The following is a 53,919-nucleotide window of genomic DNA, read 5'->3' on the forward strand; positions in this document are numbered from 1 at the left end:
CATCCAATCTCCCCCCTTGCGGGGGAGATGTCCGGCAGGACAGAGGGGGGTGGGAAGGATCGCCGACTTGCGAATTGAGGCATTCCAACCTGAAACCATCAGAGGCTGTGCCACGATTTGGTTGATACGTTGGCGGGACAGCACCCCCCTCTGCCCTGCCGGGCATCTCCCCCGCAAGGGGGGAGATTGGCGGCTTCGGCGGCTGCGCCTACTCGGAAATGCAGGCGGGCGCAAACGCCAGAATGGCCGCGCAAGATCGTTAAACTTTGATCCACCGGATTAGAGCATAGTTTGCTTGCTGCGTGATAGCTAATGCACGTCATGCCCCTGGGGGAATAAAGAAATGCCATCCGCAGACCATTTTCTCAAGTCCGAGAACGGCTCCTTTGCGCCGCTTCTCGTTTTCCTGGCCGTTCCGATCGTCGCCGCCATAGGCTTTTCGGTCGACTATACATCGGCGATCTCGACCAGGTCGTCGATGCAGAACGCGCTCGACGCGGCGGCGCTGTCGATCACGACGCTGCCGACAACCACGTCAAAGACGGACCGTGAGGCGAGGATGCGGGAATCCTACGCGGCCAATAGCGGGCAAGGCACAGCGACGCTCGACAGCTTCGTCGTCGATAGCGACGGCACCGCCCATATCAATGCTTCGGCGAGCTTCCCCATGCCGACGACTTTCATGTCGATCGCCCGCATCGACAATGTGCAGGTCGGCGTCGCGTCGTCGGTGCGCAAGACGCCGGCCCTGATCGAAGCCACGTTCAACGTCGACCACGTTTCAGGCTACTGGAACAAGACGATGACCCTGTACGGCCTTCCGTTCGGGTGGACCTCCTCGACCCCAGCGACAGCGATGATGAAGGTCGACTATAAATACAAGCCGTATAGTTATTCCTATAAGAGCGGGAACAAGACTTATACCGCCAACGACCCGAAAGGTTACGGCACGACAACCATTTCCACTGTGTCGGGAACAACCGAGAAGCTGGTTCAGACCCAGCTGTGCACGACAGAAGGATCAAAAACCAATTTCACGCCCACCGCGGGCGTTTACAAAAGCAGCGCGGTAGCAAAAAGCGGAGGTACGAGCGGCTCCACCATCTATTTCAAGACGACGTGCGCGACCACGAATACCACCGGAAACAGCAATGGCGCAAAAATCGACGTGAGCATGATGGACAAGCTCTATCTGCAGATGAATGTGCCGTCCGGACCGGTCAACCCGCTCAAGTCCAACGATGACAAAACGTCGAACCGGCTCTACCTCGGCGCCGGGTACACGACCGATGCACAAAAGGCCCTGAACCCTTCCAAATACCTCCCCGTCGAGGTCAAGAACAACACGGTCGTCGATATCTTCGCCGCTGTGCCCTGCGGCGAGACCAGCGACCAGGCATGGGAAGACGGCGGCAACAATCCGCCACTGCCAGACGTTACGAACGCCGATTTCTTCTATACCGTGACCGGCAAGTGCGCCTTCAACCAGCGGCAGTCGGAGACGGTGCTTACGCAGTAAGGAGGCACGTCCTTACCTTCTCCCCTGTTGTGCAGGGCAATCGCAATAGATTCTTGCGAAGAGGACCCCCACCCTAACCCTCCCCACAAGGGGGAGGGAACGCTGCCGCGCGCCTTTACTTCGCTTCTTGGCGCCGAAAGAGAGACAATTTGCCGTGGTCAGCGCCAGCGGAAGTCTCCCTCCCCCTTGTGGGGAGGGTTAGGGGTGGGGGTCCATCGTAGAGCGAAAGCCTTGGCTTTTCAGCGGCGATTGCCCTGCCTTGTTGTGGGAGAAGGCAAGGCGCGCGCGATCACGAAGCGGTGAGCGCTGTAACGAAATCCGTGGCGACGACGAAGTGGGGATATGAGCGGCGCATCCAGGCGCCGCGCACCCACGGAGCAAGCCATTGTCGGGATCACAACGCAGAAAGCTCGTCGCCGGCGTGCTCGCCGCCTCGATATTGTCCTCGATCGGCGCGGCAGCCGCGCAGCCGCTCACCGTGGTCGAGCTGTTCACCAGCCAGGGCTGCTCGTCCTGCCCGCCGGCCAACGCCAACCTGATCAAGGTCAAGGACAAGCCCGGCGTGCTGGCGCTGTCCTTCAACGTTACCTACTGGGACTATCTCGGCTGGAAGGACATTTTCGGCAAAGAAGAATTCACCCAGCGCCAGGTCACCTACGAGCCTTCGCTCGGCCGTTCGGGCCCGTTCACACCGCAAGTCGTGGTCAATGGCAACACCGACGCGGTCGGCGCCGCACCCGGCGAGATCGAGCAGCTTATTTCGAGCAGCGGCCTCCCAAAGGGGCCGGCGCTGTCGCTTGACGGCGGCAGGATCAGCATCGGCGCCGGATCGGTGCCCGGCGGCAGGGCCGATGTCTGGCTGGTGCGCTACGCCAGCGGCGTCGTCGACGTGCCGGTGGCGCGCGGCGAAAACACCGGCCGCACGCTGCCGCACGCCAATGTCGTGCATTCGCTGACGAAACTGGGCAGCTGGACCGGCGACGCCAAGACGCTGGCGCTGCCCGCGCCATCCGGCGGCCTGAGCAGCGCGGTGCTGGTGCAGACGCCGGGCGGCGGGCCGATCCTCGCCGCGGCGACCAACTGAATCCGTCAGGACAAGATCACGCTCAACCAAGATTGCGCAACGCCGCAGGAGCGGCGCCGCAACTACCCGGCCTCAGTGCCATCAACCCCTAGGAGACCACCATGACCAATCGCCTGACCCTGCCGGCACTCGCTTTTGCGCTGTGCTCGACCGTGCTGTTCGCCGGAACAGCCGCACGCGCCGAAGATGCGATGAAGCCGGCCGATGCGATGGCCACCGATGCCATGAAGCCGGCAACGGATGCGATGAAACCCGCCGACCCGATGGCGACGAATGCCATGAAGCCGAAGACGGACGCCATGAAACCGGCCGACCCGATGGCCACGGATGCGATGAAGCCCGCCGACCCGATGGCAACGGACGCGATGAAGCCCGCCGACGCGATGGCGCCGGCCAAGTAGCGCCAGGCACTCCCTGTCCGGGCCGGGGTTCCCTGCCCGGGCAGGCTGGCGCGCACGGCCCCGCACGCACAGCCTCACGCACGGCAATGTGAAACCGCGGCGCATCGCGCTATCGTATAGTCAAACACCATCATGGGAGATCATGACATGTCCGCAAAATCAGCCGTGAACAGATCCTTTGCCAAAGGCGCGCTGGCGGCGCTGGTGCTTGCGGCGGCGGCCGCCGCCTTCTGGCAGACGCCGGCGATCTCGGCCGAGGAGGCGGTGGTGATCCCGCCGCCGGCAATGGACGAGAAAGCCGCCCCCGGCACCGAAAAGGCGGTCTTCGCCGGCGGCTGCTTCTGGGGCGTGCAGGGCGTGTTCCAGCACGTCAAGGGCGTGACTAGGGCCGTATCCGGCTATGCCGGCGGCGAAAAGGACACAGCCGTCTACGAGACGGTCGGCAGCGGCCGCACCGGGCACGCCGAATCCGTCGAGATCACCTACAAGCCGTCGGAGGTGACCTATGGCCAGCTGCTGCAGGTGTATTTCTCGGTCGCGCACAACCCGACGCAATTGAACTTCCAGGGTCCGGACAGCGGCACCCAGTACCGTTCGACGGTGTTTGCCGAAAACGACGCGCAGAAGAAAATCGCCGAGAGCTACATCGCCCAGCTCGACAAGGCCAAGGTGTTTCCAAAGCCGATCGTGACCACGCTGGAGACGGGCAAGACGTTCTACCCGGCCGAGGACTACCACCAAGACTTTCTGACGCTGAACCCGACCTATCCCTACATCGTCTACAACGACCTGCCCAAGGTCGAGAATCTGAAGTCGCTGTTCCCGCAGCTCTACAGCGACAAGCCGGTTCTGGTGATGGCGGCCAACAAGAGCTGAGGTTTTGCGGGATGGGTAATCTCCCCCCTTGAGGGGGAGATGGCCGGTAGGCCAGAGGGGGTTGGCGCGACCGGACGTTGCCTCCTGCGGCAGACCAAGGTTGGCGCTCCACGCGCGGCGACCCCCTCTGTCGCCTTCGGCGACATCTCCCCCTCGAGGGGGGAGATCAGCGGCGCCGACCTACGCCCCTTTTCCACGGCAGGCTCCAGCGCACCTTTTCCAGCGCCGCCCTGGCCCCGGCCGATGTCGGATCGGGCTCGCGATACTGCGCCTAGCCCCGCGGCGGGTAAGCGTGGGTGTTGTTGCTCTAGTCGTAGGTCAGGTCCGTCGCCTTGCCGCCGAAGACGCGATAGGCATAGAAGGAATAGAAGATGATGATCGGCAGCACGACCACCGTGCCGGCCAGGATGATGGCCAGGCTTTCCGGCGCGGAAGCCGCCTGCCAGATGGTCAGGCGATCGGGCACGACGAAGGGGTAGAACGACCAGGCGAGCCCGGCGAAACCGAGCGCGAAGATCGCCGCCAGGGTCAGGAACGGCGTCAACGCATGGCGGTCATCGGGCTTCGGCAGATGGAAGGTCTGGCGCCACAGCCAGGCAAACAGCACGGCCGACAGGATCGGCAGCGGCGACAGATAGAGCATCTCGGGCCAGACGAACCATTTGTCGAAGATGCGCGGGCTGGCGAAGGGAGTGGCCAGCGACACCGCCGCCATGCCAAGCGCCGCCAGCACGAGCGCGGTACGCAGCCACCGCACCGCCTTCCTCTGCAATTCGCCTTCGGTCTTGTAGATCAGCCAGGCCGCGCCCATCGCCGCATAGGCGGCGGCGAGGCAGAGCGCCACCAGCGCGCCGAAGGCCATGCCGCCCAAGCCGACATCGAGACCGAGCACATAGACGCCGAGCATATAGCCCTGCGCCAGCGAGGCGATGAGCGAGCCGATGAGGAAGATGCGGTTCCAGCGATGCTTCCTGCCGGCCGGCACCTTGGCGCGGAAATCGAAGGCAACGCCGCGCAGGATGAGGCCGAGCAGCAGCAGGAACACCGGAATGTAGAGCGCGGTGAGGATGGTGCCGTGCGCCAGCGGGAAGGCGACCAGCAAAAGGCCGACGGCCAGCACCAGCCAGGTCTCGTTGGCGTCCCAGAACGGGCCTATCGCGGCGATCATCGTGTCCTGCTCGGCATCCTCGGCGGCGGCGAACAGGATGCCGATGCCGAGGTCGAAGCCGTCGAGGATGACGTAGATCAGGATGGCGAGGCCCATCAGGCCGGCGAAGATGAGGGGCAGCAGGGTTGGCCAGTCGTAACTCATGGATCTCTCCCTACTCCTCGGCCGCCGGTTGCGACAGCGCCGCGTTCATGACGCCGGGCAGCGGCGAGGCATCGCCGTCCTTCGCTGCCTTCAGCGCCAGATGCACCAGCACGCCGAGATAGGCGATCAGAAGCAGCACATAGAGGACGAGATAGACGGCAAGCGTCAGCGCGACATGGCTGCCGGCGACCGGGCCGATCGCGTCGGCGGTCTTCAGCACGCCGGTGACCAGCCAGGGCTGGCGGCCGATCTCGGTGGTGTACCAACCGGCCAGTGTCGCCAGCCAGCCGGACAACGCCATCGGCACCATCAGCAGCGCCAGCGGTTTCGGCAGGCTGTGGTGGCGCTTGAGGAAGAAGGCCGCCGACCAGGAGACGATCAGCATCAGGATGCCGGTGCCGACCATGATGCGAAAACCCCAGAACACCGGGAAGACCGGCGGATGATTGCCGGGATAGTCGTTGAGGCCCGGCACCACGCCGCTGCTGCTGTGACGCAGGATCAGGCTGGCGCCGTCGGGGATGGCGAGCTCGAACCTGTTCTCCTTTGCCGCCTCGTCGGGAAGCGCGAACAGCACCAGCGGCACGTTGGGGCCGGTGTTCCAGTTGGCCTCCATGGCGGCGATCTTCTGCGGCTGATGCTCCAGCGTGTTCAGGCCATGCTGGTCGCCGGCGAAGATCTGGATGGGGATCAGGATGGCCGCGATGAAGACGCCGGTGCGCAATGCCTTCCACATCGATTCCGAACGGTCGCCATAGAGGTAGCGCAGCGCCGACAGGCCGGCGATCAGGAAGGAGACCGTCAGGCCGGAAGCCAACAGCATGTGGACCAGCCGGTAGGGCATGGACGGGTTGAAGACGATCGCCCACCAGTCGACGGCATGGGCGACGCCGTCGCGCATCTCGAAGCCGGCCGGCGTCTGCATCCAGGAATTGAGCGCGATGATCCAGAAGGCGGAGAAGGTGGTGCCGCCGGCCACAAGGACGGTCGCCAGCGTGTGGATGCGGTTGGAGACGCGGCGGAAGCCGAACAGCATGATGCCGAGGAAGGCCGCCTCGAGGAAAAAGGCGGTGAGGATCTCGTAGGCCAGCAACGGCCCGGCGATATTGCCAACGGTTTCCATGTAGCCCGGCCAGTTGGTGCCGAACTGGAAGCTCATGGTGACGCCGGAAACCACGCCCATGGCGAAGGAGAGCGCGAATACCTTCACCCAGGTGAAATAGGCGCGCATCCAGGCGGAATCGCCCGTTGCGTTGTAGCGCAGCTTGAAGAACAGCAGCACCCAGCCAAGTGCAATGGTGATCGCCGGAAACAAGATATGAAACGAAATATTCGCGCCGAACTGAATGCGCGACAAAATGAGCGGGTCCATGGTGGGCTCCGGCTGCTGCTTATGCCGGAAAGATAGGCCGGATACACTGAGCGGTCAAAGCGGCGTGGCGTCACGCGAGGCGGAACGCCGCAGCATTTTGCGCAAAGCGTCAGCGCATCGGTCGAGGCGATAGGGAATGAATGTCCAGAATTGTCAGGAGCGGCATTGACTTCCGGTTTCGCGCACCGACATTCAGCGGACTAAAATCAACAGTTCCCCTTTCAAGCAGCCGTTTTCAGCCATGCCCTCCATCATTTCCATTTCCGGGGTCACCAAGACCTACGCCACCGGCTTCAAGGCGCTGAAGGAGATCAACCTCGATATCGAGCGCGGCGAGATCTTTGCGCTGCTCGGGCCGAACGGCGCCGGCAAGACGACGCTGATCTCGATCGTCTGCGGTATCGTCAACCGCTCGTCGGGAACGATCACGGTGGACGGCCATGACATCACCCGGGACTATCGCGCGGCGCGCAGCCTGATCGGGCTGGTACCGCAGGAGCTGACCATCGACGCGTTCGAGAGCGTCTGGGCGACGGTCAATTACAGCCGCGGCCTGTTCGGCAAGCCGGCTAACCCGGCCTTCGTCGAAAAGGTGCTGCGCGATCTCTCGCTGTGGGACAAGAAGGACGCCAAGGCGATCACGCTGTCGGGCGGCATGAAGCGGCGGCTGATGATCGCCAAGGCGCTGTCGCATGAGCCGCGCGTTTTGTTCCTCGACGAGCCGACCGCCGGCGTCGACGTCGAGTTGCGCCAGGACATGTGGGCGATGGTGCGCCGGCTACGCGAGGACGGGGTCACCATCATCCTGACCACGCACTATATCGAGGAGGCCGAAGCGATGGCCGACCGTGTCGGCGTCATCAATCGCGGCGAGATCGTGCTGGTCGACGGCAAGGCCGAACTGATGCGCAAACTCGGCCGCAAAAGGCTGGTGCTGGAATTGCGCGCGCCACTGGCCAGCATACCCGAAACGTTTTCGCGCTATGCGCTGGAGCTTTCGCCGGACGGCGGACAGTTGACCTATACCTATGACAACCAGAGCGAGCGCCCGGGCGTCGCCTCGCTGCTCCGCGATCTAGAAGCGGCCGGCATCCAGTTCCGCGACATCGACACGCAAAACAGCTCGCTCGAGGAGATCTTCGTCAATCTTCTGAGGCAAGACTCATGAATTTGCGAGCAGTCTGGGCGATCTACAAGATGGAGATGGCGCGCGCCTTTCGGACCGTGCTGCAGAGCATCGTCTCGCCGGTGATCTCGACATCGCTCTATTTCGTCGTCTTCGGCTCGGCCATCGGCTCGCGCATCACCGAGATCGATGGCATCAGCTACGGCGCCTTCATCGTGCCGGGGCTGATCATGCTGTCGCTCCTGACGCAGTCGATCTCCAATGCCTCCTTCGCCATCTATTTCCCGAAGTTCGTCGGTTCGATCTACGAATTGCTGTCGGCGCCGGTGTCCTATCTGGAGATCGTCATCGCCTATGTCGGGGGTGCGGCGACCAAGTCGATCATACTCGGCCTGATCATCTTGGCGACCGCGTCGCTGTTCGTGCCGCTGACCATCGAGCATCCGTTCTGGATGCTCGCCTTCCTGGTGCTGACGGCGGTGACCTTCAGCCTGTTCGGCTTCATCATCGGCATCTGGTCCAAGAGCTTCGAGCAGCTGCAGCTGGTGCCGCTGCTGATCATCACGCCGCTGACCTTCCTTGGCGGCAGCTTCTATTCGATCGACATGCTGCCAGGCATCTGGCGCACGGTGACGCTGTTCAACCCTGTCCTCTATCTGGTTAGCGGCTTTCGCTGGAGTTTCTACGGCAAGTCGGACGTATCGATCGGCATCAGCCTCGGCATGACGGTGGTGTTCCTGCTCATCTGCATAGCGATCGTCGCCTGGATCTTCAGGACCGGCTACCGGCTGCGGAACTGACGGATTGGCTGAGGGCAATCGCCGCCTTCACCGAACCCAAGTCCTGCTCAAATCGCCTTGATCAGGCGCAGCAACCCCAGCATCTCGACAAAGGTCCCCTTGCGGAAGGCGACATAGGTCGGCTCCTCGATGCCATGGAAACGGCGCTTGAAGGCAGCCTGCCCCTGCAGGTTGAACCTGCTGCGATTGATCCACGGGGATTCATAGGCGCGCTGGAAGGTGTTGCGCCAGAAGTCGCTTTCGGCAAAGCCGCTCGGTCCGATATCGACAAGCGGCGACAGGCCGAGCGTGACGACGGAAATGCCCTCCTCGCGAAAACGGTCGACGGCGAATTTGGTCAGGCCGATCTCCGCATGCGGTGTGGCTGTGACATGCTTGCGCTTGAACGCGGTGGTGTAACCGATCACCTTGCCGCCGCTGAACAGAGGATCGAAGTCGAGCAAGGCGACGAGCTCGCCGTCAGGGCCATGGAGGACGAAGCGGCGCATGTCGACGCCGAGCTGGTCGCTGAAGGGGCGGTTGAGGAAGCCCATTTCCCAGCGCTTGACGATGCGGTCGGCCCGCCAGTTCTGCGACAGCCGCTGGATTTCGTCGAGAAAGACGGTGCGCTTGTCCTCGTCGAGGGAAAACCCCTTCTTCAACAGCCAGCGCTCGGAATAGCGCACGGTTTCGTTGCGCTTTCCGGAAAAGTCATGCGCCGGCAGGACCAGCCGTGTGTCGATGCCGAGACGATTGACCTGGTAGCCGAGCCCGGCCAGCACGCGCGCCGTCTCCTCGCCGATCTGCACGAACCAGGGGCTGCCGGCGGCCTCGACGAAGCGCCTGATATAATCGGGCCGAGCGGGGGGATGAACCACCGGGTCGCCGAGCGCGAAATGATGCTTCATCTTGGTGCCGAAGGCTATGTAGCCGTCGGCGTCGCCGAAATAGGACAGCTTTTGCTGGACGGCGGTCGAATAGGCGAGCGAAAAATCGCCATGCCGGCGCACCAGTGCCAGGCGCTCGCCATGCGTCAGTTCCCGCCGCTTGACCTTGGGTGCTGCGTCCTCCAACAGGCGGTCGAAATGAATGCGCAAGGAGGGCATGGTCGAGGTCCGCGTGCCGCTTTGGTAATGGAGGCCAGCCCACGGCCTCGAATCAGTCGCCTTGGTGCGATTGATTACCGATCATATCGCGCAAGCGCCATATAGGGTGCAATCGGCGCCGATTGAAGGGGAACCTCCGCCAAATGGCGGCGAGTGGCTGCCGCCCCGTTCCCGGGAGCGATCCGCCGGATCGGGTAGCGCCTTGCCCCTGACCTTTGACTTTCCATATAGTGTTATATATCATGTTATCGTTCAGCATGGATGCGTTGATTATGGAAGACGTCATACGATCTCTTGGCTTCCTCTGCCTGGGCAGCAGGTTGAAGCGTATAGGCGAGCAATTGCAGGCGGATACGCAGCGAGTGCTCGATCGCCTGGAGGTCCCGGTCCAGACGAGCCAGTATCCGCTCCTGGCCGCGCTCGACAGGCTGGGCCCGCTGTCCGTTGGTGAACTGGCACAGGCTCTTGGCATTGCGCAGCCGGGCATCACGCGAAGCGTGGCGCTTCTGGCCGAACTGGGATTGATCGAAGTCAGCCAGTCAAACAGCGACCAGCGGCGCAGGATTGTCTCGCTCACCCGGACCGGCCGACGGCTTGTCGATGTTGCCAAACGCGACGTCTGGCCGCGCATCGAGAAAGCCGTCGCTGATTTGTGCGCGGACCTTTCAGGGCCGCTTCTCGATCAGCTGGCCGCAATCGAGGAGGGTCTCGCCGCGGCTGCCATCGACCGTCGTGTGCAAAAAGCCATGGATGCCGTGCCATGAACCATGTCCTCGATCGTCCCATCTGGAGCGCGCTTGCGACGCGACATCAGGCCTTTGCGCAAGGTGACAGCCTCGCCAAGCGATATCTGCCGTCGATCGTTCCCTTTGCCGCAACCGCAGCGGACGACGCGGAAAGCCTGCTGGCGCTGAGCAGGCTTGTTCGCCCGCGCGAAAGCGCCATCCTCGTCCAGGCTGACGCAATCACCTTGCCCGCGGAGCTTTCCGCGACATCGACCGCATCTTTGGTGCAGATGATTGCCGAACAGCCGGTGCGGACCGTGGCCGACGAGCGGGTGCAACGACTGACGCAAGACGATGCGGCCGAGATGCTCGCCCTGGCGACAATCACCAAGCCCGGCCCATTCACGCTGGAGGCGCCGAGCCTCGGCGATTTCTGGGGCGTGAAGATCGAAGGCAGACTTGCGGCGATGGCCGGCGAACGCATGAAACAGCCTGGCCATACCGAACTCAGCGGCGTGTGCTCGCATCCGGATTTTCGCGGCCGCGGCCTGGGCAGGCTGTTGTCCCAGTTCGTGACAAAGCGGATCATGGCGCGCGGCGAAATTCCCTATCTCCACGCCTACGCCACCAACGTCGCAGCCATAACACTGTACGAGTCCATCGGCTTCCGGTTGAGAACCAGGATGAATATGGCCGTGGTTCAGCACACCGACCAGGTGGTCGGCGCATAAAGGCGGATGCGTTCCGCGCAAGGCTGCAGGAAGGATTTCGTATTGCAGAAATCCTTCCTTGAGTAGGCAAGCAAAGCCTGGTCGCGCGTCAGACCGCGATCTTGCCGCCGCCCTGCCTGGTGATGGCGACGACCGATGGCCGCACCGGCATGTCAGGCTTGAAGTCGGGCCAGCGGGTGGACAGGTCCTCATAATAGGACGGGCGGCCGAAAGGCTCCCAGTCCTCGCCGCCGTCGGCAGGATGCTGGACGGCGACGAAGGCGGTCTGGTCGTCCGGCGTGAATAGCGGGCCGCACATTTCGGCGCCGATCGGCACGCGGAAGAACAGTTTCGAGGTCGCCCGCGCCGCGCCTTCGGTGTCGACCGCCCACAAGCCATCGGTGCGGCCGGTGGCTTTCGGGCCCTGGCCGTCGGTGGCGACCCAAAGGCGGCCGGCGGAATCGACCGCGCAATTGTCCGGCATGCCGAACCAGCCATTGGCCGTGGTCGCGGTCGAGAAGGTGGCGCCGACTTCGGCCACCGAGGGATCGCCGCATTTCAGCAGCACTTCCCACTTGCCCTTGGTGGCGGTGAAGTCGTCGCCGTCCTCCGATATCTCGATGATGTGGCCGAAGGCATTTTCGGCGCGTGGGTTGGCGGCGTCGACCTGGTCGGCCTTGCGCTTGGAATTGTTAGTCAGCATGACATAGACCTTGCCATTGGCGGCATTGGGCTGGATGTCCTCGGGGCGGTCCATCTTGGTGGCGCCGAGCAGGTCGGCGGCGCGACGCGTCTCGATCAGCACGTCGGCCTGGCTGGCAAAGCCGTTCTCGGCGGTCAGCGGTCCCTGGCCAAAGACGACCGGCAGCCATTCGACCGAACCGTCCTCGGCGAATTTGGCGACGTGGAGCGTGCCGTCGTCGAGCAGGTCCATGTTGGCGGCGCGGTCGTTCGGGTTGAACGTGCCCGTGGTGACGAATTTATAGACGTAATCGAAGCGCTCGTCGTCACCGAGATAGAAAACGACGCGACCATCCTTGGCGACGATGGATTCGGCGCCCTCGTGCTTGAAGCGGCCCATGGCGGTGCGCTTCTTCGGCGTCGAGGTCGGATCGTTGACGTCGACCTCGACGATCCAGCCAAAACGATTCGGCTCGTTCGGCTCCTTGCCGAGATCGAAACGGTCGTAATGCGCCGCCCATTCATAGGCGCCTTCGGGAATGGCCAAGCGCTTGTAGTTGGCGGCTTCCTTGTGGCCTTCCGGAAGTTCGCCCGAGAAATAGCCATGGATGTTTTCCTCGGCCATGACATAGGTGCCCCAGGGCGTCACGCCGCCGGCGCAGTTGTTGACGGTGCCGATCACTTTCGTGCCGGTCGGGTCGGCGCTGGTCTTGACGCGGTCGTTGCCGGCGACCGGACCGGACAGCTGCATCTCGGTGTTGGAGGTGATGCGGCGGTTGAGCTTGCCGTCGCGCACCACTTGCCATTTGCCCGCTTGCTTGCGGATTTCGACGACGGTGCCGCCATGCGCGGCCATCTCGACATCGACCTGCTCCTTGCCAAGGGGGGCGACTTCGAGCTCTTTCTTGCCGTCCTTTTCGACGACTTTGACGATGCCGGGGAACATCAGATGCGAATTGGTGTATTCGTGGTTGACCACCAGCAGGCCGTGCTCGGCCGAGCCGTCGATCGGGATATAGCCGACATAGTCGTTGTTGTAGCCGAACTGCCTTGCCTGGGCCTCGGCCGACTGCTTGGTCGGGTCGAAGTCCGGCGAATCGGCAAACAGCGGATCGCCCCAGCGCAGCAGCACGTCGGCGTCGTAACCGGGCGCCACGTGATGCTTGTCGTCGACGCCGGCTTCAAGCTCGTCGAAGGTGAAGGCCGAGCCTTCGCCGGCGCGGGCATTGTCGGCGGTGATCAGCGCCAGCGGGCTGACGGTGGCGGCAATGGCCGAGACGGCCAGTGATCCCCTAAGGAAGCCACGGCGCGAAAACCGCGCGGCGATGATCTCGCCCATGGTGCGGTTGTCGGTGAGATTGGTGGCCGGGCCGTCGTTTTCCTCGAGCAGGCTGGTGCGGAATCGGGTGTCGGGGGCGCGATGTTCGGTCATGGATTGCCTCTGGCTTCCTGGGATGGCTGGAGCATTCTACCTGATCGACCCCGTATAGGCGGCAGATCACAGGATGATGACGCGCCGGCTAATTTCCACTCCGATTCTCGTGTGCCCTGTCAGCCCGGCTTGACCGCGGCCGCTGCTTCGGAAACAAGGTCTGCGACACGCGCGGGAAGGACCGCATCCAAGGGGACGGGAATTGAGTTTCTGGGGACTGGTGCAGCTCGGCATTTCAACGTTGATCTTCCTGCTGGCGGCGGCAGCGGCCAAGCAATGGGGGCTGGCGCCAAGCTTCGGCAAGATCGTTCTGACGCTCGTGCTCTATTCGCTTGGCAATCTGGTGATGCTGAGGCTGGTCCGCGAGTTCGGCATGTCTGTGTCGTTCAGCCTGTCGGCTGTCATCCAGCTGGTGTCGGTAAACGTGGTGGCGCTGGCCTTCTTCGGCGAGCAGTTGAACACCTTGCAGGCGACCGGCGTCGTGCTCGCCATCGCAGCGGTGGCGCTGATCACGCTCGGGCCCTATCTGCAAAGGCTGTAGTTGGATTGCGGACGACAGGCGCGATGAAGCACTCGCTGCTCAACTGGATCGAATTCCCGGTGCTGCTGGCCGGCGTGATCATTGCCGGAGGGCTGTGGGGGTTCGAGGAATTGATGGAAATGGCGCGCGCCACCACGCCGCACGCCTTCGACACCGAAATCCTGCTCGCCTTCCGCGAAGCGGGCCAGCCCGACAATCCGATCGGTCCGGCATGGCTGGAAGGAGCGATGCGCGACATCACCAGCCTCGGCAGCTCCAGCGTTCTGGTGCTGATCACGGCAGCGGTGATCGTCTATCTGCTGCTGAACCGCCAGTCTGGAACGGCGCTGCTCATATTCGTGGCGGTGGCGGGCGGGCAGTTGCTGTCGAGCCTGCTGAAGGTCGGGGTCGACCGGCCCCGCCCCGAACTGGTTTCGCACCTCGTCAATGAGACCTCGCTGTCGTTCCCGAGCGGCCACGCCATGCTGTCGGCGGTGACCTATCTCACGCTCGGCTCGCTGGCGTCTCGCTTCCTTCATGGGCGGGTGACGAAGACCTATGTGCTTGGCCTCGCGGTGCTGACGACTGTGCTGGTCGGCATCAGCCGCGTCTATCTCGGCGTTCACTGGCCGTCGGACGTGCTGGCCGGCTGGTGCGCCGGCTTCGCCTGGGCAATGCTGTGCTGGCTGGCGGCGCGCTTCCTGCAGCAGCGCAAAGTGATGACCGATGATGAGTGATCGGGCGGTGGCTCGCCAGGTTTGAGCGAGGCCTTGATGTTCCTCTATCTCAGCGAGCTTGAGGAGCTGGGCCTCGTCGCGCTCAGCCGAGTTCTTGGGCGAGTCCTATGAGAAGCCCTTCAGGCGCACGGACGTAGCAGAGCCGATATATGTCTTTATACTCGACCACTTCGCCTACGAGCTGCGCGCCGCGCGTGCGGAGCCTTTCAAGCGTCCGGTCGATATCGTCCACGGTGAACATGACGCGGAGGTAGCCAAGGGCGTTGACCGGGGCGTTCCGGTGATCCGCGACGACAGGCGGCGTGAGGAAGCGGGAGAGCTCGAGCCGGCTGTGGCCGTCCGGTGTGCGCATCATGGCAATCTCGACATGCTGATCGCCCAGTCCAGTGACACGTCCGGCCCATTCTCCTTCGATCGTGGCCCGCCCTTCGAGCTCGAGGCCGAGTTCGCGAAAGAAATCAATCGTCGCTTCGAGGTCTTCGACGACGATTCCTACGTTGTCCATCCGCTTGAGCGCCATGTTTGCAATCTCCAACGTGTCGTTGCAATCTAATAAAAGGTGTCGCCTACGCCCCCCAACGCCGATGGCTGATGACATATGGACGCGCGATCGTGTCCACATGGCAGCATCCAGGCCCGGTTCACTGCTATCCACATCAAAGCTTGAATGATGGATCACCTCAAACCGCTGCCCCGCTTTCAAACGGTCTCTTGGACGGCTGCTACTCCGTAACTTTCGTTTCCGGGTAGGCAGCCTTGTCGTCCCAGACCATATCCCGGTAGTCGAACCCGTATTCCAGCGTCGGCTTGACGATGCGGAAATAGGGCGACAGGTCGAAGTCGCGTGGCGTGTACAGCGAATGGTGGCGGATGTGCAGGATTTCCTTGCGCATGTAGCTCGACTGCGCCGAGGCGCGGCCGGGCGCGCGGGTGACCTCGGGCAGGATCGGATAGCGGATCTGGCCATAGGCCTCGGCGATCAGCGTCGAGCAGATGGCCCGCGTCGGATCGCCGGAGCCGAAAGCCAGCATGCGGCGGCGCCAGCGCACCGGCACCGGCGGCGTCGGCAGGAAATAGCGTAGCATGTCGAAGATGTTCTTCAGATCGTATCTGAGGCCGAGCTTGCCGATCATGAAGGCTACGACCTTGTCGCGATCCTCCGGCGCCAGCCCGCTCGCCCGGCAGATACGGGTGTTGTAGGTGCGGTAGCGCGACAGCGGCACGGCGACGCAGCCCTCGCCGAGCGTGACCTCGATCAGGCGGCGCCGTTCCGATCCGTCCGCCGGTTTTGGCAAGGCATCGCCGACATAGAAGGCCGCATGCGACCAGGTCGACTGGGTCAGGTACTTGATCGCCGCCGAAATCTTCTGATTGCCCTCGATGAGCAGGATGTCGCCGGGCTCAAGCGTGCGGCGCAGCGTTTCGGCGTCCGACGGCGTGTAGGGCTCATAGCCGGAGGATTCCTCCTGCAGCCGGCCGGCAAGCCAGCGGCCAAGTCGGTCCAGAAACGTATCGCCGGGCTCGGTCATGGTGGATGGCGATTAGCATGGGCAGGCCGCCTCGGGCAAAGGATGATCGAAGTCGGCGCTACAAACCTGAAGCGATTGCTCTGTCAGCCGCCGGGCGCGGCAACGTCTTTCTGCGGCGCTCCGGCCAGATCCTCGCGCACCTTGCGGGCAAGTTTCCTGGTCGAGCGCTTGGGGCTGTCGCCGAACAGCTCGGTCGCCTCGGCAAGACAGGTCTTTCTCAGGCTTTTTTCCGAGCGTTTCAGAAGCTTGCCCAAGAGCCGCGTTTCCTGGCGAGAGCCAAGCGGCTGGTCGTCGGCATCGAGAAGCGCGCGCATGACGAAGACGTCGTGCAGCTCGCCCAGCCGCTCACCCAATCCGTCGACCGCCTTGCGCCGCGCCTTGATCGGCGTCGGCCACAGCCTGCCAAGCAGCGACAAATGCATGCCGTGGGTCTTGGCTGCCTTGCGCAGGTCGTGGAAATCGTCGGCTTCGCCGCGCGAGCCTGCCTTGTCCAGCGCCTTCCTGGCGCGGCGCAAGGTGGCGCGGGCGCCCTCGGCAAGCACATCGGCTGCCTGCTCCGGCTGGTCGGGCAAGACAAGGCTTTCGACCCGGTTGATGCCTTCCTGGCAAGCCGCGGTCGCGGCACCCACCGCTGCGCTAAGCCCAGCGCCGCCATGCAATTCCCGCTGGCGGGCGACAAGCCTGTCGCGGACGTCATCGAGACCGCCGCCGGCGGTCTGTTCGGGAAAGCTTGCCGCCAGCCGGTCGATGGTCTCGACCAGCGCGGTCGCCTCGCGTGGGCCTGACAGCAGAGCCGACACCTGGCGATAGCACTGGTTCTCGGTCTGACAGAATGTTTCGTCTCCGGAACGGACTAGGCGCAGCAAGGCCCGGACGCTTTTGAGCCGTTTGCGGCACTTGTGCAGCGCCTGCTCCGGCCTTTCATGCGCAGTGTTTAGATGGATGAGTGCCTTGCCGATTTCCTCGACGAGAATCCGCCTGACCTCGCCGGTCAGCGGCAGGCGTGGATCAATGCGAAAGCTCATGCCGCGATCTCCGGGAGCCCCCCAAGGGCGAGCGACGCGTTGTAAAAACCCTGCTCGCCGGTGACTTCGCGGCCGAGCCAGTCTGGCAGCATCTCGTCCGGCACATCCTCCGGCGTCTCGAGTTCGGCAACCACCAGCCCCGCCAGCATCCCGCCGAAAACATCAACTTCATAGAGATAGCCGCGATGCCTAACATGGTGGCGTGTCTTCTCGATGACACGTCCGATGGCGAAGGCCAGCATCTCCTCCGCTTCGGCCAAGGGGATCGGAAATTCGAATTCATCACGCTCGCGGGCCTGCGTGCCGAATTTGAGCGTCAGCTTTGCCGAGGCATTGTCGCTGATGCGCACACGCACCGTGCGGCCCGGCGCTGCGGCAAGGTAGAACTGACGAATGCGGATATCCGCCTCGGCCAGATCCCGCCACTGGGAACCGGAGACCAGGAACTTGCGTTCGACTTCCTTGACCATGGGTGGGCACTAAAGCGTGCCGGACCCGACATGGCAAGACCGGACATGACGGGTCGAAGCCGGAACATCGACTTGACTTTAATCATTCGATTGATTAAAAGCCTGGTATGAAGAAACCCCCGAGCGCCAGGACCCCGCGTCGCGAGACATCTCCCGCCGAGATGACACGCGCGGCGCTTGTCCGCGCGGCGCTTAAGCTGTTCGGACGGCAGGGCTTCGACGGCACCTCGACGCGCGAGATCGCGGCCGAGGCCAAGGCCAATATCGGCTCGATTGCCTATCATTTCGGCGGCAAGGAAGGCCTTCGCGCAGCGGCGGCCGACTATATCGTCGAGACCATCCAGACCATTGCCGGCCAGGCGATCGGCAACCCGCAGGCGGCAAGCGATTCCAAAGGGGGCGATGCGGAAGCAGGTCACCCCGAAGCCGCGCGGGCGCAACTCCTCACCGCGCTGGAGCGGATGGTGGCCTTCGTCGTGGCGCGGCCCGAGGCGGGCGAGATCGTCCAGTTCGTGCTGCGCGAACTTTCACACCCGACGGCGGCGCTCGACCGCATCTATGACGGCGTCTTCGAGCCGACGCATCGCCGGCTCTGCCTGATCTGGGAGCAGGCGACGGGCGAGGCGGCCGAAAGCGAGACGACGCGGCTCACCGTGTTCACGCTGATTGGCCAGGTCATCTATTTCCGCATCGGCCGCGAGGCCGTCATGCGCCGCATGGGCTGGCGCGAGATCGGCGACGCCGAGGCCGCCAAGGTGGTGGCGGTGGTATCGAACAATCTTGAGGCCATATTGGCCGCCCGGAAGGATCGTGGACCATGAGTTTGCTGTGCTCCCTGCCGCTCGCCGCCCAGTTGTTCAGCGCCTGCGCGCCGGCAGCACCGCTTGCCGTCGGCTATGTCGAGGGCGACTATGTGCTGCTGGCGCCGATCGAGGTGGCGCAGGTCGAGACCGTTGCGGTGAAGCGCGGCGATCGCGTCATGCCGGGCACGCCAGTGGTGACGCTGGAAAGCGCCGACGCGAAAATCGCCGTCACGCAGGCTGAAGCGGCTCTCGCCCAGGCGCAGGCGCAACTCGCCGATCTCAAGGTCGGCAAGCGGCCGGAAGAGATCGCGGTGCTGAAAGCGCAAGTCGACATGGCGAAAGCCCAGGCCGCCGACGCCAAGCGCAGATACAGCCGCGCCAGCGACCTGTTCAGGCGCGGCACCGGCACGCAGGCCGATTTCGACACCGCCTCCGCCACGCTGGAGACGGCCAATGCGCAGGTCGGCCAGGCGGAGGCCAACCTCGCCGTTGGCGGGTTGCCGGCGCGGCCGGAGACGATCAAGGCCGCCGACAATCTGGTCAGCCAGGCGCAATCGGCGCTAGGGCAGGCCAAGTGGCGGCTGTCGAAGCGCGTGCTGGCGGCGCCGTCGCCCGGCCGCGTCAACGACGTGATCCGCAATCCCGGCGATACGGCCGGCCCGACCGCGCCTGTCATCTCAATGCTGCCGGACGGCGCGGTGAAGCTCAGCGTCTACGTGCCGGAAAGCGCGTTTTCGTCGGTGAAGGTCGGCACGCTGCTCGGCGTCCATTGCGACGGCTGCGGCCCGCATTTGAAAGCGCGGGTCAGCTATGTGTCGCCGGACCCTGAGTTCACGCCGCCGGTGATCTACTCGCTCGAGAACCGGCAGAAGCTGGTCTATCTGGTCGAGGCGCGGCCGGAAGGCGATGCCGGTCCGCTGCAGCCGGGGCAGATCGTCGATGTCGATCTTGCGGACATCGGAAAATGAACGTCATCGACGTGCATGGGCTGGTCAAGCGCTTCGGCGACAAGACCGTCGTCGATCATGTGACGATGACGGTGGCCGAGGGCGAGATCGTCGGCTTCCTCGGCCCGAACGGTTCGGGCAAGACCACCACCATCCGCATCATGTGCGGCCTCTTAACCCCCGACGAGGGCGACGGCACGGTGCTGGGCTTCAACATCCGCACCGACAATCTGAGGATCAAGCGCGAAGTCGGCTACATGACGCAGAAATTCTCGTTCTACGAGGATCTGACGATCGGCGAGAATCTTGAATTCGTGGCGCGGCTTTACCGCCTGAAGCCAGTTGGCGAACATGTCGCAAGAACGCTGGAAGACCTCGGCCTGACGTCGCGCCGGGACCAGTTGGCCGGCACGCTGTCCGGTGGCTGGAAGCAACGGCTGGCGCTGGCTGCCTGCATCATGCACAAGCCGAAACTGCTGTTGCTCGACGAGCCGACGGCGGGCGTCGACCCGAAGGCGCGGCGCGAATTCTGGGACGAGATCCACCGGCTGGCGAGCGGCGGGCTGACCGTACTGGTCTCCACCCATTACATGGACGAGGCGGAGCGCTGCCACCGCATCAGCTACATTTCCTACGGCAAGATGCTGGCGTCAGGCACGGTCGAGGAGGTGGTGCGGAATGCCGGGCTGACCACTTTCGTGCTGCAAGGTCCGCGGCTCGATCAGGTCGCCGACGCACTGCAAGGCCGCCCCGGCGTCGACCAGGTGGCGCCGTTCGGCGCGACGCTGCATGTGGTGGGCTCCGACAAGAAGAAGTTGGAGGCCGCACTCGCCGATGTCGAGAAGGAGCACCAGGGCGTGACGGTGAACCCCGGCAAGACCAGCCTGGAGGACGTATTCATCCAGTTCATGTCCGGTTCGAAGGACAATATGGCCAAGGACAACAAGGGATGAATGCCGTGTTCTCCTTCGCCCGGCTCGGCGCGCTGCTGATCAAGGAGTTCATCCAGATGCGGCGCGACCGCATCACCTTCGCCATGATGCTGGGCGTGCCGCTGATGCAGCTAGTGCTGTTCGGATTTGCCATCAACAGCGATCCCAAGAGCCTGCCGACGGCGCTGGTGGCGATGAGCAACGACCAATACACACGCGCCATGGTCTCCGCCTTGCAGATGACCGGCTACTACCGTTTCGACTATGTGGCGCAGAGCGAGGCCGAGGCCGAAGCACTGATGGCCAAGGGCGCAGTGTCCTTCGTCGTCACGATCCCGGCTGACTTCGCCCAGCGGGTCGAGCGGGGTGACAGCCCGCAAATCCTGATCGAAGCCGACGCGACCGATCCATCGGCTGCCAGCGGCGCCATTTCAACGTTGAGCAAGGTGGCGAGCCAGGCGCTGCTGCGGGCGCAAGGCATGCAGGCGGCCGCCGCCGAAAATGCCAAGGAGCAGCTGCAGGTGATCGTGCACCAGCGCTACAATCCGGAAGGCATCTCGCAATACAACATCGTGCCCGGCCTGCTCGGCGTCATCCTGCAGATGACCATGGTGATGATGACGGCAATGGCGCTGACGCGCGAAACCGAACGCGGCACGATGGAGAACCTTTTGGCGATGCCGTCCAGCCCAGCCGAAATCATGCTGGGCAAGGTGCTGCCCTTCCTGGTCGTCGGGGCGGTGCAGGTGGCGGTGGTGCTGGTGGCGGCGAAGCTGCTGTTCGGCATTCCATTCGTTGGAAGCCTGACACTTCTTCTGTCGTCGGTGCTCGTTTTCGTGCTCTCGCTGGTGTTGCTCGGTTATACGATCTCGACCATGGCGCGTTCGCAGATGCAGGCAATGCAGCTTACCTTCTTCTTCTTCCTGCCGTCGCTGCTGCTCTCCGGATTCATGTTCCCCTATCGCGGCATGCCAGGCTGGGCGCAGGTGTTGGGCGAAATCTTCCCACTCACGCATTTCCTGCGCATCACCCGCGCGGTCATGCTCAAGGGCGCCGACTTCAATGCGGTAGCGGCCGAGATCGGCTGGCTGCTGGTGTTCGTGGCGGTGTTCGCCGGCACGGCGCTGTTGCGATTCAGGCGGACGCTGGACTGATCTTTCTACACATCCCGATGCAGCCGATGCCGATGCGCCTTCGCCGGCATGGTTCACTCAGCCGCACCGGCGGGCTTGCCGCGGCTTCAGGCGTTCAGCGATCCCGGACCGCTGACGAATTCGCTCTTCCTGACATAAAATCGCAGCAGCCGGTTCGTATCCTTCGAAATGCCGATCCTGACGCTCTGCCCGATTTCGCCTGGCTCGTGGTCATCGCGTCCGAGCCACAGGGGGGCTTCCCGGCAAAGATCGAGCCCATCGAGCGAACGATCGATCCGCAATGCCTGAGCGAGCCTGCCTGGTCCTCTTGCCAGGTCGCGGAAGCGCTGGACACCGCGATTGAGCCGCATGATCTCGACGCCTTCCATCGGCTCAAGCGCCCTGATCAGGACGCCGGCTCCGACATCGGGCATCTCGCTCGAGACATTCAGCATGTAGGAGATGCCATAGGCGAGATAGACGTAGGCGTGGCCAGGCCCGAGAAACAGCGAATGGTTGCGCGGGGTCATCCCGCGATAGCCGTGACCGGCGGCATCGCCGACGATATAAGCCTCGGTCTCGACAATGCGACCGCTGGCGACGCCTTCGGGCAACTCCCGCACCACGACCTTGCCGATGAGATAGCGGGCGAGAGCGGCCGTGTCCGCCGGCAACTCCGAGCGAACGAGCGGGCGGCTGATGGTCATCCTATGCGGCAGCCATGATCTCGGCATAGGCGTCGAAGTCGACATTGCCGCCCGACAGCACCACGGCGACGCATTTGCCCCTCAGCTCGACCTTGCCTGAAGCGAGGGCTGCCAGACCCACACAGCCGCCGGGTTCGACCACCAGCTTGAGATGAGCCATGGCGTCGCGCATGGCCTGTCTTGTCGCGTCGTCGGAGACGGCAATGCCGCCGGCGAGGTTCCTGCGGTTGATCTCGAAGGTAAGCACGCCCGGTTCGGCGACGAGCAGGGCATCGCAGATCGATTTGTGACCGGGCTCGTTCGCTATCCTTTCGCCCCTGGCCAGCGAGCGGCTGGTGTCGTCGAAATGCTCGGGCTCCACTGCCCAGACCGAGGTGCCCGGCGAGGCATCCTTGACGGCGATCGAAATGCCGCTGATCAATCCGCCGCCGCCGCAGGGGACGACGATCGCGTCGAGGCTGACGCCGAGTGCTTTTGCCTGGCGCATCAGTTCGAGGCCGATCGTGCCCTGGCCGGCGATGATGGCCGGATCGTCATAGGGCGGCACCAGGACCATGCCTTTTTCCACATAGGGTCGGACGACGGCCGCGCGATCCTCGCGGAACCGGTCGAATGGCACCACCTCCGCTCCCATCTTGCGGACATTGCCGATTTTCATCGCTGGCGCGTCGGCCGGCATGGCGATCACCGCCTTGACGCCGAACATGGCCGCCGAGGCGGCGACGCCTTGGGCGTGGTTGCCGGAGGAGAAGGCGACGACACCGCGGCCGCGTTCCTCGGCTGTAAGCGAGGACAGCTTGCTGTAGGCGCCGCGGAACTTGAACGAGCCGGTGCGCTGCAATGTCTCCGGCTTGAACAGGATGCGGCCGCCGAAGCGCTTGTTCAGTTCCGGCGATTCGATCAACGGCGTTTCGACGATCAGGCCGGAGAGGCGCGCCGCTGCGCTGTGGATATCGGCGATGCCGGGGAGGGTGGCGGTGGTCATGAAGTGGTCCTGTGGAATGTGATTGCCGATGGTGCACGGAAAACCACGCCACGCACCATCGAAAAAATGTGTCGGTTACAAAATCGGCCTTGGTAACAGCTCCCTTTCCGCGGCAAAGCTTCGCGATTGGCCGGCCGCTCGCTCACCCCAAAAGCGTCTTTCGTTTGGCGCCGCCGAGCTTGCGCCAGGTGTTGAAGCGGTGGGTGGCGGCGGCAAACGAAATCTTCATCTGCTGGGCGACCGAATAGCGCGACTTGCCTTCATCGAACATGCGGTAGCAGCATTCGGCGCCCTCCTCGGTCAGCTTGCCTTCGGGGGTCTTGTTGTGCGGATTGGCGGGATCGAATTTTTCGACCTGCTGCTCGACCAGGCCTTTCAGGCGCAGGAGGTCGGCCTCGATGTTGGCGATCAGGTCGAGAACGGGTTTCGGGTCGAATTGCGGGGGCTGTTTTGCCGGCATCCGTGGCTTCCTTTCTCTTGGCTTAGGTTCAGCTATATAGGTGAACATTTGCTGATAATGAAGTGCGCGCCCTTGCACTGGACTTCAGCAATTCTCGATTGCTGCTCGAACGGGGCGATTGACCCACGGCGCGGCAGACTCTAGTTTAGAACAATTCTAAACTAGGGTGAATTGCTCATGCTTTCCCGCGTCTTCGGCTTCGGCCGCCGCCCTTTCGAATCGCTGTCGGAACAGGAGATCCTGGCGCTCGCCATTTCGTCGGAAGAAGATGACGGGCGCATCTACCGTGCCTATGCCGACGGGCTGGCGGACAGTTTTCCGCAATCGGCCAAGGTATTCGAGGCGATGGCACAGGAGGAGGACGGCCATCGCGATGCGCTGATCGAACTCCACCGCAAGCGCTTCGGCGAGCGCATTCCGCTGATCCGGCGCGAGCATGTGAAGGGCTATTACGAGCGCAAGCCCGACTGGCTGGTCCGGCCGCTCGGCATCGCAGCCGTGCGCCGGCAGGCCGAGGCGATGGAGCGGCAGGCCTATCTGTTCTATATCGAGGCGGCCAAACGCACCGGCGATGCCTCGACCAGAAAGCTGCTCGACGATCTGGCGGCCGCCGAACAGGGCCATGAGAACTCGGCGCATCAGCTGGAACAGGAGCATGTGCCCGGCGAGGTCAAGGACGAGGAAGCGGCGGCCGAGCAGCGGCAGTTCATCCTGACCTATGTGCAGCCGGGACTGGCCGGGCTGATGGACGGGTCCGTATCAACGCTGGCGCCGATCTTTGCCGCGGCGTTTGCCACGCACGACACATTCCAGACTTTCCTGGTCGGGCTTGCCGCCTCCATCGGCGCCGGCATATCGATGGGCTTCACCGAGGTGGCCTCGGACGACGGCAAGCTTTCGGGCCGCGGCTCCCCGGTCAAACGCGGCATCACCACCGGATTGATGACGGCGCTTGGTGGCCTCGGCCACGCCTTGCCCTACCTGATCCCCTATTTCTGGACGGCAACCGCGGTTGCCGCCGTGGTGGTGTTCTTTGAATTGTGGGCCATCGCTTTCGTGCAGAACCGCTACATGCAGACGCCATTCTGGCGCGCCGCGTTCCAGGTGGTCTTGGGCGGCGCGCTGGTGTTCGCGGCAGGCGTGCTGATCGGGAATGCGTAGCTAGCGGCTCAGCCATGCAACGCCCGGCTGTCCGCCGGCGCTTCGGCGCGTTCGGTCAGGCCGTAATCGCGCTGGACATGGGCGATGCGCAAACGGTAGCCGGCAAAGATACCGCCGCGCCCGGCTTTCTGCGCCTGGCGGTGCTCCTCGGTGTTGCGCCAGGCTTTCACCGCGTCCTCGTCGCGCCAGAACGACAGTGACAGGATCTTGTCCGGATCGATAAGGCTCTGGAAGCGCTCGATCGAGATGAAACCGTCGATGCCGTCGAGCAGCGGACGCAACTCGGCGGCGATGCCGAGATAGGCATCGCGCTTGCCTGCCGCCGGCTCGACCTCGAAGATGACGGCGATCATGGCTTGATCAGCTTTGCGTGCGGGCCAGAGGCGAGCTTAAGGAACATGCGATCCTCCTTCAGGATGAATTTCTCACGCTGGGCGAATTCATAGTTTGCCTTGCCGGCCGGGTCGGCGGCAAGCCTGGCGCGGTAGGCTTCGTAGGCGGCGAGGCTGTCGATATTGTAGCCGGCGTAGGCGGTGGTGGCCGAGCCTTCATGCGGCGAAAAATAGCCGATCAGGTCGGCGCCGCAGCGCGGAATGGCCTGACCCCAGTTGCGGGCATATTCCTCGAACGCCGCCTTGCCGAACGGGTCGATCTCGTAGCGGATGAAACAGGTGATGGTCATTTCTTGCCTCCTCTGGCAGGTGGATGTCGTGTGAATTGACAGTTCGATCGAGGTCGAAACGTTCGGTCGACCGCTGTGCTAGGCAATTCCTTGGACGATCACGTCTGCCAGAAGGATTTCGCGCATTCGCGGCGCACGTCTTCTCGTGTCAGACCCATGTCGCGCAGCAGGTGTTCGTCGATCTCGGCGAGGTCGAGGCGCTGCAGATGGCGATCGTACCAGCGCGCCACCAACCGCAAGCGCAGCCGGCGCAGGAACGGGAACGGCAGGCGAGCGGCAGGGTTGACGGATGCAGGGGTCGAAGCGGTTGGCGCGGTCATCGTCGTCTCCTTGATCTGACCGCAGAATAGTGGTTACCTGACAAGAATGCTTCGATGAGGAACGAACTATGCGTGAAGGACCCGACATAGCCCGCATCGCCAGCCTGGTCGGCGATCCGGCGCGGGCAAACATGCTCTCCGCACTGATGGGCGGCACGGCATTGACGGCGAGCGAGCTGGCGCTGGAGGCCGGCGTGTCGCTGCCGACCGCCTCTTCGCATCTGTCGAAACTGATGGAGGGCGGATTGCTGACTTTGGCAAGCCAGGGGCGGCACCGTTATTATGGCCTCGCCGGGCCGCAGGTGGCCGGCATGATCGAGGCCATCACCGGCGTGGCGGAAGCCGTTGGCCCAAAGCGGGTGCGGCCGGGACCGCGCGACGCGGCCATGCGCGTGGCTCGGGTCTGCTACGATCACCTTGCCGGCGAACAGGGGGTGGCGATGCTCGACCGCCTCGTCGACAAGAATATCCTGCTGCGCGAGGACAAGGAGATCGGGCTCGGGCCGGCAGCCGCGTCGCATTTCGCCGCGATCGGCATCGATGTCTACACCAAACCGCGACGGCCGGTATGCCGCGCCTGCCTCGACTGGAGCGTGCGGCGCTCGCATCTGGCCGGCACGCTGGGTGCCGCCATCCTCGACAAGATTTTCACCGAGAAATGGGCAAGGCGCGAAAAGGACAGCCGCGCGGTGGTGTTTTCGCCGATGGGTAGGCAGGCGTTCGAGAAGACCTTTCTCGCCTGATGATTTGTAGGCGCTTATTTCGCGACGCCGGCGGGACAGCACCCCCCTCTGGCCTGCCGGCCATCTCCCCCGCTCGACAGCTTTCGCCAATCTCCAACGTTGCAGAGACGAGCGACACCTCGAAGCTGCCGATCTCCCCCGTTGCGGGAGAGACGTCCGGCAGGACAGAGGGGGGTGGGAAGGATCGCTGCGTCTGCCATTCGACCAATCGCATTCGAAGGTCATCGCTCCGCCTTGGATCAGCCCCGCTTCAGCACCTTGCCCATCTTGAAAAAATCCTTCCACGAATCTGCCTCACCAAGCCGCTTCAGCGTCGTCTTGTCTCCAATGGGAAAAGCGTTCGGCGCCAGCCCCTTCTCGATCTCCGGCCAGGTCACCGGCATCGACACCGTCGCCCCTTTCTTGGCGCGCGACGAATAGGGCGCCACCGTGGTCGAGCCGCGGCCGTTGCGCAGGTAGTCGACGAAGATTTTCCCGGTGCGCGCCTTCTTCGACAGCGTCGCGGTGTAGCGGTCGGGGGCGGCCTGCTCCAGCGCGCGAGCGAAATCGTGAGCGAAGGTCTTCACCTCGTCCCAATCCGCCGACGGTTTCAGCGGCACGACGACGTGGTAGCCCTTGCCGCCGGATGTCTTGACGAAATTCGGCAGCGACAGCTCGTCGAGCTGGCCGTGGATATCGAGCGCCGCCGCGCGCACCGCCTTGACGTCGACGCCTTCGTCGGGATCGAGGTCGAAGACGATCTGGTCCGGCTTTTCCAGCTCGTCCGTGGTGCAGCCCCAGATATGGATTTCGACCACGCCGAGCTGGACCAGCGCGGCGATCCCGTCGAAATCCCTGACAAACAATATCTCCTCGCCGTCCGTCGGGTCCTTCATCACGGCGATCTTGTCATGCATGCCGGCGGAGGCATGCTTCTGGAAGAAGCGCTGGCCGCCGACGCCGTCCGGCGCCCGCACCAGGCTGAGCGGCCGGTTGACGATGAATTGCTGCATGCGCGGCCAGACCAGAGCGTAGTGCTCGAGCAGATCCTGCTTCGATATTTTTTCATCCGGCCACAAAAGCTTGTCCGGGTGGGAGAGTTTGACGGTGGTTTTCGCCGCCGCTGTGGCTTTCGCGACGGCGGCAGGCTTTGCCTTCTCTGCCTTGTCTTTAGCCTCTGCCTTGCCTGTCGATGCTTTCGGCTTTTCCTGCACGACTTCCTCCGCCGGCTTATCCTCGCGCAATCCCTGGAACGAGGCATGGCGTATTATACGGTCCGAGGTCCAGCTGCGGAACTCCACTTCGCCGACCAGTTCGGGCTTCACCCAGACCAGCCCCTTGCCCTTCGGCACGGCGGCAGCGAAGGGCGAGGCCGTTGCCTTCACCGCATCGAGCCTTTTCTTCAGATCGGCTGTCGTCCTGACTGAAAAACCGGTGCCGACCCGGCCGGCATAGTGCAGCTTGCCGCCTTCTTTGTACCCGACCAGCAGCGAGCGCAGGCCGCGCCCGGTCTTGTCCGATGGCAGATAGCCGCCGATGACGAATTCCTGGCGCAGCGTGCATTTCGACTTCACCCAGGTGAGGCCACGGCCGCTGCGATAGGGCGCGTCGGCGCGCTTGGAGACGATGCCTTCCAGCCCCATGCGGCAGGCGTGCTGCAACATGACCTTGCCGGGCTCGGCGAAATGATCGCTGAAGCGGACCGCCGGATTGTCCGGCTGCTTGCCGAGCAATTCCAGCAAGGCCTGCTTGCGCTCGACCAGCGGCTCGGCGCGGAGATCCTCGCCATCAAGCCGCATCAGATCGAAGACGTAGTAGAGGAAGCGGTTGGTGCGGCGCGCCGACAGATCCGCCTGCAGCAGCGCGAAGGAAGAAATGCCGCTATCGGCGAGCACGACGATCTCACCGTCGATGATGGCGTCAGTGCATTTCAGGCGCCCAAGTTCCGCGACGATCTCGCCGCCGAATTTCCCGGTCCAGTCGAGACCGGTGCGGGTCAGCAGCCGCACCTCGGTGCCGACAAGCTGCGCCTGCATGCGGTAGCCGTCGAACTTCACCTCGTGCAGCCACTCCTCGCCGGCGGGGGCATTCCTTTCCAGCGTCGCCAGGCATGGCTCGATGAAGTCGAGCCGTTTCGCTGCCTTGGCCTTTTTGCCGGCCGCCGGCTTGTTGGAATGCCAGACCTTCGGTTTCTTGCCGTCTGATGTCTTGCCTTTTGCAACCTCTTCGATCGTCAGGCCCGACTTCACCGATTGTGGCGCTTCTTCCAGGATATCCTCGCCAGGGCGTGCCGCCGCATCGCTGGACTTGATCAGCAACCAGTTGTCGCGCTTTTCGCCCGAACGCGGCTTCAATCGCACCAGATGCCAGAGGCCATGCAATTTGTGGCCCTTGAGCTCGAAGCTGATGTGGCCTTTCTTCATCGCCTTGGCCGGGTCGCTCTCCGGCGTCCAGGTGCCCTCGTCCCAGACGATGACGGTGCCGCCGCCATATTCGCCCTTGGGAATGGTGCCTTCAAAGGGCGCATAGTCGATCGGATGATCCTCGACATGCACGGCCAGCCGCTTCTCATGCGGATCGAGGCTCGGACCGCGCGTCACCGCCCAGCTCCACAGCACGCCGTCATGTTCGAGGCGAAGGTCGTAATGCAGCCTTGTGGCGGCATGTTTGTGAATGACGAAAATGCCGCCGGCCTGGCCTTTCCCGCCGCGCGCGACCTTGCCGGCCGGCTCCGCCGTCTTCTTGAAATCGCGCTTGGCGTTATATTGTTCGAGCCCTGCCATGCCGAAATCCTACGCCGATTTGCGCCGGGCGGCGGCTTTCGGTTTCGCGCGTTTGGCCTGCGATCTGGCTTTTGCCGGTGGTTTTGCCCCGCCGCCCGACGACAGGCTCTTCTTCAGCGCATCGAACAGATTGACCACGTTTGACGGCTTCGGCGCTGCCTTGGCTTTCGGCGCCTTCTTGCCAGCCTTCTTGGCGCGGATCAGTTTAAGCAGGGCATCCTCGTACACGTCATCGAATTTGGAAGGGTCGAATTTCGCCCTCTTCCTGTCAATGATGTGCTCGGCCAGGTCGATCATCTCGCCCCCGGTCTTCGTCGCCTTGATATCACCGAAGACGCTGTCCGGCCGGCGCACGGTGTCTCCATAACGCAAGGTGGTCAGCACCATGCCCTTGCCGAGCGGCTCGACGACCACAGGGCGTTCTCGGCTGTAGAGCACGATGCGAGCAAGCCCCGCCTTCTTCTCCGCAGCCATGGCGTCGCGGATGACGGCAAAGGCCTCCTCCGACACTTTGTCGGCCGGCGATACATAATAGGGCGTGTCGAGATAGATCTGCTGGATCGAGGACTTTTCGATGAAACCGTCGAGGCTCATCGTGTGCGAGGATTCGATCTGTACCGCCTCGATCTCGTCCTCCTCGATGTGGATGAACTCGCCATTGCCAACCTCGTAGCCCTTGATCTCGTCGCCCTCTTCCAGCGGCTTGCCGCTGTCGGCATCGACGTAGATGCGCTTGACGGTGTTGCCGGTCTTGCGATTGAGGATGCGGAAGGAAACCTTTTCGGCGTGGGTGACGACATTGGTCAGTTCGATGGCGCAGGTGACCAGTGAAAGCTTCAGATAGCCTTTCCAGGCTGGGCGCGGCGCCATGATGAACTCCCTCTGCGATGTCGGTTCAACCGAGAACGGGCGACCCCCGATCCCGGTTCCCCACCGCGAAAGGCAAGGTCGGCGCTTCTAATGCCTGTCGCGCAAAAGTGCGCAGCGGTTTTGTGATAGCGACATGCATCAAACAAGAACCTAAAGCGCGCCGCACGCGCTTTAGGCACCGGCCTCGCCTCGACGATCCGCTATTCGGCGGCCTGCAGGTTGATCTTGCTTTCCGCCATTTCGGTGAGCTTGCGGTCCGTCGCCTGCTCTTCCTTCAGATTCTTGGCCAGCACATTGGCGCAGTCGCTGCGGCCGAGCTGCTTGGCCCAGGCGATCAGCGTGCCGTAGCGGGTCATCTCATAGTGCTCGACGGCCTGAGCCGAGGCGATCAAGGCGGCGTCGAGAACCTCCTTGTCATCGATGTCGCCGCTGACCTCGTCGGCCTCCTCCAGAATGCCATCGATGGCCGGGCAGTTGACGGTCTTGGCCTTCACGCCATGCAGTTCGAAGACCTGTTCGACCCGCTCGATGTGGCCCTTGGTCTGCTCGAGATGTTTTTCGAAGCCAGCCTTCAACTGCGGATCGGTCGCTTTGTCGATCATCTTCGGCAAGGATTTCTCGATCTGCTTTTCAGCATAATAGATGTCGCGCAGCGTGTGTACGAACAGGTCGTCCAGTGTCTTGATGTCTTTCGAAAAGAAGCCCATGGCTTTTGCCTTCCATTGCCTTGCTGTGTGGGATCCGGCGGCAGCTCCGGTCGGAAGCTGCCGCCTGCGAGGCCGGCTCGTTCCGGCTTGTTTGGTCAACGTGCTGATACCGGAGGGGTTCCTGGCTTTCCCTGCGCACGCACGGAAATTTCGCGAGGCGGTCGGCGGTTGAAACAGAACCGCGCTTAAGCGACATCCAAACGAAACATATGTGATGCAAAAGTCACAGTGGGCGGAATGTCGACAAACCGCATGGAAAGACCCCGAATCAGCCGCATTCCAGCCACGAACCAAGGCATTTCGGACTAAAAATTAACATCACGTTCACCGACTATTCACGCCTCGACGCTATGATGCCCGCATTCGGAAGGGACATCCGAAACAGGGACAGGGACAGGTAAAATGAACTTCTTGACGCAGCTTATCGGCTACGCCGCCGCCATCCGCGAATTCGTCGCGCCGACCTATCGGCCGGAGCGCTATTACATGCGCGGCCCCGGCCCGGCTTGCGCCCGTCGCGGCAACTCGCTCGGCATTTAGCGTTCACCGATGATGACCCTCGAAAGCCGTCATGACAGCCGGATCTGCAAGCCGGCCGTGAACCATCGCGCAACCACCTACCGCGTCGAGCGCCCCGCGCTGGCCGACAGACGGCGCGCGACAACGCCAGGACTTTAACGACGCCATCGGCTGGCTTAGTGTCGTGAGACGCCAGCAGCCGGGGCCAACATGACCGACCTGCCCGAACCGACACCTGCTTTCCCACCACCATCCCTAGAATTAGAGGCTAACCCGCCGCTGATCGTTTTCGACGGCGTCTGCGTGCTTTGCTCAGGCTTCGTGCGCGTGGTGGTCGGGCTCGACCGCAAGCGCCGTTTCCGTTTCGCCACGGCGCAGTCGCCGTTCGGCGAGGCGCTGTTCAGGAAATATGGATTGCGGACCGACAGCTACGAGACAAACCTCGTGCTCATCGATGGCGCCGCCTTCACGCGGCTGGAGAGTTTCGTTGCCGTCATGGCCGAACTGGGCTGGCCGTGGCGGGCGGCGAGAGTGTTGCTCATCCTGCCGCGGCCGCTACGCAACTGGCTCTACGATCGCATCGCCAAAAACCGCTATGCCCTGTTCGGCCGGAAGGACAGTTGCGAGATCCCTTCGGCCGAGCTGAGAGGGCGGCTGATCGGCTGACGTCCGATCCATGCAGGGCTTCCATCAGGCCCGACATGGCGGGCGGACGGTAACCGCAGCCGGAACGATCGTTCGCTATCGCGGCTGGCTCGAACCGTCCGCAGCGCAGGGCTCCAGCACGATCGTGTCGCCGGCCGCCTTGCCCAACTCGCGACAGCCCTGAACCGTGCACAGTGTCCAGCCTTCGTCGGTCGCGCCGGAAGCGGCGAGCACGATACGGGGCTGGATGCCAACCTTTGGCACATAGGTCCACCAGCCGTCTCTCAGCACCGCGCCTTCCGGCGGCTCCATGCCGGCGCCCGATCCCTTGACCCGCGCCTCGACGACCTCCAGGCCGGACGGCAGCACGCTCCAGTCCTCCTGCCAGCGCGTCCTTTCCACCGAATGCGTCCAGGACAGGGTGAAGGCGGCGACAGAAAGCGTCACCGTCTTGCCTGCGGCCAGGATGCAGAGGCTCACGCAGCACCGCCGACGGATGCCTGCCGCGCGCGCCAACAATGCCAGCCGATCCATATGACAGCGAGCGCCCAGCCGACCTCGTCGGTGAGCGGCAGCGCCGCGACCAGCAGCACACCGGCGGCGAAGGCGACCAGGCGTTCCCACAAGGCCATGCGCCGGGCGAGAAAGCCGACGGCGGCGGCGCCCCACAGCACGATGCCCATGCAGGCCTTGACGACGATATAGGCGACCTCGACGGGATAGCCGAACTGAGCGGCGAGCGGGCCGGCGTCCTGCAGCATCAGCGCCGGGGTGTAGACCGCCATGAACGGCACGACGAAGCCGGCGATGGCAAGCTTGGTCGCCTGGATGCCGATCTTGAGGCCGCTCTCCTTGGCCATGGGTGCGGCGGCAAAGGCGGCCAGCGCCACCGGCGGGGTGAGGTCGGCCATGATGCCGAAATAGAAGACGAACATGTGGCTGACTATCAGCGGCACGTCGAGTGCCAGCAGCGCAGGACCGGCCAACGACGAGGTGATGATGTAATTGGGGATGGTCGGGATGCCCATGCCGAGCACCAGGCAGGTGAGCATGGTCAACAGCAGCGACAGGAACAGATTGTTCTCGCCGATCGAGATGATCCAGCCGATGAAGGTCGACGCGATGCCGGTGAGCGTCAGCGTGCCGATGACGACGCCGACGATGGCGCAGGCGATGCCGACCGGCAGCGCGTTCTTTGCGCCTTCGGCAAGCGAGTCGATGCAGATCCGCAGCGTCTCGCGTCCGCCCTTGAACGTAAAGCAGGCGGCGATGAGCGCAACGATCACCACAGCGAGAATGTTGACGCCGAACTTCGTGAACGAGGCGGCGGCAAGCCCGAGCGCCAGCCAGAAGACGATGCGGAAGGCAAGCGGGCCGATCAGTGCCGCCAGCGGCGTACCGAGGATCAGCACGATGGTCAGCGCCAGGCCCATGGTGCCGGCGAAGATCGGCGTGTAGCCGGCGAACAACAGATAGATCAGCGCCGCCAGCGGCAGCACCAGCGGCCAGTGTTGTCTCACCGCGTCCCATGGATTGGGCAGGTCGGCCTTGGCCATGCCGTGCAGGCCGGCCTTGCCGGCCTCCAGATGCACCTGCCAGAAACAGGCGCCGAAATAGAGCAGCGCCGGGATGATCGCCGCCTTGACCACTTCGGCATAGGGGATGTTCAGCGTCTCGGCCATGATGAAGGCGACCGCGCCCATCACCGGCGGCATGATCTGGCCGCCCATCGAGGAGGTGGCCTCGACTGCGCCGGCGAAAGCCGGGCGGAAGCCGAAGCGCTTCATCAAAGGAATAGTGAACTGGCCGCTGGCCACCACATTGGCGACGCCGGAACCTGAGATGGTGCCCATCAGCGCCGAGGAAAGCACGCAGACCTGCGCCGGGCCACCACGCCACGAGCCGACCAGGCCAAGGGCGAAATCGTTGAACAGCGCGATCATGCCGGCGCGTTCGAGAAAGGCGGCGAAGACGACGAAGATGAAGATATAGGCGGCCGAGACATAGATCGGCGTGCCGTAAATGCCTTCGGTGCCAAAGGCGAAGGTGTCGACGAGCTGGGCGAAGTCATAGCCGCGATGGATGAAGGGCGCCGGCAAATGATTGCCGACGAAGCAATAGGCGAGGAAGATGAAGGCGATGACCGCCAGCGGCAGCCCCATCAGCCGGCGCGCCGCCTCAAAGACCAGCACCACCAGCAGCGTGCCGACGATCAGGTCCGGCGTGGTGAGGAAGCCCGAGCGGCGGATCAGGTCGGTGTAAAACACCCAATTGTAGAGGCCGGTGCCGAAGCCGAGCACGCCAAGCGTCCAGAACGCAGCTTTCGCCGGCACGCTTTTGGCGCGCAGATTGGCGATCAGGGCAAAGCCGAGCAGCAGCAGGAAGCCGACATGCATGGCGCGCACCACCTGGCTCGGAATGCTGCCATAGGCGGCGATGTAGATCTGGAAGACGGAAAAGGCGATGGCGATGAGGAAGGCCGCCTTGCCGGCAGCGCCTTCGCCGAAGCCCGGCGGCAGGCCTTCGACAGGGACATCGGCGGCAGGGGAAAGAACGGTCGGGGTAACGGTCATAGGGGCTCCTGGCGGGGGCGCTCCCTCCCCCTCGAGGGGAGGGTGCCGAGCGAAGCGAGGCGGGTGGGGTCGCTTCAACTGCCTCGACCTTTGACTGAGAAAGTTGGAGCGCGTCGCCGAGGACCCCACCCGTCCATCCGCCTTCGGCGGCTGGCCACCCTCCCCTCAAGGGGGAGGGGGACGGCCTACTTGATGAGCCCTTTTTCCTTGTAATACCGCTCGGCGCCCGGATGCAGCGGCACCGGCATGCCGTCGAGCGCCTTGGCCGGGTCGATCGCCTTGGCGGCTGCGTGGGCCGCAGTGAGCTGGTCGAGGTGCTCGAACATCAGCTTGGTCATCTGGTAGGCAGTCTCGTCGGAGACATCGGCGCGGGTGATGAGGAAATTGCCGACGGCGGCGGTCGCCACATCCTCGTCCTGGCCCTCATAAGTGCCCTTGGGGATGACCACCGACAGATAGGGCGAACCGATCTTGGCGACATCCTCGGCTGGCACGGCAACGACGTTGATCGGCAGCGAGGTGGCAAGGTCGCGGATCGAGGCGACGCCGAGGCCGGCCGATTGCAGCGTGGCGTCGAGCTGGCGGTTCTTGATCAGCTCGACCGATTCGGCGAAGGGCAGATATTCGACCCGGCCGAGATCCTCGTATTTCAACCCGGCGGCGGCGAAGATGGCGCGGGCGTTGAGCTCGGTGCCGGAGGCCGGCGCGCCGACCGACAGGCTCTTGCCCCTGAGGTCGGCGAGCGTCTTGATGCCGGACTCCTTGCTGGCGACGATCTGGATGTAGTTGGGATAGATGGCGGCGATGCCGCGCAATTTGTCGAGCTTGCCGGGGTAACCGGCCTCGGTGTTGCCCTCGGCCGCCAGCTTGACCGAATCGCCAAGCGCAAAGGCGATCTCGCCCTTGCCCTGCTGCAGCAGATTGAGGTTTTCGACCGAGGCCTTCGTCGCCTGCACCTGGGTGCGGGCGCCTCCGATGCCCTTGCCGTAGATTTCCGACAGCGCGACGCCGAGCGGATAATAGACGCCGGAGGTGCCGCCGGTCAGCACACTGATGAATTCCTGCGCCTTGGCGGACATAGCGCCGAGGCCCAGCGACAGCGCGACGGCGCCGGCGGCGACAAGTTTCGTCCTGAAATTGAGCATCATATCCTCCCTGAAATAGTGGTCGCCGCACCGCCTCCCAGCGCGCGCCGAGGCGAGTTTAGACAGCGGCCGGGAAATGCCAACCCGCAATTGCATGCATTAGACCAACGGTTAAGGAACGTCGCGAGAGATGCCGTCTTGCGTAGGACGGTTTCGGGGCCGAAAGATTTTTGCAGCGCCTGTCGAAATCGGGCGCGGCCGCACGACATTGGTTCGGCCGGCAATGACGCGGCCTCCGAAAAACGGGAGAAGACCATGCGATACATGCTTTTGATCTACGCGAACGAAGCCGCGATGGCGGCAGCGCCGACCGAGAAGACCTACGAGATCAGCGCGGCCTATGGCGCCTATACCGAGGCGTTGAAGAAATCCGGAGCGTGGCTGGCCGGCGACCGGCTGAAGCCGACCCAGGCCGCCACCGCGGTTCGCATGGCCGACGGCAAGACCAATGTGCTCGACGGCCCCTATGCCGACACCAAGGAGCAGCTCGCCGGCTTCTACATGATAGAGGCTGAGGACGCCGATGCAGCAATCGCCTGGGCGGCTCGCTGCCCGGGCGCCAGCGCCGGCACGATCGAGGTGCGGCCGATCTGGGAAATGACCGAGTATCCGTCCGCGAAGTGACCATGTGATGGACAGTCGCCCGGAGATCGCGCGGGCGGCGGCCGAGGCGGCCGCCCGGCAGAGTTACGGCAAGCTTGTTGCCTTCCTCGCCGCCCGCACGCGCGACGTGGCCGGCGTGGAGGATGCGCTGGCGGACGCCTTCGCGGCGGCGCTCGAACGCTGGCCGCAAACCGGCGTGCCGGAGAAACCGCAAGCCTGGCTGCTTGCGGTGGCGCGTCGACGTCGGGTCGACGCGGTCAGACGGCGGCTGACCGGCGAGGCGGCGCGAGACCACCTCAGGCTGATCGCCGAGGAGATGGAGGCGCGCATGACCGAAGAGGACCTGCCCGATGAGCGGCTCAGGCTGATGTTTGCCTGCGCCCATCCGGCGATCGAGGCCGGCGTGCGCGCGCCGCTGATCCTGCAGACCATTCTCGGCTTTGATGCCGCCACCATCGCCTCGGCCTTTCTGGTCTCTCCGGCGACGATGGGCCAGCGCCTGGTGCGTGCCAAGACCCGCATCCGCGAAACCGGCATTCCCTTCCGTGTGCCTGAAAGAGTCGAGCTCGGCGAGCGGCTGGATGCGGTGCTGGAGGCGATCTACGCGACCTTTGCCGAGGGCTGGTCCGATCCCGCCGGCACCGAAACGCAGCGCCGAAACCTGGCGACAGAAGGCATCTGGCTCGGCCGGCTGGTCGCCTCGCTGATGCCGGACGAGCCGGAAGCGCTCGGCCTGCTGGCACTGATGCTGTTTGCCGAGGCGCGGCGGGCGGCCCGGCGTAATGCCGCTGGAGACTATGTGCCACTGGCCGAGCAGGATTTGTTACTCTGGGACGGCGTTCTGATCGATGAAGCCGAAACGCTGCTCCGGCGCGCCGCGAGCATGGGCATGGTCGGCCGTTACCAGCTCGAAGCGGCTGTGCAATCCGCCCATGCGGCGCGACGGCTGACCGATCGCACCGACTGGCTGGCGATCCGCGAACTCTACGACGCGTTGCTTTCGATCGCAGGCTCGCCGGTGGTGTCGGTCAACCGCGCGGTGGCGATTGCCGAGGCCGACGGTGCGGCGGCGGGATTGGCAGCCCTCTACGTGGTGGGTGACGACAAGCGGCTTGCCGACTACCAGCCTTATTGGGCCGCCCGCGCCGGACTGCTGGCCAGGCTCGGCGAAAAACGGCGAGCAGTCGAAGCCTATGACCGGGCGATCGGGCTGGAGCGCGACCCGGCGGTGCGGCGCTTTCTGCAGGGGAAACGGGCTGCGCTGGGCGAGAACTGACGCAGGCCGGGGGGCCTACGCCCCCAGCCCTTCGAACAGGATCGTCGACAGATAGCGTTCGGCGAAGGACGGGATGACGACCACCAGGGTCTTGCCCTTGTTCTCCGGCCGCGAGCCGACGACGATCGCCGCCTGCAGGGCGGCGCCCGACGAGATGCCGACCGGCACGCCTTCGAGGCGGGCGACGAGGCGGGCATTGGCGACCGAATCCTCGTTCGAGACCTTGACGATCTCGTCATAGATCGTGGTGTCGAGGATCTTGGGCGCAAAGCCGGCGCCGATGCCCTGGATCTTGTGCGGACCGGGCTGGCCGCCCGACAGCACCGGCGAGGCTTCCGGCTCGACGGCGACGACATGCACCGTGGGCTTGCGCTTCTTCAACACCTGGCCGACACCGGTGATCGTGCCGCCGGTGCCGATGCCGGCGACGAAGATGTCGACCTCGCCATGGGTGTCGTTCCAGATTTCCTCTGCCGTGGTCTGGCGGTGGATTTCGGGATTGGCGGGATTCTCGAATTGCTGCGGGATGACCGCGTCGGGCAAGGTCGCGGCCAGCTCGTCGGCCTTGGCGATGGCGCCCTTCATGCCCTTCGGGCCTTCGGTCAGCACCAGCTCGGCGCCGAGCAGCGCCAGCATCTTGCGGCGTTCGACCGACATCGTCTCCGGCATGGTCAGGATCAGCTTGTAGCCCTTGGCGGCGGCGGCGAAGGCGAGCGCGATGCCGGTATTGCCGGAGGTCGGCTCGATCAGCGTGGTGCGGCCGGGCGCGATCTTGCCCGAGGCCTCCAGCGCCTCGATCATGGCGACGCCGATGCGATCCTTGACCGAGGCGATCGGGTTGAAGAATTCGAGCTTGGCGAGCAGGTTGGCGACGACGCCCTTTTCCCTGGCGAATTTGTCGAGCCGCACCAGCGGCGTGTCCCCGATCGTCTCGGTGATCGAATTGAAGACGCGGCCGCGGCCGGGCACGCGGGCGGGGGTGACGGGCTTGTTCATTGGTTTCGCTCCCAGATCAGGCAATTGGCATCAGCCGACAGAATAGGACTTTCAACCGCGCAAGATAGGCTGCGGCTCGAAAATATCCGAGTGGGGCGCTTGCTGAAAACAGCTGCGCCCCGGAATACCATTTCCGGGATCGGAGCTCATTGGGAATGGTTTGGCGGAATAGGAGCTGATTGCGCACCAAGGTGTATTGAGATTCAGGTCAGGCCGAGCCGAAAATGGTGACTTCCGAGAACCGGAGCGGAGCGTACTTTTTGTACGTGAGCACCGGAAGCGCAGGATGCCGCTATTTGCAGGCCGGCATCACCTGAATATCGATGCACCTACTGGCGGGCGGCGATCGCCGCGGCAGCCCCGACCATGAAGCCGGCGGCGGTGCGGTTCAGGGCTTTAAGCGCCCGCGGCGACTTCAGGAACCAGCGCGCCTTGGCCGCCAGCGCCAGATAGGGCACCAGCACCACCAGAAGGACGACCACGGTGATCGTGACCAGGATGCCGTAGTCGGCCAGCGTAATGGTCTTCAGATCGACGATGGTCGGGGTGATGGCGAGGTAGAAGATCATCGTCTTCGGATTGCCGAGGGTGACGGCAAGGCCGGCGACGAAGCTCGATACCAGCCCGCCCTTGCCCTTCCTGGCTTCAACCGTTTCGGGCGTGATGCCGCTCGTCCAGAACCGCCAGCCGAGGAAGGCAAGATAGGCAACGCCGAACCATTTGATCGCCAGGAACACCATGCCGAAGGTCTGCGCGACAAAAGCGAGGCCGAGCACCACGGCGGTGAGATAGATAAGATCGGCGAGCATCAGCCCGAACGACATCGCCAGCGAAGAGCGGAAGCCGGAGCCGAGCGCACGCGCCACCAGCGCGGTGACGCCAGGACCGGGAATGGCGGCGGCGATACCGAGGGCAGCACTGTAGGCGAGGAATCCTGCAAGGGTCATGGTCAGCCTTGTCGCACAAAGGTGGGCTGGCGTGAATTCGCTGACGGCCGGATTCGATTGCACCAGCGGTGCAAACCGCCGGTCAGGACCGGTGGGCGTCGTAAGTCACGCGCCAGATGGTGCCGTTGCCGTCCTCGGTGACGATCAACGCGCCGTCTTTGGCCACCGCGACACCGACCGGGCGGCCCCAGACTTCGTCGTCGGAGACAACGAAGCCGGTCATGAAATCCTCATACTCGCCGGTCGGCTTGCCATCCCTGAACTTCAGCCGGACGACCTTGTAGCCGGTCCTGACGCCGCGGTTCCACGAACCGTGCAAGGCTACGAAAGCATCCCCCTCATAGTCGGATGGGAAGCCCTTGCCGTCATAAAAGACGATGTTGAGCGGCGCCGAATGCGCCTGCATCAGCACGTCGGGAACGATGGTTTTGTCGGCAAGGTCGGGCCGCTCGCCCTTGCGGCGCGGATCCTCGTTGTTGCCGATATAGTACCAGGGCCAGCCGTAGAAGCCGCCTTCCCGGACGGTCGTTGCAAATTCGAACGGCACATTGTCGCCCAGCGAGTCGCGCTCGTTGACGACGCACCACAAGGCGCCCGTCGCCGGCTGGATGGTCATGCCCGCGCAGTTGCGCAGGCCGGTGGCCACGACCCGCCTGTTCTTGCCGTCCGGATCGAAGGCCAGCACATCGGCGCGGCCATCCTCCATGCCCCAGGCCGCGCCCAGCGGCTTCGACTTCACCCAGGCGTCGAGGCCGCCTTCCGGTTCCTTCCCCATGCCCTCCTCGCCCACATTCGAGTAGGAGCCGACCGAGAAATAGAGCGTCTTGCCGTCCTGCGAGAAGGCAATGTCGCGGGTCCAATGGCTCTTCCTGGGAATGTTATCGACGATGGTCTCCGGGTCACCCCGGGCTTTCAGGTCACCATTGCGATAGGCAAAGCGCACGACGCCGTTGCTGTTGGCGATATAGACCCACTGCGGATTGTCGCCCGGGGGATAAAAGGCAATGCCATAGGGCCGGGTGAGATTATTGGCGAAGATCGCCGTCTCGGCGGGTCGCGCGCTGCCTTCGGCGAGGCGATAGAGGCGTATCTGGTTGTCATTGCTGTTGGCCACGAACAGGTCGCCGTTCGGGGCAACGCGGACAACACGCGGATTGATGATGCCGGAGGCGATCATTTCCGCCGAAAAGCCCGGCGGCAGGATCGGCTTGGCTTCTTCAGGCCGCTGCGCCACGCCGGGGCTGTTCGAGGCGGATTCGGTAATGAATGGCGCCTGCAGATCCTCAGGCCGGATCAGGCGGCGCACCCCCGGCCGGTCGGCGTGCCAGTCGCCGAAGGCAGCTTCGCCCTTCAGCAGCGGCTCAGCCGCCTGCTGAGCAAAAGCGGCTGTCGCGACAAGCAGGACGGCGCCCAAAAGACCGGCAAATCGGATCATCCTGCCTCCAGCGTCAACTTCCCTTCATGCATGTCGTCATCGCAGAACCGCCGCACACTTTGCGCGACATGCAACTTTTGCGCGACATGCATTAGAACGAGGAACGGGCAGAAGCCGTTCCGCGCTTGACCCTTGCCTCACATCCCCGCGGCGTAAAAATCATCGTCAAGGCGCTTTTCCAGCGTGACGAGGTCATCCGGCAATGGCAGGCCCATGGCGCGCATTTCCCTCAGCTTTTCGCGCAGCTGCTCCTGGATCTCATGCTGGTCCTCGGGCTGATTGACCATTTCTTCCAGCAACAGGCTGATCTGGGCCTTGAATGATTCCAGCGCCATTGTTCTTCTCCTTACCGCAGCATCCGGGAAATAAGCTGGGCCGTATAGTCGACCATCGGTACTATGCGCGCATAGTTCAGCCGGGTCGGGCCGATCACGCCAAGCGCACCGATGACGCGAGCGTCCTTGTCGCGATAGGGCGCCACCACCAGCGACGAGCCCGACAGCGAAAACAGCTTGTTTTCCGAGCCGATGAAGATGCGAACGCCCGGCCCGTCCTCGGCGAGGTCTAGCAGCTGGATCAGCCCGTCCTGCGTTTCCAGGTCCTCGAACAGATGCCTGAGCAGTTCGATGTCGGCCTGGGCGGTGACGTTTTCCAGGAGATTGGCGCGGCCGCGCACGATGAGCCGCGCCGGCAGGCCGCTTTCGGCGCCGGCCCAAACCGCCAGGCCCTTCTCGACCAAATCCTGCGACAACGTGTCGAGGGCGGCTCTCGTCTCTTCCTTGATGCGGGCGATCTCGATGCGTGCCTCGGCCAGCGTGCGGCCGCGGATATGGGCGTTGAGGAAGTTCGACGCCTCATGCAATTGCGAGACGGTGATGCCGGCGGGCAGGTCGACGACGCGATTTTCGACGTCGCCGTTCTGCGAGACCAGCACGGCCAGCGCCTTGGTCGGCTCGAGCTGGATGAATTCGATATGTTTCAGCGCCACTTCGTTCTTGGCGGCGAGCACCAGGCCGGCGCCGCGCGACATGCCGGACAGCATCTGGCTGGCTTCGGTGAGCATATGCTCCAGCGTCGCGCCCGAGCCGGAAGCCCGCACCTGCGCCTCGATGATGCGGCGCTCCTCGTCGGAAAGGTCGCCAAGCTCCATGAAGGCGTCGACGAAGAAGCGCAGGCCGGCCTGCGTCGGCAACCGGCCGGCCGAGATATGCGGCGCGTAAATCAGTCCGAGATGCTCGAGGTCGCTCATCACGTTGCGGATGGTGGCCGGCGACAGTGACGACGGCAGGATCCGCGACAGGCTGCGCGAGCCAACCGGTTCGCCGTCCCTGAGATAGGAATCGACAATGCGCCGGAAAATATCGCGCGAGCGCATATCAAGCGATTGGAGTGCTGGCGACTGAAGCACGGGAGACTGGGACGCGGGATCGACTGCCTTGGTCATTCGGGCCAAAAACCTCCGATATCAAGGATATAGAGTTCGGCGGTGTCAGCGCAACCCGGTTGCTTCAGCGAGACCCGGTCCATTTTCCTTTGCGCCCTGCGCGCCGTGCGGTTACAAGCCGGCCACGATTCCAGAAATAACAAGAAAGAAGCCCCGAATGCGCCCTTCCAAACGCCAACCCGACGAAATGCGCGCGATCTCCTTCGAGCGCGGCGTTTCCAAGCATGCGGAAGGCTCATGCCTGGTGAAATTCGGCGACACGCATGTTTTGTGCACGGCCAGCCTTGAGGAGAAGGTGCCGGGCTGGATGCGCAATTCCGGCAAGGGCTGGGTGACGGCCGAGTATGGCATGCTGCCGCGTTCGACCGGCGAGCGCATGCGCCGCGAGGCCTCCGCCGGCAAGCAGGGCGGGCGCACGCTGGAAATCCAGCGGCTGATCGGCCGTTCGCTGCGCGCCGTGGTCGATCTGCAGGCGCTGGGCGAGCAGCAGATCACCGTCGACTGCGACGTGATCCAGGCCGATGGCGGCACGCGCACCGCCTCGATAACCGGCGGTTGGGTGGCGCTGTACGACTGCCTGCGCTGGATGGAAGCTCGACAGATGGCCAGCGTCGCCAAGGTGCTGAAGGACCATGTCGCGGCGATCTCCTGCGGCATTCATGACGGCCAGCCGGTGATCGACCTCGATTATATCGAGGATTCCTCGGCCGGCACCGACGCCAATTTCGTCATGACCGGCAAGGGCGGCATCGTCGAGATCCAGGGCACGGCCGAGGGCGAGCCTTTCTCGGAAGAGCAGTTCGCGGCGCTGATGGGCCTGGCCAAGAAAGGCATCCAGCGTCTGGTCAGCTTGCAGCAGATGGCCGTGGTGTAGGCTTTCAATGCCGAGCCTGGACACCCCCCTCTGGCCTGCCGGCCATCTTCCCCGCAAGGGGGGAGATCGGGTGTCATCGCGGCTTTCGCCAATCTCCAACGTTGCAAAGCGGGCGCTAGCCTCGAAGCCGCTGATCTCCCCCCTTGCGGGGAAGATGGCTGGCAGGCCAGAGGGGGGTGCCTCGTGACGCCCTCTGCAATCCTGGAATCTGCCCTCTACGTCACCGACCTTGCCGACGCCGAATCCTTCTATCGCGATGTGCTCGGCCTCGATCTGCTGGGCAAGATCGACGGCCGCCATCTCTTCTTCCGCTGCGGATCCGGTGTGCTGCTGATCTTCAATGCCGAGGCGACGAAAGTGCCGCCGGCGCCCGACGCCAGGCTGAAAGTGCCGCCGCACGGCACGGTCGGTGAAGGCCACCTCTGCTTTGCCGCAAGCGCGGACGAGATCGTGCGCTGGAAGGCACATCTGGAGCGCAAGAAAATCGCCATCGAAAGCGAGTTCGAATGGCCGCAAGGCGGGCGCTCCATCTATATTCGCGATCCCTCCGGCAATTCGATCGAATTCGCCGAACCGAGAATCTGGGGCATCTGATGCATGCGCTGAACGGACAGAAAATCGTCGTCGCCAGCCACAATGAAGGCAAGCTGCGCGAATTCGCCGACCTGATGGCGCCCTTCGGTTTCGAAGCGAAGTCGGCAAAGGAGTTTGGCCTGCCGGAACCGGACGAGACCGGCACCACCTTTGAGGAGAACGCCTATATCAAGGCTTTTGCCGCCGCCCAGGCGACCGGCCTGCCAGCCTTGTCGGACGATTCCGGCCTGTGCGTCGACGCGCTTGACGGCGCGCCCGGCGTCTACACCGCCAATTGGGCCGAAACCCCGGATGGTTCGCGCGACTTCGGCATGGCCATGCAGCGCACCGAGGTGGCGCTGCAGGACGTCGGCGCGGTCGACCCGGCACAGCGCAAGGGCCGCTTCGTCGCCGTCATCTGCCTGGCCTTCCCCGATGGTGCGGCCGAATATTTCCGGGGCGAGGTCGAGGGCACGCTGGTGTGGCCGCCGCGCGGCGAGCTTGGCTTCGGCTACGACCCGGTGTTCTTGCCGAACGGTTTTGAGAAGACCTTCGGCGAGATGAGCGCCGCGGAAAAACATGGCTGGAAGCCCGGCCAGCCGGAGGCGCTTTCGCACCGTGCCCGCGCCTTCCAGAAATTCGCGCAAGCCCGGCTTGGTTCGGCATGACCATGCTGCTCGACCGCAGCCCCGGCTTCGGCGTCTACGTCCACTGGCCGTTCTGCGCGGCCAAGTGCCCTTATTGCGACTTCAACAGCCATGTCCGCCACCAGCCGGTCGACCAGGAGCGTTTCGCACGCGCCTTCGAGACCGAGTTGGCGACAATGCGCGCCCGCACCGGGCCGCGCGAGGTGACCAGCATCTTTCTCGGCGGCGGCACGCCATCGCTGATGAAGCCGCAAACCGTGGCGACGGTGCTGGACGCGGTGGCGAGGCACTGGACGGTGCCCGACGGCATAGAGGTGACGCTGGAAGCCAACCCTTCATCGGTCGAAGCCGAGCGCTTTCGCGGCTATCGCGCGGCGGGCGTCAATCGGGTGTCGCTCGGCGTGCAGGCGCTGAACGACAAGGATTTGCGCTTCCTTGGCCGCTTGCACAATGTCGAGGAAGCGCTGCATGCGATCGGGCTGGCCAGAGAGATATTCCCGCGCCTCTCCTTCGACCTGATCTACGCGCGGCCCGGCCAGACGCCAGAGGCCTGGCAGGCCGAGCTCGAGCAGGCGATCGGCCATGCAGCCGACCATCTGTCGCTCTACCAGCTGACCATCGAGGAAGGCACGCCGTTCCACGCACTGCATGCGGCGAAGAAATTCACCATTCCCGACAATGACCACGCCGCCGACCTCTATGCGTTGACGCAGGAGATCACTTCGGCGCACAGCCTGCCGGCCTACGAGATTTCCAATCACGCCAGGCCAGGCGCGGAAAGCCGGCACAATCTGACCTATTGGCGCTATGGCGAATATGTCGGCGTCGGTCCCGGCGCGCATGGCCGCTTCGTCGAGAACGGCCGCCGCACCGTCACGATCGCGGAGAGAATGCCGGAGACCTGGGCCAATCTGGTCGAGGCCAAGGGCCATGGCGTCACCGGCGGCGAGACCCTGACGCGTTCGGAAGAGGCCGACGAGTTCCTGCTGATGGGGCTGCGGCTCGCCGAGGGCATCGATCTCACCCGCTACGAGGCGTTTTCCGGTCGCGGCCTGTCGAGCGCAAGACTGTCTATGCTGCAGGGCGAAGGACTGGTGGCGCCGATCGGCAATTCCCGCCTGCGCGCCACGCCGGCCGGCATGATCGTGCTCGACGCCGTGGTGGCGGATCTGGCGCGGTAAGCAAGCAGGCCACGCTCCTCGCCGAGGCTCATCGCCCCTTCGTCATCCTTGGGCGGAGCGACGCGAAGCGGAGCGCAGACCCGAGGATCCATGCCGTGACGTGTGCGAAGAGGTCCTACGGTCCAGAACGAAGATGGGCTCTTTCTGCTGCTTGTCTTGCCATGGATTGCGACTTCTCCACCCGAAGTATTGCACATTCTGCACCGCAGCGGCGCTCACATGTCACTGCATGGATCCTTGGGTCTTCGCGACGTCGCTTCGCTCCTGCTCCGCCCAAGGATGACGAAGGTGGGGATGCCGTACCCAATCTTCGAGCCCGAGAATTGAGCTTCTGGAGACGCGGGTTTCACGGTATCTCGGTTGAGGGGCCACTTGCGAGGGCATGCCAATGAACCTGACCGTTTCCTCCTGGCAGTTGTGGGCGCTGGTGTCGGCGACCTTCGCCGCGCTGACGGCGATCTTCGCCAAGGTCGGCATCGAGACCATCAACGCGCTGAAACTCGGCAATGCGGCGCAGGCGGCGCCGATCGACAAGCTAAGCGTCGTGCTTGTGGCGGTGTTTGGCGCGATCTTTCTCGGCAAGCGACTGTCCGGCGCGAACTGGCTTGGCGTCGGACTTATCGCGGCGGGCGCGGTGCTGGTCGCCTATCGGGTGTGATGGAACGCCCTGCCGGGCGCTTTTCGTTTCAAGACGGGTGATGAAGATGTCGAAGCGATTGGGCATCGTCCGGTCAGTGCTCCGTCGTGCTGTCGGTTTCGGTCCTGGCGTCAGCCAAGAGGCGGCGCAAGAGCCGTTTGCCGGCTTCCCTGCTGTCGGCAGCGTTCGCGACTTCGGCAGGCACGCTCTTGTCCTTCAGCTGCGCAAAGCGCTTGCGGCCGGCATAATAGGGTTCGAAAACGTCCTGTATCTTCAGACTGTCCATCCTGCTCCTCCCAAGCGATCAAGGATTAATCCGTCGAGAGCGGTTTCGTTCCCTACTGTGGCGAAGGCATGGCGCGCCCTTGACATCTGCGTGGCTTTTGCAACCGGGCGCCAGCCGTGCCAAACAGGCCCAGATGCAAGCGGCTGGAGGGCAGCGGTGACCGGCGACAAACGCAGCTATGTGATCGGGCAGACCGAACTGGCGGCCCGGCCGCTTGCGCCGGCGCTCTATCTGGTGGCGACGCCGATCGGCAATCTGGCCGACATCACACTGCGGGCGCTGGAGACGCTGGCCGCCGCCGATATCGTCGCCTGCGAGGACACGCGCGTCAGCCGCGTGCTGCTCGACCGCTACGGCATTCGCCGCCGCACCACGGCCTATCACGAGCACAATGCCGGCGAGGCCGGGCCGAAGCTGATCGCGGCGCTCGAGGCCGGGCAGAGCGTGGCGTTGATCTCGGATGCCGGCACGCCGCTGATTTCCGATCCCGGCTACCGGCTGGTCGGCGAGGCGCTGGACCGCGGCATCCGCGTGGTGCCGATTCCCGGTCCGTCGGCGCCGCTTGCCGCGCTGACGGCGTCCGGCCTGCCTTCCGACGCCTTCCTGTTCGCGGGCTTCCTGCCGGTGAAAATGGGCCAACGGCTGACGCGGCTCGAGGCGCTGAAAAGCGTGCCGGCGACGCTGATCTTCTTCGAATCGCCGCGCCGGCTGGCCAAGACGCTTCTTGCCATGGTCGAGGCGCTGGGCGGCGGACGCCAAGCGGCGATCGGCCGCGAGCTGACCAAGACGTTTGAGGAAATGCGAACCGGCACCTTGCAGTCGCTCGCCGAGCACTACGCGGCGGCCGACACGCCGAAGGGCGAAATCGTCATCTGCGTTGGCCCCACTGAGGCCAAGGCCGACGAACCGGCCGATATCGACCGGCTGCTGCTTTCGCTTGCCGCCGAGATGCCGGCTTCGAAAGCGGCGGCGGAGGCGGCAAAGATGACCGGCGGCCAGAAGCAGGCGCTTTATCGGCGGCTGCTCCAGCTGAAGGACAGCAAAGAGGAAGGGGACGTCCCCGGGAAGGACGGCGATGGCTGAGCGCCCGCTCGCCAGCCGCCGACAAGCCTATCGGCGCGGCCATCGCGGCGAATGGCTGGCGTCGGCGGCGCTGATGCTGAAGGGCTATCGGATCCTGGCCCGCCGCCACCGCACGCGGTTCGGCGAGATCGACCTGATCGCGCGGCGCGGCGACCTGGTGCTGTTCGTCGAGGTCAAGGCGCGCCGCACGCTGATGGAAGCGATGGAGGCCGTTCGCTACGATTCGGAGCGCCGCATCGAAAGCGCGGCCGACCTCTGGCTGTCGCGCCAGCCGGACTATGGCAGGCTGTCGATGCGCTTCGACATGGTGGCGGTGCTGCCCTGGCGCTGGCCGGTGCATGTCGAGAATGCGTTTTACGGGCGCAATTGAGCGCTCGACCCTCCTCTTAATGGGGAGGTCACCCCCAGATCATCAACGCCACAAGCCCGACGCCGCCGACGACCAGCCGCCACCAGCCGAACAGCGAATAGCCGTGGCGTGAGACGTATTCGAGCAGGAAGCGCACGACGATCAGCGCGGTGACGAAGGCGGCGATGAAGCCGACGGCGATGATCGGCAGGTCGGCGCTGCTCAGCACGTTGCGGTTCTTGTACAGATCGAAGGCGAAGGCGCCGACCATCGTCGGTATGGCGAGGAAGAAGGAGAATTCCGCCGCCGCCCGCTTGTCGACGCCCAAAAGCAGCGCGCCGACGATGGTCGAGCCGGAGCGCGACGTGCCTGGGATCAGCGACAGGCACTGGAACAGGCCGATCTGCAGATAAAGCCTGGTCGGAAACCGCTCGACGTCGCGGTAGACCGGCTTGAGCTTCATGCGGTCCACCAGGAGCAGGACCACGCCACCGATGATCAGCATGACGCAGATCAGCCTCGGCGATTCGAACAGGATCGTCTTGATGAAATCATGCGCCAGCGCGCCGATAATGGCCGCCGGCAGGAAGGCGATGAGGATGCCAAGGACGAAATGGCGCGTCAGCCGGTCGTGTGGCAAATCGAGCAGCATCTTCCACAAGCGGCGAAAATAGACGCTGAGGATCGCCAGTATGGCGCCGAGCTGGATCAGGATCTCGAAGGCCTTGCCGGTTGAGTGAAAGCCGAGAAAATGGCCGGCAAGCAGGATATGGCCGGTGGAGGAGACAGGAATGAACTCGGTCAGCCCCTCCAGCAGGCCGAGCAGCAGCGCTTCGACGATGGTCTGGCTTTCCATGGCAACCTCGGGATTCGAGAGAGAGCTTGAAGGAACGGCTTGCGAAAGGGCTTGCTTGTCACGGCGCGGAACTCCCCCTATAGGTCGCAGCACCCTGACAGCCCGCTGAATCGGGCGGCCAAGACTTACCGGCGCAGCCGGCGATTTGCCAGTGCGCTCTATTATCGCGGGACCATGCTGACGCTTTTTCACCACCCGATGTTCGCCGCCTGCCGGTTCGTGCGCCTCGCTTTCGGCGAGTATGGCGAGGAACTGGCGCTGATCGAGGAAAAGCCGTGGACGCGGCGCAAGGAGTTTTTGGCGCTGAATCCGGCCGGAACCTTGCCGATCCTGCTGGCCGAAGGCGACGTGCCGATCGTCGGCGCCATGGTCATCGCCGAATATCTCGACGAGACGCGCGGCGTGTTGAAGCGCGACAAGCGGCTGTTTGCCGAGGACCCGATGGAGCGCGCCGAAATCCGCCGGCTGACCGACTGGTACCTCAACAAGGCCGAGAGCGAGGTGACAAGGCACCTGGTGCGCGAACGCGTGCTGAAGCCGGTCATGCCTGAGGCGGCGGGCGGCGGCTCGCCCGATTCGGGAGCGATCCGCGCCGCGCGCGCCAATATCCGCCAGCACATGAAATACACCAATTGGCTGGCCGGCACCCGCCACTGGCTGGCCGGCAACAAGGTGACCTATGCCGACCTCGCCGCGGCGGCCGCCCTTTCGGTGCTCGACTATCTCGGCGAGATCGACTGGCGCGAACACAGCGCCGCGCGCGAGTGGTACACACGGGTGAAATCGCGGCCATCGTTCCGGCCGCTTCTGTCCGACAGGGTGCGCGGCCTGTCGCCGGTGTCGCATTATGCGGACCTCGACTTCTAAGAATGAAAACCTGCGCGCGCTGATCGACCGCGAGGCCAAGCGCGCCGGTTTCGACGCCGTTGCCGTCACCACGCCCGACGCCATCCCGCTGGCTCCGGCCCGGCTCGCCGCATTCGTCGCCGACGGTTTTCACGGCTCGATGGACTGGATCGCCGAGACGCTCGGGCGCCGGGGCGATCCGGCGGCGCTGTGGCCCGAGGTTCGCTCGATCGTCGTTCTGGCGATGAATTACGGCCCCGACCAAGACCCGCGCGCGGTGCTCAACAAGCGCGACCGCGGCGCGATCTCGGTCTATGCGCAAAACCGCGACTATCACGAGGTGATGAAAGGCCGGCTGAAGGAGATCGCCGGCAAGATCGTGGCGCGCGCCGGCGGTGACGTCAAAGTGTTCGTGGACACCGCTCCGGTGATGGAAAAGCCGCTGGCCGAAGCCGCCGGCCTCGGCTGGCAAGGCAAGCACACCAATCTGGTCAGCCGCGAACACGGTTCCTGGCTGTTCCTCGGCACCATCTTCACGACGGCCACGCTTGCCCCGGATACAGCGGAGGAAGACCATTGCGGCTCCTGCCGCGCCTGCCTCGACGTCTGTCCGACCGATGCCTTTCCGGCGCCCTACCGGCTCGATGCGCGGCGCTGCATCTCCTATCTCACCATTGAGAACAAGGGGCCGATCCCGCATGAATTCCGCGAAAGGATCGGCAACCGCATCTATGGCTGCGACGACTGCCTGGCCGCCTGCCCGTGGAACAAGTTCGCCCGCGCCGCCTCGGAAGCGAAGCTTGTCGCCCGCGCGGATCTGCGCGAGCCGCCGCTCGTCGAGCTGCTCGGCCTCGACGATGCCGCCTTCCGCGCGTTGTTCACCGGCTCGCCGGTCAAGCGCATCGGCCGCGACCGCTTTGTCCGCAATGTGCTGATCGCGGCCGGCAATTCCGGCAATTCCTCGCTTGCCGGGACTGTCCGCGCGCTGCTTAGCGATGCCTCGCCGCTGGTGCGCGGTGCGGCGGTATGGGCGCTGTCGCGACTTATGCCGGATCGCGAATTGGCAAAATGCGCGGCCGCCGGCTTGAAGACGGAAGCCGACGAAACGGTGCGGAACGAATGGCGACTGGCGCTGGCAATCGAGGCACATGCATGAGCGGCAAGCAGTTCTTCATTTTCGGGGCCGGCTATTCAGGCAAGGCATTTACCCGCGCCAGCAAGGACGCCGGCACGATCTTCGGAACGACCCGTTCGGCGGATAAATTCACAGCGTTGCGTCAGGCCGGCATCGAGCCGCTGCTGTTCGACGGCGCTCTCACGCCTGAAATCGGCAGCGCGTTGAAAAAGACGACCCATCTCGTCGTCTCGGTGGCACCGGACGAGGCCGGCGACCCGGTGCTGAATGCGATGCGCCGGATGATCGTGGCTGACATGCCGGCGCTCGAATGGATCGCCTATCTCTCGACCGTCGGCGTCTATGGCGATTATGGCGGCGCCTGGGTTGACGAAACGGCGGAATGCCGGCCGGTGTCGAAGCGCTCGATCATGCGTGTCGCCGCCGAACAGGAATGGTTGCAACTGGGGCAGGAGATCGGCCGGCCGGTCGCTATCCTGCGGCTTTCCGGCATTTACGGGCCGGGCCGCAATGCGCTGGTCAATCTGGAAAACGGCACGGCACGGCGGCTGGTCAAGCCGGGCCAGGTGTTCAATCGCATCCATTGCGACGACATTGCCGGCGCGCTCTGGCATCTCGCCGGAAGCAGCACCGGCGGCGTCTTCAACGTCACCGACGATCTGCCGGCGCCGCCGCAGGACGTCGTCGCCTATGCGGCCTCCCTTATGGGCATCGAACCGCCGCCCGAAATTCCGTTCGAGACCGCCCAACTTTCGCCCATGGCGCGGTCTTTCTATGGCGAGAACAAGCGCGTCGCCAATATGGCGATCAAGGCAGCCGGGTATCGCTTCCGCTTTCCCGATTATCGTGCCGCCTTCGACCAGATGTGGACAGATGGCGACTGGCGCGAGGGCGCAGCGCGTAGCCCGATGAGGTGATCGAAGCGGGGCGCGCGGCGTGCTATGATAGACTTGAATTCGCGGAGGGGCTGATGAAGATGTTGCAACGCTCATGGACGCCGCTCATGGCGGCAGCGTTCGCCGTCGTGACGGGATTTGCCGCGCAGTCCGCGGCAGCAGAGGAACTGGCGAAAGACCTGTTCGGCGCCAAGCAGCTGCCGGCCGTGGCGGCACCCCAATCCTTCGGCTTCTACTCCAAGGGTTGCTTTGCCGGCGGCGTGGCCATCCCCATGGACGGTCCGCACTGGGAGGTGATGCGGCCTTCGCGCAACCGCCGCTGGGGCCATCCGGTGATGATCGGGCTGATCGAGAAACTGTCGCGCGACGCCGCCGCCGATGGCTGGCCAGGCCTTTTGGTCGGCGACATTTCGCAGCCGCGCGGCGGCCCGATGCTGACCGGCCATGCCTCGCACCAGATCGGCCTCGACGCCGACATCTGGCTGACGCCGATGCCCGACAACAGGCTTTCGACCAATCAGCGCGAGAAGATGAGCGCCACCTTGCTGGTCGACGAAAAGACCCATCTGGTGAAAGAGGCGCTGTGGAAGCCGCAGCATGCGCTGCTCCTGAAGCGGGCGGCGAGCTATCCGGAGGTCGAGCGCATCCTGGTCAATCCCGGCATCAAGAAGAAGCTGTGCGATACGGTGAAGGGCGACCGCGCATGGCTGCGCAAGATCAGGCCGTTCTGGGGGCACGACTATCATTTCCACATCCGCATCGGCTGCCAGCCCGGCTCGCCAGACTGCAAACGGCAGGAGGCGACAGTGCGGGGCGACGGCTGCGACCAGTCGCTGGCCTGGTGGTTCACCGACGAACCGTGGCGCCCCGCCAAGAACCCCGACAGGCCGAAGGCACGCGACGTGATGACGATGGCGAGCCTGCCCCGGGAATGCCGGGCCGTGCTCGACGCGCCTGCTCCGTCCTCGGCCGAAGCTGCGACCGCGCATGGCGACGGCAGGTCGATCGCGGCCGCTGCTGCTGAACCTGCGGTCGCGGCGGCTCCGGAACCGACAATTACAAGCGGAGCTGGCGTACTCCCGGCTTCAGCGAGTGCTTTCGCGGCAACGCCCGAGATCGGCATCCCCCTGCCGCGGCCGCGGCCGGGAAACTGACTCTGAAGCGGCTTTCCCTTTCCGAGGTCATGCGCTAGTCAACGAAGGACGGCGGCAGACTGCCGGGAACCGGGACAGACAAGAGCATGGCAGGCGACGACGACACCGTGTTGCGGTTTCCGATCCTGATCGGCGATATCGGCGGCACCAATGCGCGCTTCTCGATCGTGCTCGACGCGAACTCCGAGGCGGGCGAACCGACCATCGTCCAGACCGCCAGTTTCAACACGATCGACGAGGCGATCCAGGCGGCGGTGCTCGACCGTTCGTCGGTGCGGCCCAACTCCGCCGTGCTGGCGGTGGCCGGCCCGGTCGACAGCGACGAGATCCCGCTCACCAACTGCCCATGGATCGTCAAGCCGAGGCAGATGTTTGCCAATCTCGGCATCGGCGACGTCGTGGTGCTCAATGATTTCGAGGCGCAGGCGCTGGCCGTCGTGGCGCTCGGCGAAGAGCATATGGAGAAGATCGGCGGCGATGCGCCGGAGCCCAATGCCGGACGGGTGGTGCTCGGTCCCGGAACCGGGCTTGGCGTCGCCGGCCTGGTCTATGCGCTGAACCATTGGATACCGGTGCCCGGCGAGGGCGGCCACATGGACATCGGGCCGCGTACGCCGCGAGATTTCGAGGTGTTTCCACATATCGAGAAGCTGGATGGCCGCATCTCGGGCGAGCAGATCCTGTCCGGACGCGGTATCGTCAACGCCTACCGGGCGGTGGCCAGGGCCGACGGCAAGCCGGCGCCTTTCACCAAGCCGGCCGAGGTCACGGCCGCGGCACTGGCGAAGTCGGATCCGGTGTCGGAAGAAGCGCTCGAGATGTTCGTGACCTGCCTCGGGCGCACCGCCGGCGACCTGGCGATGGTGTTCATGAGCCGCGGCGGCGTCTTTCTCACCGGCGGCATCGCGCAGAAGATCCTGCCGGCGCTGAAAGAAGGCAATTTCCGCGCCGCTTTTGAGGACAAGGCGCCGCACAGCGAGCTGATGCGCACCATGCCGGTCTATGTCATCACCCACCCGCTGGCGGCGCTTTCCGGCCTTGCCGCCTATGCCAGGAACCCGTCGCTGTTCGGCGTCCAGACGGCGGGGCGGCGCTGGCGGGTATAGCCTCTTGTTAAGCACGGTCTTTTTGCAAGACCGGGCCCACTTTTGGGGATCATCCTCCGATCCGTGACGAAGTTAGTCATCCCAAGCGGTAGGCAAG

Annotated in this window: 59 protein-coding genes; 32 read left to right on the forward strand and 27 right to left on the reverse strand. The window is 64.1% G+C overall.

The genetic code is table 11. The features are described from left to right. The first annotated feature begins 343 nt into the window (after positions 1-343). The 4 genes from AC0L2H_RS17125 (at position 344) to msrA (ending at position 3,880) form a co-directional block, all read left to right on the forward strand. The gene (locus tag AC0L2H_RS17125; RefSeq protein WP_473591300.1) at positions 344-1,519 is read left to right on the forward strand and encodes a TadE/TadG family type IV pilus assembly protein; all 1,176 of its coding nucleotides are present in this window, start codon (positions 344-346) and stop codon (positions 1,517-1,519) included. Between the two features lie 385 nt (positions 1,520-1,904). Continuing rightward, entirely contained in the window at positions 1,905-2,603 is a 699-nt protein-coding gene (locus AC0L2H_RS17130) for a DUF1223 domain-containing protein (RefSeq protein WP_473591301.1), read from the forward strand. A gap of 101 nt (positions 2,604-2,704) precedes the next feature. Further along, positions 2,705-3,004: a hypothetical protein gene (locus tag AC0L2H_RS17135; protein ID WP_473591302.1), complete on the forward strand. Its 300-nt coding sequence runs from the start codon at positions 2,705-2,707 to the stop codon at positions 3,002-3,004. Positions 3,005-3,151: 147 nt separating this feature from the next. After that, positions 3,152-3,880 carry a peptide-methionine (S)-S-oxide reductase MsrA gene (msrA, locus tag AC0L2H_RS17140; protein ID WP_473591303.1) on the forward strand — a complete coding sequence of 243 codons (729 nt, stop codon included), beginning with the start codon at positions 3,152-3,154 and terminating at the stop codon, positions 3,878-3,880. 307 nt (positions 3,881-4,187) lie between these two features. On the opposite strand, the gene AC0L2H_RS17145 is transcribed toward msrA, so the two are convergent. Next, complete coding sequence (locus tag AC0L2H_RS17145; protein ID WP_473591304.1) at positions 4,188-5,192, reverse strand: cytochrome d ubiquinol oxidase subunit II; 1,005 nt, start codon at positions 5,190-5,192, stop codon at positions 4,188-4,190. A 10-nt stretch (positions 5,193-5,202) separates the two neighbouring features. Continuing rightward, the gene (locus tag AC0L2H_RS17150; protein ID WP_473591305.1) at positions 5,203-6,564 is read right to left on the reverse strand and encodes a cytochrome ubiquinol oxidase subunit I; all 1,362 of its coding nucleotides are present in this window, start codon (positions 6,562-6,564) and stop codon (positions 5,203-5,205) included. 241 nt (positions 6,565-6,805) lie between these two features. On the opposite strand from AC0L2H_RS17150, the gene AC0L2H_RS17155 reads away from it, so the two are divergent. Next, entirely contained in the window at positions 6,806-7,732 is a 927-nt protein-coding gene (locus AC0L2H_RS17155) for an ABC transporter ATP-binding protein (RefSeq protein ID WP_473591306.1), read from the forward strand. Then, positions 7,729-8,490, forward strand: a complete 762-nt coding sequence (locus tag AC0L2H_RS17160; protein ID WP_473591307.1) for an ABC transporter permease — start codon at positions 7,729-7,731, stop codon at positions 8,488-8,490. Before AC0L2H_RS17155 ends, AC0L2H_RS17160 begins: the two co-directional genes overlap by 4 nt. 47 nt (positions 8,491-8,537) lie before the next feature. On the opposite strand, the gene AC0L2H_RS17165 is transcribed toward AC0L2H_RS17160, so the two are convergent. Further along, on the reverse strand, positions 8,538-9,575 hold the full coding sequence (locus AC0L2H_RS17165) for a phosphatidylglycerol lysyltransferase domain-containing protein (protein ID WP_473591308.1): 1,038 nt from the start codon (positions 9,573-9,575) through the stop codon (positions 8,538-8,540). 272 nt (positions 9,576-9,847) lie between these two features. Here AC0L2H_RS17165 and AC0L2H_RS17170 point away from each other — a divergent pair, with 272 nt between their 5' ends. Together AC0L2H_RS17170 and AC0L2H_RS17175 are read left to right on the forward strand one after the other, a co-directional pair. Further along, entirely contained in the window at positions 9,848-10,339 is a 492-nt protein-coding gene (locus AC0L2H_RS17170) for a MarR family winged helix-turn-helix transcriptional regulator (RefSeq protein ID WP_473591611.1), read from the forward strand. Then, a complete protein-coding gene (locus AC0L2H_RS17175) occupies positions 10,336-11,031 on the forward strand; it encodes a GNAT family N-acetyltransferase (protein WP_473591309.1) in 696 nt (231 codons plus the stop codon). The genes AC0L2H_RS17170 and AC0L2H_RS17175 overlap by 4 nt, the downstream gene beginning before the upstream one ends. An 88-nt stretch (positions 11,032-11,119) precedes the next feature. Here the strand turns inward: AC0L2H_RS17175 and AC0L2H_RS17180 are convergent, their stop codons facing one another. After that, the gene (locus tag AC0L2H_RS17180) at positions 11,120-13,123 is read right to left on the reverse strand and encodes a PhoX family protein (RefSeq protein WP_473591310.1); all 2,004 of its coding nucleotides are present in this window, start codon (positions 13,121-13,123) and stop codon (positions 11,120-11,122) included. A 202-nt stretch (positions 13,124-13,325) separates the two neighbouring features. On the opposite strand from AC0L2H_RS17180, the gene AC0L2H_RS17185 reads away from it, so the two are divergent. Continuing rightward, positions 13,326-13,664 carry a hypothetical protein gene (locus AC0L2H_RS17185; protein WP_473591311.1) on the forward strand — a complete coding sequence of 113 codons (339 nt, stop codon included), beginning with the start codon at positions 13,326-13,328 and terminating at the stop codon, positions 13,662-13,664. Between the two features lie 23 nt (positions 13,665-13,687). Continuing rightward, entirely contained in the window at positions 13,688-14,380 is a 693-nt protein-coding gene (locus tag AC0L2H_RS17190; protein ID WP_473591312.1) for a phosphatase PAP2 family protein, read from the forward strand. An 82-nt stretch (positions 14,381-14,462) separates the two neighbouring features. Here AC0L2H_RS17190 and AC0L2H_RS17195 read toward each other — a convergent pair whose 3' ends face one another. From AC0L2H_RS17195 to AC0L2H_RS17210, 4 genes are all read right to left on the reverse strand, one after another. Beyond that, positions 14,463-14,900: a VOC family protein gene (locus tag AC0L2H_RS17195; RefSeq protein WP_473591313.1), complete on the reverse strand. Its 438-nt coding sequence runs from the start codon at positions 14,898-14,900 to the stop codon at positions 14,463-14,465. 202 nt (positions 14,901-15,102) lie between these two features. Then, positions 15,103-15,909 (reverse strand): C40 family peptidase, encoded by an 807-nt coding sequence (locus AC0L2H_RS17200; protein WP_473591314.1) that lies wholly within the window; start codon positions 15,907-15,909, stop codon positions 15,103-15,105. Between the two features lie 83 nt (positions 15,910-15,992). Next, entirely contained in the window at positions 15,993-16,934 is a 942-nt protein-coding gene (locus AC0L2H_RS17205; RefSeq protein ID WP_473591315.1) for a CHAD domain-containing protein, read from the reverse strand. Then, complete coding sequence (locus AC0L2H_RS17210; RefSeq protein ID WP_473591316.1) at positions 16,931-17,404, reverse strand: CYTH domain-containing protein; 474 nt, start codon at positions 17,402-17,404, stop codon at positions 16,931-16,933. The genes AC0L2H_RS17205 and AC0L2H_RS17210 overlap by 4 nt, the downstream gene beginning before the upstream one ends. A gap of 107 nt (positions 17,405-17,511) precedes the next feature. Between AC0L2H_RS17210 and AC0L2H_RS17215 the strand changes: the two genes are divergently transcribed. From AC0L2H_RS17215 to AC0L2H_RS17230, 4 genes are read left to right on the forward strand one after another with little or no spacing between them, the layout of a single operon-like run. Next, positions 17,512-18,225 (forward strand): CerR family C-terminal domain-containing protein, encoded by a 714-nt coding sequence (locus tag AC0L2H_RS17215; protein ID WP_473591317.1) that lies wholly within the window; start codon positions 17,512-17,514, stop codon positions 18,223-18,225. Then, entirely contained in the window at positions 18,222-19,175 is a 954-nt protein-coding gene (locus tag AC0L2H_RS17220) for an HlyD family secretion protein (protein ID WP_473591318.1), read from the forward strand. The genes AC0L2H_RS17215 and AC0L2H_RS17220 overlap by 4 nt, the downstream gene beginning before the upstream one ends. Then, positions 19,172-20,107 (forward strand): ABC transporter ATP-binding protein, encoded by a 936-nt coding sequence (locus AC0L2H_RS17225; protein ID WP_473591319.1) that lies wholly within the window; start codon positions 19,172-19,174, stop codon positions 20,105-20,107. The genes AC0L2H_RS17220 and AC0L2H_RS17225 overlap by 4 nt, the downstream gene beginning before the upstream one ends. Beyond that, a complete protein-coding gene (locus AC0L2H_RS17230) occupies positions 20,104-21,240 on the forward strand; it encodes an ABC transporter permease (RefSeq protein ID WP_107651807.1) in 1,137 nt (378 codons plus the stop codon). Before AC0L2H_RS17225 ends, AC0L2H_RS17230 begins: the two co-directional genes overlap by 4 nt. Positions 21,241-21,326: 86 nt before the next feature. Here AC0L2H_RS17230 and AC0L2H_RS17235 read toward each other — a convergent pair whose 3' ends face one another. The 3 genes from AC0L2H_RS17235 to AC0L2H_RS17245 all read right to left on the reverse strand — a co-directional run bounded on the left by AC0L2H_RS17235 (position 21,327) and on the right by AC0L2H_RS17245 (position 23,371). Further along, a complete protein-coding gene (locus AC0L2H_RS17235) occupies positions 21,327-21,926 on the reverse strand; it encodes a DNA-3-methyladenine glycosylase (protein ID WP_473591320.1) in 600 nt (199 codons plus the stop codon). Position 21,927: 1 nt separating this feature from the next. Then, positions 21,928-22,911: a threonine/serine dehydratase gene (locus AC0L2H_RS17240; RefSeq protein ID WP_473591321.1), complete on the reverse strand. Its 984-nt coding sequence runs from the start codon at positions 22,909-22,911 to the stop codon at positions 21,928-21,930. Positions 22,912-23,053: 142 nt separating this feature from the next. Then, positions 23,054-23,371, reverse strand: a complete 318-nt coding sequence (locus tag AC0L2H_RS17245) for a hypothetical protein (RefSeq protein WP_473591322.1) — start codon at positions 23,369-23,371, stop codon at positions 23,054-23,056. 177 nt (positions 23,372-23,548) lie between these two features. On the opposite strand from AC0L2H_RS17245, the gene mbfA reads away from it, so the two are divergent. Continuing rightward, entirely contained in the window at positions 23,549-24,532 is a 984-nt protein-coding gene (gene mbfA / locus AC0L2H_RS17250) for an iron exporter MbfA (protein WP_473591323.1), read from the forward strand. A gap of 8 nt (positions 24,533-24,540) precedes the next feature. Here mbfA and AC0L2H_RS17255 read toward each other — a convergent pair whose 3' ends face one another. The 3 genes from AC0L2H_RS17255 to AC0L2H_RS17265 all read right to left on the reverse strand — a co-directional run bounded on the left by AC0L2H_RS17255 (position 24,541) and on the right by AC0L2H_RS17265 (position 25,534). Continuing rightward, the gene (locus AC0L2H_RS17255) at positions 24,541-24,885 is read right to left on the reverse strand and encodes an antibiotic biosynthesis monooxygenase family protein (protein ID WP_473591324.1); all 345 of its coding nucleotides are present in this window, start codon (positions 24,883-24,885) and stop codon (positions 24,541-24,543) included. After that, positions 24,882-25,214 carry an NIPSNAP family protein gene (locus AC0L2H_RS17260; RefSeq protein ID WP_473591325.1) on the reverse strand — a complete coding sequence of 111 codons (333 nt, stop codon included), beginning with the start codon at positions 25,212-25,214 and terminating at the stop codon, positions 24,882-24,884. Before AC0L2H_RS17260 ends, AC0L2H_RS17255 begins: the two co-directional genes overlap by 4 nt. Positions 25,215-25,312: 98 nt before the next feature. Beyond that, positions 25,313-25,534, reverse strand: coding sequence for a DUF1127 domain-containing protein (locus AC0L2H_RS17265; protein ID WP_473591326.1), 222 nt, complete (start codon positions 25,532-25,534; stop codon positions 25,313-25,315). A 68-nt stretch (positions 25,535-25,602) separates the two neighbouring features. Here AC0L2H_RS17265 and AC0L2H_RS17270 point away from each other — a divergent pair, with 68 nt between their 5' ends. Beyond that, positions 25,603-26,277 carry an ArsR/SmtB family transcription factor gene (locus AC0L2H_RS17270; protein WP_473591327.1) on the forward strand — a complete coding sequence of 225 codons (675 nt, stop codon included), beginning with the start codon at positions 25,603-25,605 and terminating at the stop codon, positions 26,275-26,277. Positions 26,278-26,516: 239 nt separating this feature from the next. Here the strand turns inward: AC0L2H_RS17270 and ligD are convergent, their stop codons facing one another. From ligD to AC0L2H_RS17285, 3 genes are all read right to left on the reverse strand, one after another. Further along, complete coding sequence (gene ligD / locus AC0L2H_RS17275; protein ID WP_473591328.1) at positions 26,517-29,039, reverse strand: DNA ligase D; 2,523 nt, start codon at positions 29,037-29,039, stop codon at positions 26,517-26,519. 9 nt (positions 29,040-29,048) lie between these two features. Beyond that, on the reverse strand, positions 29,049-29,909 hold the full coding sequence (ku, locus tag AC0L2H_RS17280) for a non-homologous end joining protein Ku (protein WP_473591329.1): 861 nt from the start codon (positions 29,907-29,909) through the stop codon (positions 29,049-29,051). Between the two features lie 200 nt (positions 29,910-30,109). Further along, positions 30,110-30,616: a YciE/YciF ferroxidase family protein gene (locus tag AC0L2H_RS17285; protein ID WP_473591330.1), complete on the reverse strand. Its 507-nt coding sequence runs from the start codon at positions 30,614-30,616 to the stop codon at positions 30,110-30,112. A gap of 402 nt (positions 30,617-31,018) precedes the next feature. Between AC0L2H_RS17285 and AC0L2H_RS17290 the strand changes: the two genes are divergently transcribed. Next, positions 31,019-31,156, forward strand: a complete 138-nt coding sequence (locus AC0L2H_RS17290; protein ID WP_473591331.1) for a hypothetical protein — start codon at positions 31,019-31,021, stop codon at positions 31,154-31,156. A gap of 189 nt (positions 31,157-31,345) precedes the next feature. Continuing rightward, entirely contained in the window at positions 31,346-31,801 is a 456-nt protein-coding gene (locus AC0L2H_RS17295) for a thiol-disulfide oxidoreductase DCC family protein (protein WP_473591332.1), read from the forward strand. 75 nt (positions 31,802-31,876) lie between these two features. Here AC0L2H_RS17295 and AC0L2H_RS17300 read toward each other — a convergent pair whose 3' ends face one another. From AC0L2H_RS17300 to AC0L2H_RS17310, 3 genes are all read right to left on the reverse strand, one after another. Then, positions 31,877-32,260, reverse strand: a complete 384-nt coding sequence (locus tag AC0L2H_RS17300) for a DUF1850 domain-containing protein (protein WP_473591333.1) — start codon at positions 32,258-32,260, stop codon at positions 31,877-31,879. After that, positions 32,257-34,353, reverse strand: a complete 2,097-nt coding sequence (locus AC0L2H_RS17305) for a TRAP transporter permease (RefSeq protein ID WP_473591334.1) — start codon at positions 34,351-34,353, stop codon at positions 32,257-32,259. The genes AC0L2H_RS17300 and AC0L2H_RS17305 overlap by 4 nt, the downstream gene beginning before the upstream one ends. A gap of 185 nt (positions 34,354-34,538) precedes the next feature. Next, positions 34,539-35,498, reverse strand: coding sequence for a TAXI family TRAP transporter solute-binding subunit (locus AC0L2H_RS17310; RefSeq protein ID WP_473591335.1), 960 nt, complete (start codon positions 35,496-35,498; stop codon positions 34,539-34,541). Between the two features lie 255 nt (positions 35,499-35,753). On the opposite strand from AC0L2H_RS17310, the gene AC0L2H_RS17315 reads away from it, so the two are divergent. Both AC0L2H_RS17315 and AC0L2H_RS17320 read left to right on the forward strand, forming a co-directional pair. Continuing rightward, on the forward strand, positions 35,754-36,122 hold the full coding sequence (locus AC0L2H_RS17315; RefSeq protein ID WP_473591336.1) for a YciI family protein: 369 nt from the start codon (positions 35,754-35,756) through the stop codon (positions 36,120-36,122). A 7-nt stretch (positions 36,123-36,129) separates the two neighbouring features. Further along, positions 36,130-37,377, forward strand: a complete 1,248-nt coding sequence (locus AC0L2H_RS17320; RefSeq protein WP_473591337.1) for an RNA polymerase sigma factor — start codon at positions 36,130-36,132, stop codon at positions 37,375-37,377. A gap of 15 nt (positions 37,378-37,392) precedes the next feature. Here the strand turns inward: AC0L2H_RS17320 and cysK are convergent, their stop codons facing one another. The 5 genes from cysK to hrcA all read right to left on the reverse strand — a co-directional run bounded on the left by cysK (position 37,393) and on the right by hrcA (position 42,199). Next, on the reverse strand, positions 37,393-38,373 hold the full coding sequence (gene cysK / locus AC0L2H_RS17325; protein WP_107651827.1) for a cysteine synthase A: 981 nt from the start codon (positions 38,371-38,373) through the stop codon (positions 37,393-37,395). Positions 38,374-38,702: 329 nt separating this feature from the next. Further along, entirely contained in the window at positions 38,703-39,320 is a 618-nt protein-coding gene (locus AC0L2H_RS17330) for a LysE family translocator (protein ID WP_473591338.1), read from the reverse strand. A gap of 82 nt (positions 39,321-39,402) precedes the next feature. Continuing rightward, positions 39,403-40,755, reverse strand: coding sequence for a PQQ-dependent sugar dehydrogenase (locus tag AC0L2H_RS17335; protein WP_473591339.1), 1,353 nt, complete (start codon positions 40,753-40,755; stop codon positions 39,403-39,405). A gap of 137 nt (positions 40,756-40,892) precedes the next feature. Continuing rightward, positions 40,893-41,090: a hypothetical protein gene (locus AC0L2H_RS17340; RefSeq protein WP_097576568.1), complete on the reverse strand. Its 198-nt coding sequence runs from the start codon at positions 41,088-41,090 to the stop codon at positions 40,893-40,895. Between the two features lie 11 nt (positions 41,091-41,101). Continuing rightward, positions 41,102-42,199, reverse strand: coding sequence for a heat-inducible transcriptional repressor HrcA (hrcA, locus tag AC0L2H_RS17345; RefSeq protein WP_473591340.1), 1,098 nt, complete (start codon positions 42,197-42,199; stop codon positions 41,102-41,104). A 157-nt stretch (positions 42,200-42,356) separates the two neighbouring features. Here hrcA and rph point away from each other — a divergent pair, with 157 nt between their 5' ends. From rph to AC0L2H_RS17370, 5 genes are all read left to right on the forward strand, one after another. Continuing rightward, positions 42,357-43,073 carry a ribonuclease PH gene (gene rph / locus AC0L2H_RS17350; protein WP_473591341.1) on the forward strand — a complete coding sequence of 239 codons (717 nt, stop codon included), beginning with the start codon at positions 42,357-42,359 and terminating at the stop codon, positions 43,071-43,073. Positions 43,074-43,256: 183 nt separating this feature from the next. After that, positions 43,257-43,667, forward strand: a complete 411-nt coding sequence (locus AC0L2H_RS17355; protein WP_473591342.1) for a VOC family protein — start codon at positions 43,257-43,259, stop codon at positions 43,665-43,667. Continuing rightward, the gene (gene rdgB / locus AC0L2H_RS17360; RefSeq protein ID WP_473591343.1) at positions 43,667-44,314 is read left to right on the forward strand and encodes an RdgB/HAM1 family non-canonical purine NTP pyrophosphatase; all 648 of its coding nucleotides are present in this window, start codon (positions 43,667-43,669) and stop codon (positions 44,312-44,314) included. The genes AC0L2H_RS17355 and rdgB overlap by 1 nt, the downstream gene beginning before the upstream one ends. After that, positions 44,311-45,474: a radical SAM family heme chaperone HemW gene (hemW, locus tag AC0L2H_RS17365; protein ID WP_473591344.1), complete on the forward strand. Its 1,164-nt coding sequence runs from the start codon at positions 44,311-44,313 to the stop codon at positions 45,472-45,474. Before rdgB ends, hemW begins: the two co-directional genes overlap by 4 nt. A gap of 388 nt (positions 45,475-45,862) precedes the next feature. Then, positions 45,863-46,132 carry an EamA family transporter gene (locus AC0L2H_RS17370; protein ID WP_473591345.1) on the forward strand — a complete coding sequence of 90 codons (270 nt, stop codon included), beginning with the start codon at positions 45,863-45,865 and terminating at the stop codon, positions 46,130-46,132. 73 nt (positions 46,133-46,205) lie between these two features. Here the strand turns inward: AC0L2H_RS17370 and AC0L2H_RS17375 are convergent, their stop codons facing one another. Further along, positions 46,206-46,397 carry a hypothetical protein gene (locus AC0L2H_RS17375; RefSeq protein ID WP_473591346.1) on the reverse strand — a complete coding sequence of 64 codons (192 nt, stop codon included), beginning with the start codon at positions 46,395-46,397 and terminating at the stop codon, positions 46,206-46,208. Between the two features lie 156 nt (positions 46,398-46,553). Here AC0L2H_RS17375 and rsmI point away from each other — a divergent pair, with 156 nt between their 5' ends. Then, positions 46,554-47,480, forward strand: a complete 927-nt coding sequence (gene rsmI, locus AC0L2H_RS17380) for a 16S rRNA (cytidine(1402)-2'-O)-methyltransferase (protein WP_473591347.1) — start codon at positions 46,554-46,556, stop codon at positions 47,478-47,480. Then, positions 47,473-47,850 carry a YraN family protein gene (locus tag AC0L2H_RS17385; protein ID WP_473591348.1) on the forward strand — a complete coding sequence of 126 codons (378 nt, stop codon included), beginning with the start codon at positions 47,473-47,475 and terminating at the stop codon, positions 47,848-47,850. The genes rsmI and AC0L2H_RS17385 overlap by 8 nt, the downstream gene beginning before the upstream one ends. A gap of 28 nt (positions 47,851-47,878) precedes the next feature. Here AC0L2H_RS17385 and AC0L2H_RS17390 read toward each other — a convergent pair whose 3' ends face one another. Further along, positions 47,879-48,685, reverse strand: a complete 807-nt coding sequence (locus AC0L2H_RS17390) for an undecaprenyl-diphosphate phosphatase (protein ID WP_473591349.1) — start codon at positions 48,683-48,685, stop codon at positions 47,879-47,881. A gap of 174 nt (positions 48,686-48,859) precedes the next feature. On the opposite strand from AC0L2H_RS17390, the gene AC0L2H_RS17395 reads away from it, so the two are divergent. The 5 genes from AC0L2H_RS17395 (at position 48,860) to AC0L2H_RS17415 (ending at position 53,822) form a co-directional block, all read left to right on the forward strand. Then, entirely contained in the window at positions 48,860-49,552 is a 693-nt protein-coding gene (locus tag AC0L2H_RS17395; protein WP_473591350.1) for a glutathione S-transferase family protein, read from the forward strand. Continuing rightward, the gene (gene queG / locus AC0L2H_RS17400; protein ID WP_473591351.1) at positions 49,533-50,687 is read left to right on the forward strand and encodes a tRNA epoxyqueuosine(34) reductase QueG; all 1,155 of its coding nucleotides are present in this window, start codon (positions 49,533-49,535) and stop codon (positions 50,685-50,687) included. The genes AC0L2H_RS17395 and queG overlap by 20 nt, the downstream gene beginning before the upstream one ends. Further along, positions 50,684-51,583 carry an SDR family oxidoreductase gene (locus AC0L2H_RS17405; protein WP_473591352.1) on the forward strand — a complete coding sequence of 300 codons (900 nt, stop codon included), beginning with the start codon at positions 50,684-50,686 and terminating at the stop codon, positions 51,581-51,583. Before queG ends, AC0L2H_RS17405 begins: the two co-directional genes overlap by 4 nt. A 59-nt stretch (positions 51,584-51,642) precedes the next feature. Then, positions 51,643-52,716: a penicillin-insensitive murein endopeptidase gene (gene mepA / locus AC0L2H_RS17410; protein WP_473591612.1), complete on the forward strand. Its 1,074-nt coding sequence runs from the start codon at positions 51,643-51,645 to the stop codon at positions 52,714-52,716. Positions 52,717-52,802: 86 nt separating this feature from the next. Then, on the forward strand, positions 52,803-53,822 hold the full coding sequence (locus AC0L2H_RS17415; RefSeq protein ID WP_473591353.1) for a glucokinase: 1,020 nt from the start codon (positions 52,803-52,805) through the stop codon (positions 53,820-53,822). The last annotated feature ends 97 nt before the right edge of the window (positions 53,823-53,919 follow it).

It is taken from the genome of Mesorhizobium sp. WSM4871, assembly GCF_055811295.1.

Excerpts from the sequence above, each read along its gene's own strand:
- AC0L2H_RS17205 (WP_473591315.1), bottom strand. The coding sequence starts at position 16,934 with ATGAGCTTTCGCATTGATCCACGCCTGCCGCTGACCGGCGAGGTCAGG.
- AC0L2H_RS17340 (WP_097576568.1), bottom strand. The coding sequence starts at position 41,090 with ATGGCGCTGGAATCATTCAAGGCCCAGATCAGCCTGTTGCTGGAAGAA.
- AC0L2H_RS17315 (WP_473591336.1), top strand. The coding sequence starts at position 35,754 with ATGCGATACATGCTTTTGATCTACGCGAACGAAGCCGCGATGGCGGCA.
- queG (WP_473591351.1), top strand. The coding sequence starts at position 49,533 with ATGCGGACCTCGACTTCTAAGAATGAAAACCTGCGCGCGCTGATCGAC.
- AC0L2H_RS17245 (WP_473591322.1), bottom strand. The coding sequence starts at position 23,371 with ATGCCGGCAAAACAGCCCCCGCAATTCGACCCGAAACCCGTTCTCGAC.
- AC0L2H_RS17195 (WP_473591313.1), bottom strand. The coding sequence starts at position 14,900 with ATGGCGCTCAAGCGGATGGACAACGTAGGAATCGTCGTCGAAGACCTC.
- cysK (WP_107651827.1), bottom strand. The coding sequence starts at position 38,373 with ATGAACAAGCCCGTCACCCCCGCCCGCGTGCCCGGCCGCGGCCGCGTC.
- AC0L2H_RS17290 (WP_473591331.1), top strand. The coding sequence starts at position 31,019 with ATGAACTTCTTGACGCAGCTTATCGGCTACGCCGCCGCCATCCGCGAA.
- AC0L2H_RS17405 (WP_473591352.1), top strand. The coding sequence starts at position 50,684 with ATGAGCGGCAAGCAGTTCTTCATTTTCGGGGCCGGCTATTCAGGCAAG.
- AC0L2H_RS17200 (WP_473591314.1), bottom strand. The coding sequence starts at position 15,909 with ATGACCGAGCCCGGCGATACGTTTCTGGACCGACTTGGCCGCTGGCTT.
- AC0L2H_RS17135 (WP_473591302.1), top strand. The coding sequence starts at position 2,705 with ATGACCAATCGCCTGACCCTGCCGGCACTCGCTTTTGCGCTGTGCTCG.
- AC0L2H_RS17395 (WP_473591350.1), top strand. The coding sequence starts at position 48,860 with ATGCTGACGCTTTTTCACCACCCGATGTTCGCCGCCTGCCGGTTCGTG.
- rdgB (WP_473591343.1), top strand. The coding sequence starts at position 43,667 with ATGCATGCGCTGAACGGACAGAAAATCGTCGTCGCCAGCCACAATGAA.
- AC0L2H_RS17155 (WP_473591306.1), top strand. The coding sequence starts at position 6,806 with ATGCCCTCCATCATTTCCATTTCCGGGGTCACCAAGACCTACGCCACC.
- AC0L2H_RS17160 (WP_473591307.1), top strand. The coding sequence starts at position 7,729 with ATGAATTTGCGAGCAGTCTGGGCGATCTACAAGATGGAGATGGCGCGC.
- AC0L2H_RS17330 (WP_473591338.1), bottom strand. The coding sequence starts at position 39,320 with ATGACCCTTGCAGGATTCCTCGCCTACAGTGCTGCCCTCGGTATCGCC.
- AC0L2H_RS17125 (WP_473591300.1), top strand. The coding sequence starts at position 344 with ATGCCATCCGCAGACCATTTTCTCAAGTCCGAGAACGGCTCCTTTGCG.
- AC0L2H_RS17145 (WP_473591304.1), bottom strand. The coding sequence starts at position 5,192 with ATGAGTTACGACTGGCCAACCCTGCTGCCCCTCATCTTCGCCGGCCTG.
- AC0L2H_RS17390 (WP_473591349.1), bottom strand. The coding sequence starts at position 48,685 with ATGGAAAGCCAGACCATCGTCGAAGCGCTGCTGCTCGGCCTGCTGGAG.
- AC0L2H_RS17240 (WP_473591321.1), bottom strand. The coding sequence starts at position 22,911 with ATGACCACCGCCACCCTCCCCGGCATCGCCGATATCCACAGCGCAGCG.
- AC0L2H_RS17385 (WP_473591348.1), top strand. The coding sequence starts at position 47,473 with ATGGCTGAGCGCCCGCTCGCCAGCCGCCGACAAGCCTATCGGCGCGGC.
- ku (WP_473591329.1), bottom strand. The coding sequence starts at position 29,909 with ATGGCGCCGCGCCCAGCCTGGAAAGGCTATCTGAAGCTTTCACTGGTC.
- AC0L2H_RS17320 (WP_473591337.1), top strand. The coding sequence starts at position 36,130 with ATGGACAGTCGCCCGGAGATCGCGCGGGCGGCGGCCGAGGCGGCCGCC.
- AC0L2H_RS17265 (WP_473591326.1), bottom strand. The coding sequence starts at position 25,534 with ATGACCGCGCCAACCGCTTCGACCCCTGCATCCGTCAACCCTGCCGCT.
- AC0L2H_RS17150 (WP_473591305.1), bottom strand. The coding sequence starts at position 6,564 with ATGGACCCGCTCATTTTGTCGCGCATTCAGTTCGGCGCGAATATTTCG.
- AC0L2H_RS17220 (WP_473591318.1), top strand. The coding sequence starts at position 18,222 with ATGAGTTTGCTGTGCTCCCTGCCGCTCGCCGCCCAGTTGTTCAGCGCC.
- AC0L2H_RS17270 (WP_473591327.1), top strand. The coding sequence starts at position 25,603 with ATGCGTGAAGGACCCGACATAGCCCGCATCGCCAGCCTGGTCGGCGAT.
- AC0L2H_RS17310 (WP_473591335.1), bottom strand. The coding sequence starts at position 35,498 with ATGCTCAATTTCAGGACGAAACTTGTCGCCGCCGGCGCCGTCGCGCTG.
- AC0L2H_RS17255 (WP_473591324.1), bottom strand. The coding sequence starts at position 24,885 with ATGATCGCCGTCATCTTCGAGGTCGAGCCGGCGGCAGGCAAGCGCGAT.
- AC0L2H_RS17225 (WP_473591319.1), top strand. The coding sequence starts at position 19,172 with ATGAACGTCATCGACGTGCATGGGCTGGTCAAGCGCTTCGGCGACAAG.
- AC0L2H_RS17180 (WP_473591310.1), bottom strand. The coding sequence starts at position 13,123 with ATGACCGAACATCGCGCCCCCGACACCCGATTCCGCACCAGCCTGCTC.
- hrcA (WP_473591340.1), bottom strand. The coding sequence starts at position 42,199 with ATGACCAAGGCAGTCGATCCCGCGTCCCAGTCTCCCGTGCTTCAGTCG.
- hemW (WP_473591344.1), top strand. The coding sequence starts at position 44,311 with ATGACCATGCTGCTCGACCGCAGCCCCGGCTTCGGCGTCTACGTCCAC.
- AC0L2H_RS17230 (WP_107651807.1), top strand. The coding sequence starts at position 20,104 with ATGAATGCCGTGTTCTCCTTCGCCCGGCTCGGCGCGCTGCTGATCAAG.
- AC0L2H_RS17415 (WP_473591353.1), top strand. The coding sequence starts at position 52,803 with ATGGCAGGCGACGACGACACCGTGTTGCGGTTTCCGATCCTGATCGGC.
- mbfA (WP_473591323.1), top strand. The coding sequence starts at position 23,549 with ATGCTTTCCCGCGTCTTCGGCTTCGGCCGCCGCCCTTTCGAATCGCTG.
- AC0L2H_RS17305 (WP_473591334.1), bottom strand. The coding sequence starts at position 34,353 with ATGACCGTTACCCCGACCGTTCTTTCCCCTGCCGCCGATGTCCCTGTC.
- AC0L2H_RS17235 (WP_473591320.1), bottom strand. The coding sequence starts at position 21,926 with ATGACCATCAGCCGCCCGCTCGTTCGCTCGGAGTTGCCGGCGGACACG.
- AC0L2H_RS17165 (WP_473591308.1), bottom strand. The coding sequence starts at position 9,575 with ATGCCCTCCTTGCGCATTCATTTCGACCGCCTGTTGGAGGACGCAGCA.
- AC0L2H_RS17295 (WP_473591332.1), top strand. The coding sequence starts at position 31,346 with ATGACCGACCTGCCCGAACCGACACCTGCTTTCCCACCACCATCCCTA.
- AC0L2H_RS17210 (WP_473591316.1), bottom strand. The coding sequence starts at position 17,404 with ATGGTCAAGGAAGTCGAACGCAAGTTCCTGGTCTCCGGTTCCCAGTGG.
- AC0L2H_RS17335 (WP_473591339.1), bottom strand. The coding sequence starts at position 40,755 with ATGATCCGATTTGCCGGTCTTTTGGGCGCCGTCCTGCTTGTCGCGACA.
- AC0L2H_RS17285 (WP_473591330.1), bottom strand. The coding sequence starts at position 30,616 with ATGGGCTTCTTTTCGAAAGACATCAAGACACTGGACGACCTGTTCGTA.
- AC0L2H_RS17260 (WP_473591325.1), bottom strand. The coding sequence starts at position 25,214 with ATGACCATCACCTGTTTCATCCGCTACGAGATCGACCCGTTCGGCAAG.
- AC0L2H_RS17175 (WP_473591309.1), top strand. The coding sequence starts at position 10,336 with ATGAACCATGTCCTCGATCGTCCCATCTGGAGCGCGCTTGCGACGCGA.
- AC0L2H_RS17215 (WP_473591317.1), top strand. The coding sequence starts at position 17,512 with ATGAAGAAACCCCCGAGCGCCAGGACCCCGCGTCGCGAGACATCTCCC.
- rph (WP_473591341.1), top strand. The coding sequence starts at position 42,357 with ATGCGCCCTTCCAAACGCCAACCCGACGAAATGCGCGCGATCTCCTTC.
- msrA (WP_473591303.1), top strand. The coding sequence starts at position 3,152 with ATGTCCGCAAAATCAGCCGTGAACAGATCCTTTGCCAAAGGCGCGCTG.
- AC0L2H_RS17375 (WP_473591346.1), bottom strand. The coding sequence starts at position 46,397 with ATGGACAGTCTGAAGATACAGGACGTTTTCGAACCCTATTATGCCGGC.
- ligD (WP_473591328.1), bottom strand. The coding sequence starts at position 29,039 with ATGGCAGGGCTCGAACAATATAACGCCAAGCGCGATTTCAAGAAGACG.
- mepA (WP_473591612.1), top strand. The coding sequence starts at position 51,643 with ATGTTGCAACGCTCATGGACGCCGCTCATGGCGGCAGCGTTCGCCGTC.
- AC0L2H_RS17370 (WP_473591345.1), top strand. The coding sequence starts at position 45,863 with ATGAACCTGACCGTTTCCTCCTGGCAGTTGTGGGCGCTGGTGTCGGCG.
- AC0L2H_RS17190 (WP_473591312.1), top strand. The coding sequence starts at position 13,688 with ATGAAGCACTCGCTGCTCAACTGGATCGAATTCCCGGTGCTGCTGGCC.
- AC0L2H_RS17170 (WP_473591611.1), top strand. The coding sequence starts at position 9,848 with ATGGAAGACGTCATACGATCTCTTGGCTTCCTCTGCCTGGGCAGCAGG.